The 56,415-nt window shown below is 53.2% G+C and carries 57 protein-coding genes, 3 tRNA genes and 1 pseudogene (1 of these 61 running past the window's edge); 10 read left to right on the top strand and 51 right to left on the bottom strand.

What is annotated here, in order from left to right:
• Positions 1-190: 190 nt before the first annotated feature.
• Positions 191-364: a hypothetical protein gene (locus ACNQFG_RS10420; RefSeq protein WP_423404847.1), complete on the bottom strand. Its 174-nt coding sequence runs from the start codon at positions 362-364 to the stop codon at positions 191-193.
• Between ACNQFG_RS10420 and ACNQFG_RS10415 the strand changes: the two genes are divergently transcribed.
• The gene (locus ACNQFG_RS10415) at positions 348-2,075 is read left to right on the top strand and encodes a carbon starvation protein A (RefSeq protein WP_423404846.1); all 1,728 of its coding nucleotides are present in this window, start codon (positions 348-350) and stop codon (positions 2,073-2,075) included. The genes ACNQFG_RS10420 and ACNQFG_RS10415 overlap by 17 nt on opposite strands.
• Before the next feature lie 96 nt (positions 2,076-2,171).
• Here the strand turns inward: ACNQFG_RS10415 and ACNQFG_RS10410 are convergent, their stop codons facing one another.
• From ACNQFG_RS10410 to ACNQFG_RS10385, 6 genes are all read right to left on the bottom strand, one after another.
• Positions 2,172-2,864 (bottom strand): alpha/beta hydrolase, encoded by a 693-nt coding sequence (locus ACNQFG_RS10410; protein WP_423404845.1) that lies wholly within the window; start codon positions 2,862-2,864, stop codon positions 2,172-2,174.
• Positions 2,861-3,406, bottom strand: a complete 546-nt coding sequence (locus ACNQFG_RS10405; protein WP_423404844.1) for a GNAT family N-acetyltransferase — start codon at positions 3,404-3,406, stop codon at positions 2,861-2,863. The genes ACNQFG_RS10410 and ACNQFG_RS10405 overlap by 4 nt, the downstream gene beginning before the upstream one ends.
• Positions 3,407-3,543: 137 nt before the next feature.
• Entirely contained in the window at positions 3,544-4,467 is a 924-nt protein-coding gene (gene tsf, locus ACNQFG_RS10400; protein ID WP_005940319.1) for a translation elongation factor Ts, read from the bottom strand.
• Between the two features lie 50 nt (positions 4,468-4,517).
• Complete coding sequence (gene rpsB, locus ACNQFG_RS10395) at positions 4,518-5,240, bottom strand: 30S ribosomal protein S2 (RefSeq protein ID WP_005940316.1); 723 nt, start codon at positions 5,238-5,240, stop codon at positions 4,518-4,520.
• 201 nt (positions 5,241-5,441) lie between these two features.
• Positions 5,442-7,394, bottom strand: a complete 1,953-nt coding sequence (locus ACNQFG_RS10390) for an LTA synthase family protein (protein ID WP_423404843.1) — start codon at positions 7,392-7,394, stop codon at positions 5,442-5,444.
• A 148-nt stretch (positions 7,395-7,542) separates the two neighbouring features.
• The gene (locus ACNQFG_RS10385; protein WP_097792284.1) at positions 7,543-7,836 is read right to left on the bottom strand and encodes a PRC-barrel domain-containing protein; all 294 of its coding nucleotides are present in this window, start codon (positions 7,834-7,836) and stop codon (positions 7,543-7,545) included.
• Positions 7,837-7,971: 135 nt separating this feature from the next.
• Here ACNQFG_RS10385 and ACNQFG_RS10380 point away from each other — a divergent pair, with 135 nt between their 5' ends.
• Complete coding sequence (locus ACNQFG_RS10380) at positions 7,972-8,586, top strand: HAD family hydrolase (RefSeq protein ID WP_423404842.1); 615 nt, start codon at positions 7,972-7,974, stop codon at positions 8,584-8,586.
• An 83-nt stretch (positions 8,587-8,669) separates the two neighbouring features.
• Here ACNQFG_RS10380 and ACNQFG_RS10375 read toward each other — a convergent pair whose 3' ends face one another.
• The 6 genes from ACNQFG_RS10375 to ACNQFG_RS10350 form a co-directional block, all read right to left on the bottom strand.
• Positions 8,670-8,828, bottom strand: a complete 159-nt coding sequence (locus ACNQFG_RS10375) for a DUF1540 domain-containing protein (RefSeq protein ID WP_423404841.1) — start codon at positions 8,826-8,828, stop codon at positions 8,670-8,672.
• A gap of 67 nt (positions 8,829-8,895) precedes the next feature.
• On the bottom strand, positions 8,896-9,255 hold the full coding sequence (locus ACNQFG_RS10370) for a nitrous oxide-stimulated promoter family protein (RefSeq protein ID WP_423404840.1): 360 nt from the start codon (positions 9,253-9,255) through the stop codon (positions 8,896-8,898).
• Positions 9,256-9,357: 102 nt separating this feature from the next.
• Complete coding sequence (locus ACNQFG_RS10365) at positions 9,358-9,780, bottom strand: flavodoxin (protein ID WP_423404839.1); 423 nt, start codon at positions 9,778-9,780, stop codon at positions 9,358-9,360.
• Between the two features lie 174 nt (positions 9,781-9,954).
• Positions 9,955-10,707, bottom strand: a complete 753-nt coding sequence (locus ACNQFG_RS10360; RefSeq protein WP_423404838.1) for a heparan-alpha-glucosaminide N-acetyltransferase — start codon at positions 10,705-10,707, stop codon at positions 9,955-9,957.
• 113 nt (positions 10,708-10,820) lie between these two features.
• Positions 10,821-11,372, bottom strand: coding sequence for an NADH peroxidase (locus tag ACNQFG_RS10355; protein WP_005926148.1), 552 nt, complete (start codon positions 11,370-11,372; stop codon positions 10,821-10,823).
• Positions 11,373-11,512: 140 nt separating this feature from the next.
• Complete coding sequence (locus ACNQFG_RS10350; RefSeq protein WP_423404837.1) at positions 11,513-12,874, bottom strand: uracil-xanthine permease family protein; 1,362 nt, start codon at positions 12,872-12,874, stop codon at positions 11,513-11,515.
• 351 nt (positions 12,875-13,225) lie between these two features.
• Between ACNQFG_RS10350 and ACNQFG_RS10345 the strand changes: the two genes are divergently transcribed.
• The 5 genes from ACNQFG_RS10345 (at position 13,226) to ACNQFG_RS10325 (ending at position 17,149) form a co-directional block, all read left to right on the top strand.
• Positions 13,226-14,362 carry a cysteine desulfurase family protein gene (locus tag ACNQFG_RS10345; RefSeq protein WP_423404836.1) on the top strand — a complete coding sequence of 379 codons (1,137 nt, stop codon included), beginning with the start codon at positions 13,226-13,228 and terminating at the stop codon, positions 14,360-14,362.
• A 9-nt stretch (positions 14,363-14,371) separates the two neighbouring features.
• Complete coding sequence (locus ACNQFG_RS10340) at positions 14,372-15,244, top strand: tRNA 2-thiocytidine biosynthesis TtcA family protein (RefSeq protein ID WP_423404835.1); 873 nt, start codon at positions 14,372-14,374, stop codon at positions 15,242-15,244.
• Between the two features lie 92 nt (positions 15,245-15,336).
• A complete protein-coding gene (locus ACNQFG_RS10335; RefSeq protein WP_173016547.1) occupies positions 15,337-15,693 on the top strand; it encodes a helix-turn-helix domain-containing protein in 357 nt (118 codons plus the stop codon).
• Complete coding sequence (locus tag ACNQFG_RS10330) at positions 15,642-16,538, top strand: IS3 family transposase (RefSeq protein ID WP_423406584.1); 897 nt, start codon at positions 15,642-15,644, stop codon at positions 16,536-16,538. The genes ACNQFG_RS10335 and ACNQFG_RS10330 overlap by 52 nt, the downstream gene beginning before the upstream one ends.
• Before the next feature lie 443 nt (positions 16,539-16,981).
• Positions 16,982-17,149: an ATP-binding protein gene (locus ACNQFG_RS10325; RefSeq protein WP_423406583.1), complete on the top strand. Its 168-nt coding sequence runs from the start codon at positions 16,982-16,984 to the stop codon at positions 17,147-17,149.
• A gap of 188 nt (positions 17,150-17,337) precedes the next feature.
• On the opposite strand, the gene ACNQFG_RS10320 is transcribed toward ACNQFG_RS10325, so the two are convergent.
• The 12 genes from ACNQFG_RS10320 to ACNQFG_RS10265 all read right to left on the bottom strand — a co-directional run bounded on the left by ACNQFG_RS10320 (position 17,338) and on the right by ACNQFG_RS10265 (position 29,997).
• Complete coding sequence (locus ACNQFG_RS10320; protein WP_423404834.1) at positions 17,338-18,888, bottom strand: BCCT family transporter; 1,551 nt, start codon at positions 18,886-18,888, stop codon at positions 17,338-17,340.
• The gene (locus tag ACNQFG_RS10315) at positions 18,889-19,608 is read right to left on the bottom strand and encodes an NTP transferase domain-containing protein (RefSeq protein ID WP_423404833.1); all 720 of its coding nucleotides are present in this window, start codon (positions 19,606-19,608) and stop codon (positions 18,889-18,891) included.
• Positions 19,609-21,378 carry an NTP transferase domain-containing protein gene (locus tag ACNQFG_RS10310; protein WP_423404832.1) on the bottom strand — a complete coding sequence of 590 codons (1,770 nt, stop codon included), beginning with the start codon at positions 21,376-21,378 and terminating at the stop codon, positions 19,609-19,611.
• A 73-nt stretch (positions 21,379-21,451) separates the two neighbouring features.
• Positions 21,452-22,288: a LicD family protein gene (locus tag ACNQFG_RS10305; protein WP_423404831.1), complete on the bottom strand. Its 837-nt coding sequence runs from the start codon at positions 22,286-22,288 to the stop codon at positions 21,452-21,454.
• Between the two features lie 28 nt (positions 22,289-22,316).
• The gene (locus tag ACNQFG_RS10300; RefSeq protein WP_423404830.1) at positions 22,317-23,768 is read right to left on the bottom strand and encodes a lipopolysaccharide biosynthesis protein; all 1,452 of its coding nucleotides are present in this window, start codon (positions 23,766-23,768) and stop codon (positions 22,317-22,319) included.
• A 6-nt stretch (positions 23,769-23,774) separates the two neighbouring features.
• On the bottom strand, positions 23,775-25,061 hold the full coding sequence (locus ACNQFG_RS10295) for a hypothetical protein (protein WP_423404829.1): 1,287 nt from the start codon (positions 25,059-25,061) through the stop codon (positions 23,775-23,777).
• A 31-nt stretch (positions 25,062-25,092) separates the two neighbouring features.
• The gene (locus ACNQFG_RS10290; RefSeq protein WP_423404828.1) at positions 25,093-25,986 is read right to left on the bottom strand and encodes a glycosyltransferase; all 894 of its coding nucleotides are present in this window, start codon (positions 25,984-25,986) and stop codon (positions 25,093-25,095) included.
• Positions 25,987-26,040: 54 nt separating this feature from the next.
• Positions 26,041-27,000, bottom strand: a complete 960-nt coding sequence (locus ACNQFG_RS10285; RefSeq protein ID WP_423404827.1) for a hypothetical protein — start codon at positions 26,998-27,000, stop codon at positions 26,041-26,043.
• Between the two features lie 15 nt (positions 27,001-27,015).
• Complete coding sequence (locus tag ACNQFG_RS10280) at positions 27,016-27,906, bottom strand: beta-1,6-N-acetylglucosaminyltransferase (RefSeq protein WP_423404826.1); 891 nt, start codon at positions 27,904-27,906, stop codon at positions 27,016-27,018.
• A gap of 39 nt (positions 27,907-27,945) precedes the next feature.
• Positions 27,946-28,443, bottom strand: coding sequence for a glycosyltransferase (locus ACNQFG_RS10275; protein WP_423404825.1), 498 nt, complete (start codon positions 28,441-28,443; stop codon positions 27,946-27,948).
• Positions 28,444-28,459: 16 nt separating this feature from the next.
• A complete protein-coding gene (pssD, locus tag ACNQFG_RS10270; protein WP_423404824.1) occupies positions 28,460-28,927 on the bottom strand; it encodes a PssD/Cps14F family polysaccharide biosynthesis glycosyltransferase in 468 nt (155 codons plus the stop codon).
• A gap of 395 nt (positions 28,928-29,322) precedes the next feature.
• Entirely contained in the window at positions 29,323-29,997 is a 675-nt protein-coding gene (locus ACNQFG_RS10265) for a sugar transferase (RefSeq protein ID WP_423404823.1), read from the bottom strand.
• A gap of 420 nt (positions 29,998-30,417) precedes the next feature.
• Between ACNQFG_RS10265 and ACNQFG_RS10260 the strand changes: the two genes are divergently transcribed.
• Complete coding sequence (locus ACNQFG_RS10260; protein ID WP_423404822.1) at positions 30,418-30,555, top strand: hypothetical protein; 138 nt, start codon at positions 30,418-30,420, stop codon at positions 30,553-30,555.
• On the opposite strand, the gene ACNQFG_RS10255 is transcribed toward ACNQFG_RS10260, so the two are convergent.
• From ACNQFG_RS10255 to spoIVB, 18 genes and pseudogenes are all read right to left on the bottom strand, one after another.
• Positions 30,537-30,620, bottom strand: a tRNA-Leu gene (locus tag ACNQFG_RS10255). The genes ACNQFG_RS10260 and ACNQFG_RS10255 overlap by 19 nt on opposite strands.
• Before the next feature lie 74 nt (positions 30,621-30,694).
• The gene (locus tag ACNQFG_RS10250; protein ID WP_423404821.1) at positions 30,695-32,212 is read right to left on the bottom strand and encodes a nicotinate phosphoribosyltransferase; all 1,518 of its coding nucleotides are present in this window, start codon (positions 32,210-32,212) and stop codon (positions 30,695-30,697) included.
• Positions 32,213-32,474: 262 nt separating this feature from the next.
• On the bottom strand, positions 32,475-33,989 hold the full coding sequence (locus tag ACNQFG_RS10245; RefSeq protein WP_423404820.1) for an IMP dehydrogenase: 1,515 nt from the start codon (positions 33,987-33,989) through the stop codon (positions 32,475-32,477).
• A 508-nt stretch (positions 33,990-34,497) separates the two neighbouring features.
• Entirely contained in the window at positions 34,498-35,241 is a 744-nt protein-coding gene (locus tag ACNQFG_RS10240) for an acyl-[acyl-carrier-protein] thioesterase (protein WP_423404819.1), read from the bottom strand.
• 60 nt (positions 35,242-35,301) lie between these two features.
• On the bottom strand, positions 35,302-36,534 hold the full coding sequence (locus ACNQFG_RS10235; RefSeq protein ID WP_423406582.1) for an ABC transporter substrate-binding protein: 1,233 nt from the start codon (positions 36,532-36,534) through the stop codon (positions 35,302-35,304).
• A 19-nt stretch (positions 36,535-36,553) separates the two neighbouring features.
• Positions 36,554-37,387 (bottom strand): annotated as a pseudogene (locus ACNQFG_RS10230) (ABC transporter permease); the annotation flags it as partial.
• Positions 37,387-38,202, bottom strand: coding sequence for an ABC transporter permease (locus ACNQFG_RS10225; RefSeq protein WP_044953212.1), 816 nt, complete (start codon positions 38,200-38,202; stop codon positions 37,387-37,389). The pseudogene ACNQFG_RS10230 and the gene ACNQFG_RS10225, both read right to left, overlap by 1 nt.
• A 9-nt stretch (positions 38,203-38,211) precedes the next feature.
• Positions 38,212-39,258, bottom strand: a complete 1,047-nt coding sequence (gene potA, locus ACNQFG_RS10220; protein WP_097774916.1) for a spermidine/putrescine ABC transporter ATP-binding protein — start codon at positions 39,256-39,258, stop codon at positions 38,212-38,214.
• Between the two features lie 292 nt (positions 39,259-39,550).
• Positions 39,551-40,531, bottom strand: a complete 981-nt coding sequence (locus ACNQFG_RS10215) for a DUF4340 domain-containing protein (protein WP_423404818.1) — start codon at positions 40,529-40,531, stop codon at positions 39,551-39,553.
• A 7-nt stretch (positions 40,532-40,538) separates the two neighbouring features.
• Positions 40,539-41,984: a Gldg family protein gene (locus tag ACNQFG_RS10210; protein WP_423404817.1), complete on the bottom strand. Its 1,446-nt coding sequence runs from the start codon at positions 41,982-41,984 to the stop codon at positions 40,539-40,541.
• Between the two features lie 15 nt (positions 41,985-41,999).
• A complete protein-coding gene (locus ACNQFG_RS10205) occupies positions 42,000-42,872 on the bottom strand; it encodes an ABC transporter permease (protein WP_423404816.1) in 873 nt (290 codons plus the stop codon).
• On the bottom strand, positions 42,869-43,612 hold the full coding sequence (locus ACNQFG_RS10200; protein ID WP_423404815.1) for an ABC transporter ATP-binding protein: 744 nt from the start codon (positions 43,610-43,612) through the stop codon (positions 42,869-42,871). The genes ACNQFG_RS10205 and ACNQFG_RS10200 overlap by 4 nt, the downstream gene beginning before the upstream one ends.
• A 196-nt stretch (positions 43,613-43,808) precedes the next feature.
• On the bottom strand, positions 43,809-44,009 hold the full coding sequence (gene rpmE / locus ACNQFG_RS10195) for a 50S ribosomal protein L31 (RefSeq protein WP_005926533.1): 201 nt from the start codon (positions 44,007-44,009) through the stop codon (positions 43,809-43,811).
• Positions 44,010-44,180: 171 nt separating this feature from the next.
• Positions 44,181-44,924 carry a CpsD/CapB family tyrosine-protein kinase gene (locus ACNQFG_RS10190; protein WP_423404814.1) on the bottom strand — a complete coding sequence of 248 codons (744 nt, stop codon included), beginning with the start codon at positions 44,922-44,924 and terminating at the stop codon, positions 44,181-44,183.
• A gap of 12 nt (positions 44,925-44,936) precedes the next feature.
• Entirely contained in the window at positions 44,937-45,722 is a 786-nt protein-coding gene (locus tag ACNQFG_RS10185) for a YveK family protein (protein WP_302276124.1), read from the bottom strand.
• A gap of 111 nt (positions 45,723-45,833) precedes the next feature.
• Positions 45,834-46,544 (bottom strand): CpsB/CapC family capsule biosynthesis tyrosine phosphatase, encoded by a 711-nt coding sequence (locus ACNQFG_RS10180; RefSeq protein WP_423404813.1) that lies wholly within the window; start codon positions 46,542-46,544, stop codon positions 45,834-45,836.
• A 410-nt stretch (positions 46,545-46,954) separates the two neighbouring features.
• Positions 46,955-47,713 carry a sporulation transcription factor Spo0A gene (spo0A, locus tag ACNQFG_RS10175; RefSeq protein ID WP_423404812.1) on the bottom strand — a complete coding sequence of 253 codons (759 nt, stop codon included), beginning with the start codon at positions 47,711-47,713 and terminating at the stop codon, positions 46,955-46,957.
• A 117-nt stretch (positions 47,714-47,830) separates the two neighbouring features.
• Positions 47,831-49,093 (bottom strand): SpoIVB peptidase, encoded by a 1,263-nt coding sequence (gene spoIVB, locus ACNQFG_RS10170; protein ID WP_423404811.1) that lies wholly within the window; start codon positions 49,091-49,093, stop codon positions 47,831-47,833.
• A 108-nt stretch (positions 49,094-49,201) separates the two neighbouring features.
• Here spoIVB and ACNQFG_RS10165 point away from each other — a divergent pair.
• Positions 49,202-49,281: transfer RNA gene (locus ACNQFG_RS10165), tRNA-Leu, on the top strand.
• Between the two features lie 221 nt (positions 49,282-49,502).
• Here ACNQFG_RS10165 and ACNQFG_RS10160 read toward each other — a convergent pair.
• A tRNA-Leu gene (locus tag ACNQFG_RS10160) sits at positions 49,503-49,586 on the bottom strand.
• 174 nt (positions 49,587-49,760) lie between these two features.
• On the opposite strand from ACNQFG_RS10160, the gene ACNQFG_RS10155 reads away from it, so the two are divergent.
• Positions 49,761-50,600: a polysaccharide deacetylase family protein gene (locus tag ACNQFG_RS10155; protein WP_423404810.1), complete on the top strand. Its 840-nt coding sequence runs from the start codon at positions 49,761-49,763 to the stop codon at positions 50,598-50,600.
• Here ACNQFG_RS10155 and ACNQFG_RS10150 read toward each other — a convergent pair.
• From ACNQFG_RS10150 to ACNQFG_RS10120, 7 genes are all read right to left on the bottom strand, one after another.
• Positions 50,560-51,330: a MerR family transcriptional regulator gene (locus ACNQFG_RS10150; RefSeq protein WP_423404809.1), complete on the bottom strand. Its 771-nt coding sequence runs from the start codon at positions 51,328-51,330 to the stop codon at positions 50,560-50,562. The two genes, ACNQFG_RS10155 and ACNQFG_RS10150, sit on opposite strands and share 41 nt — an antisense overlap.
• A gap of 125 nt (positions 51,331-51,455) precedes the next feature.
• Positions 51,456-52,856: an aminopeptidase gene (locus ACNQFG_RS10145; protein WP_423404808.1), complete on the bottom strand. Its 1,401-nt coding sequence runs from the start codon at positions 52,854-52,856 to the stop codon at positions 51,456-51,458.
• 69 nt (positions 52,857-52,925) lie between these two features.
• Positions 52,926-53,495, bottom strand: coding sequence for a lytic transglycosylase domain-containing protein (locus ACNQFG_RS10140; protein WP_423404807.1), 570 nt, complete (start codon positions 53,493-53,495; stop codon positions 52,926-52,928).
• Complete coding sequence (gene coaE / locus ACNQFG_RS10135; protein WP_423404806.1) at positions 53,492-54,121, bottom strand: dephospho-CoA kinase; 630 nt, start codon at positions 54,119-54,121, stop codon at positions 53,492-53,494. The genes ACNQFG_RS10140 and coaE overlap by 4 nt, the downstream gene beginning before the upstream one ends.
• Positions 54,118-55,146 (bottom strand): L-threonylcarbamoyladenylate synthase, encoded by a 1,029-nt coding sequence (locus ACNQFG_RS10130; protein ID WP_097774902.1) that lies wholly within the window; start codon positions 55,144-55,146, stop codon positions 54,118-54,120. Before ACNQFG_RS10130 ends, coaE begins: the two co-directional genes overlap by 4 nt.
• 86 nt (positions 55,147-55,232) lie before the next feature.
• Complete coding sequence (gene prfA, locus ACNQFG_RS10125) at positions 55,233-56,321, bottom strand: peptide chain release factor 1 (RefSeq protein WP_423404805.1); 1,089 nt, start codon at positions 56,319-56,321, stop codon at positions 55,233-55,235.
• 45 nt (positions 56,322-56,366) lie between these two features.
• Positions 56,367-56,415 carry the 3' end of a DUF951 domain-containing protein gene (locus tag ACNQFG_RS10120; RefSeq protein ID WP_097792148.1) on the bottom strand. Its footprint extends 143 nt past the window's final position, so the window shows 49 of its 192 coding nt (coding positions 144-192); the start codon falls outside the window, past its right edge — the gene reads right to left on this strand; its stop codon occupies positions 56,367-56,369.

Genomic DNA, 56,415 nt, shown 5'->3' with positions numbered 1-56,415 from the left:
GGCAGCAAAGAGAGAGAGGTTATCCCCTGCGAGCAGCCGGTGCGAACCGAACAGTAGCACCTGGCCGATCCGCCCCCGTTACAGGGCGTCCCGCTCCGGTGAGGTTCTCCCGGAGCGGGCAGAAAGTGGCTGCCCTCAAAAGCAGCAAGCGAAGTGGTACCGCGGAGAATTGCAGCCGGGAGACCGGTTGTCAGGCCTTCGTCTTCGGGTGGATGCGGTCTGCATCCAGGACGAAGATGGAGGCTTTTTTCATCCCCTGCCGCCCGGCGCTTGTGGTTTTTGAGTGCAGCCGCCAGATGGACCCTGGCCGTTTTGCCGTTTGGAAAGAAAGGAAAGAGGTAAAAACAATGAATACGCTGGTCATCGTATTGATCGCAGCCGTGTGTCTGTTTGGCGCTTATATGCTTTACGGCCGCTGGCTGGCAAACAAGTGGGGCATCGACCCCTCTGCCAAGACCCCGGCAGTTGTCCATGAGGACGGCCGGGACTACGTTCCCACCGACGGCTGGACCGTGTTTGCACACCAGTTCAGCTCCATTGCCGGTGCAGGCCCTGTTACCGGTGCGATCCAGGCCGCTGCGTTCGGCTGGCTGCCGGTGCTGCTGTGGGTGCTGCTGGGCGGCATCTTCTTCGGTGCTGTCACCGACTTCGGCGCTCTGTATGCTTCCGTTAAGAACGACGGCAAGAGCATGGGCATGCTGATCGAAAAGTACATCGGCAAGACCGGCCGCAAGCTGTTCCTGCTGTTCTGCTGGCTGTTCTGCGGCATCGTCATTGCCGCCTTTGCCGACATGGTGGCCGGCACCTTCAATGCCTACGGTGCCGACGGTGCTCTGGTGGAGGCTGCCCAGACCAACGGTGCTGCCGGCATGGTCTCCATCATGTTCATGGTGTTCGCCGTGATCTTTGGCCTGCTGCAGAAGAACCTGCACTTCACCGGCTGGAAAGAGAATGTGATCAGCATCGTATTCATCGTGCTGTCCTTTGTGGTGGGTGCAAACTTCCCCATCATTCTGGGCAAGGCTGCATGGAGCTACATCACCTTTGTGTACATCTTCTTTGCCGCTGTCCTGCCCATGTGGCTGCTGAAGCAGCCCCGTGACCACATGACCACCTTTATGTTCGTGGCCATGATCGTGGGTGCTGTTCTGGGCCTGATCGTCAACCATCCCGTCATGAACCTGCCGGTGTTCACCGGCTTTACCAACGCCAAGCTGGGCACCATGTTCCCCATCCTGTTCGTTACCGTTGCCTGCGGCGCTGTTTCCGGTTTCCACAGTCTGGTGTCTTCCGGCACCTCCTCCAAGACCGTTACCAATGAGAAGGATATGCTGAAGGTCGGCTATGGTGCCATGGTGCTGGAAAGCCTGCTGGCTGTCATCGCCCTGTGCGTGGCCGGTGCTTCTGCTGCTGCAGACGGCACCCCCGCAGACGGCACTCCGTTCCAGGTCTTCAGCCGCGGCGTTGCCAGCTTCTTCGTGGGCTTTGGCCTGGACCAGCACTTTGCCTCTGTGTTTATGACCATGTGCGTTTCCGCACTGGCCCTGACCAGTCTGGATGCTGTGGCCCGTATCGGCCGCATGAGCTTCCAGGAGCTGTTCAGCGTGGACGACATGGAGCATGCTGAGGGCTGGCGCAAGCTGCTGTGCAACGTGTACTTCTCCACCTTCCTGACTCTGGCTTTCGGCTTCCTGCTGACCAAGATCGGCTACGCCAACATCTGGCCCCTGTTCGGTTCTGCAAACCAGCTGCTGAGCGCTCTGGTTCTGGCCACTCTGTGCGTGTTCCTGAAGGTCACCGGCCGCAGCAACAAGATGATCTTCCCTCCGCTGATCATCATGCTGTGCGTCACCTTCACCGCTCTGGTGCAGCGCCTGATCGCTATGGTCAAGGCCATCAGCAATGCCGCTGCTGTCACCATCCCCGCTGGCGAGACCACCTGGGGTGCCGTGTTCATTGCAAACGGCCTGCAGCTGATCCTGGCCGTGCTGCTGATCGTTCTGGGCCTGAACATCGTGTTCCACTCCTTCAAGGCTTACTCCAACGCGGAGCAAAACAGCGAAGCAAAGGTCTAAAAACAACTGCGGTTTTCACGATTCGTTCGTAAAAACAGAAAGAGATCCCCGCTGACGTCATCGAACCCGTCAGCGGGGATCTCTGTTTTTCTGCGCTTATAGATGCGCACTTTCCCAGGCCTGCAGCACGGCCAGCTGCGTCTCGGTGTGGAACCAGTGTTCCCCGTCGGCCAGAAGGGTCAACTGTGCCCCGGTCGCGCGCTTGAAGCGGTCAAGCACAGCATAGGAAGTCAGCTCGTCAGCTTCGCCATAGAGCACCTGCGTGGGGGTGCGCCAGCGGAGCGGATGTTCCCGCACCCAGCACAGATACGGCCATGAGAGGGTCTCCCCAAGATCCGTGGGGATCTCCCCTGCCGCCTTCAGCTGCGCTTCGGTCACGTTGGCCTGCTGCATCATCCTGCCGATGAGGTCTTCCATATCCACGATGGGCGAAACGAAGAGCGCACGGCGCAGTGCCTTCTCCTGTAACGCCAGCATGGAAAACCACGCACCGATGCTCGTGGCCCGCAGCGAGACCTGCCGCCAGTGCACTCTTGCATACTGATCCATAAATTGCAGCTCCGGAACGACCACCCATGGCAGGAGCCGTTCCGGGCCGTTCTTCCGCTCGCCATGTTCGGGCAGGTCAATGGCCAGCACCTGATAACCTGCCGGGCAGGCCTGCTCTGCAAATGCAAGGGCTTCCTCTTTGCTGCCCATTTTTCCGTGGACGTAGAGATACACCTTGCGGGAAGGCTCGCCGATGAGGAGTGCGGGGATGCCCTTCAGGGTAATGCGTTCTGTTTTCATAGCATCTTCACCATCATGATCTCGTCGCGGTAGGTTCCATCCTTGAGCTTGAAGGCATGGGGCGTGGTGCCGCAGCGTTCAAAGCCAAATTTCTCATAGAGGCGGATGGCACGGGTGTTATCGCTGCACACCCCCAGTTCCAGCTGTTCGAAACCGTTGGTGCGGGTCTGGTCAATGGCCAGCTGCATCAGATAACTGCCCAGACCGCAGCCCCAATCCTCTTTCCGGACAGAGATGCCCATTATGGCACGATGGCGATACTTGATGTGCGGCCGCACCTGTGCAACGCCAAACTCCCCCACCAGCTTTTCTCCGGCAAAAGCACCGACCTCAAAATTCAGCGCGCTGGCTTCAGAGCCTGCCAGCCCCTTTTGCAGCGTTTCCAGATTCGCGCCTTCTTCCGGGTAGCGGGCCATAAAGTGTGTTTCGCGGTAGGTTGCAAGGCGGAATGCGTTGAGCGCTTCGGCGTCGTCTGCGCACAGACTGCGCACCGTCAGCATTTCCCCGTTGGGCAGTTGGAACGCACACGGGACGATCTTCATGGTCAGCACTTCTTTCTGTTTGGAATGGGTCTATCATAACACCTTCGGTCAGGTTTTACAACCCCGGAACGCAAAAAAGGAGCCGCAACACCCTATGACAGGCACTGCGGCTCCCATTTTCAGCTTGGAAGCTTGAATTACTTCACCATGCTTGCAACTTCAGCAGCGAAGTCGTCAGCACGCTTCTCCAGGCCTTCGCCCTTCTGGAAGCGGGTGAACTTGACGATCTTGATGTCGCCGCCCAGATCCTTAGCGACCTTAGCGGTGTACTGAGCAACGGTCAGGTCGCTGTCCTTGACGAACTCCTGATCGACCAGGCAGTTCTCCTTGAAGAACTTCTTGATCTTGCCCTCGATCATCTTCTGCTTCACAGCCTCGGGCTTGTTAGCGGTCTTGGGATCGCCAGCCATCTGAGCCAGCATGATCTCCTTCTCCTTGGCCACGACCTCAGCGGGGACAGAAGCCTCATCGACATAGCCGGGGTTAGCAGCTGCAACCTGCATAGCGATGTCCTTGCCGTAGGTAACGAACTCGTCCTTAGCCTCGATGCCGTTGGTGGTCTCGAAGTTGACCAGAATGCCGTGGGTGCCGCCGCCGTGGACGTATGCAGAGCAAACGCCCTCGTAACGGACGAAACGGCGAACCTTGATGTTCTCCTTGATGACCAGGATCAGGTTCTTCAGAGCCTCGTCCACGGTCTCGCCGTTCTCGGTCTTGCAAGCCATCAGAGCCTCAACATCAGCAGGGTTCTGCTTCATGATGACCTGAGTAGCCTCCTTGACGAAAGCAACGAACTTGTCGTTCTTGGCGACGAAGTCGGTCTCAGCGTTGACCTCGATGACAACACCCACCTTGCACTGGGGGCAGTAGTCAGCGTAGACCATGCCCTCGGCAGCGGTACGGCTTGCCTTCTTGGCAGCGGTAGCCAGACCACGCTCACGCAGGATCTCGATTGCCTTCTCGAAGTTGCCGTCAGCCTCGGTCAGAGCCTTCTTGCACTCCATCATGCCGCAGTCGGTCTGCTTGCGCAGTTCCATAACGTCCTTTGCAGAAATAGCCATTTTCGCGTATTCTCCCTTACACGTTATTTTGTTGTTTGTGGGATGGGAAATCAGGCGTTTGCTGCATCCTCAGCGGGAGCGGCCTCCTGGTTGCCCTGCTTGCCTTCCAGCACAGCGTCAGCCATAGCGCCAGCGATCAGCTTGACAGCGCGGATTGCGTCGTCGTTGCCGGGGATCACGTAATCGATCTCGTCGGGGTTGCAGTTGGTATCAACGATAGCCACGATGGGGATGTTCAGCTTGCGGGCCTCAGCAACAGCGATGCGCTCCTTGTGAGGATCGACGATGAACATAGCCTTCGGCAGGGTCTTCATGTTCTTGACACCGCCCAGGTACTTGTCCAGCTTCTCCATCTCCAGCTCCAGCTTGGCAACTTCCTTCTTGGGCAGCAGCTCGAAGGTGCCGTTCTCCTTCATCTTAGCCAGCTGATCCATACGGTCGATGCGCTTGCGGATGGTGCGGAAGTTGGTCAGCATACCGCCCAGCCAGCGAGCATTGACATAGTGCATGCCGCAGCGCAGAGCCTCGTCACGGATGGACTCCTGAGCCTGCTTCTTGGTGCCGACGAACAGGATGTCGCCGCCCTCAGCTGCAACTTCCTTCACGTAGTTGTAAGCCTCGTCCAGCTTCTTCACGGTCTTCTGCAGATCGATGATATAGATGCCGTTGCGCTCGGTGAAGATGTACTTAGCCATCTTGGGGTTCCAGCGGCGGGTCTGGTGACCGAAGTGCACACCTGCTTCGAGAAGCTGCTTCATAGAAACGACTGCCATAGTAAAAATACCTCCAGATATTGTTTTGCCTCCGCACACCGTGATCACGGGCCGTATCGGACGGTTCGGGACTGCCCTCCACCCATTTGGGCACAAAAGGGCATAGTGATGCGTGTGTAATGCTGAATTATAATAGCACAAAAAGGACGCGGATTCAAGAGCTTTTCGGTGTTTTTTACAAAAAGATTTTGCAATTTTCTCTTATTTGCCGGTCGGTGCCGCTTCCAGGCCCTCCATCCCCATCCGGCTGAGGGCATAGCCCTTGCCGAACATTAGGTCGTATTGGAGCAACCAGTGGTTGGCGCCCCACTGCTGCTGCAATGCAGTAGGCTCCTGCGTGGTGGTGCCGTCCCGGTTCATGACGGTGCCGCGGGTGTTCGTGCGGTACGCCACCTGCAGCTGACGGTTCAGGAACTGGAAGTAGAGCGGCTCTTCCAGACCGTAAATGTCCATCATTACCGGCGAGATATCGTAAGCGGCAATGGTGCCAAGGTCCACCTGCTGCTGGCTGTAGTTGGACCACATCAGCAGCGTGGTCTGGTGCAGGCGGGGGTCTGCGCTGGAATCGCTGGCATAGCCGGTAGTGGTGTAGACATCGTAATTGGAATCGATGGGGTTATAGTGGTCGCCCCAGAACACCAGAATGACCGGCTCGTCCACCTGCGAGAAGTATTCGGTCAGTTTGCCCATCATGGCATCTGCATCCCGGATGCCGGTAGCAAAATCTTCCAGCGCCCCCAGTGTGCTCCGGCTGATGCCAGACGGAGCGTTCAGCACCTTTACGCGCTCGTCGTCCGGGTAGTTGTCCTTGTTATAATTGGTATGGTTCTGCATGGTGACAGCGTGCAGGAAGATGGGCTTGTCCGAGCTGGACTTCATGCTCTCGTACTGCTGGATGATCTGGTCGGCCATGGAATCATCGGTGACAAGGCCGCTGGTCCAGTAGTGCTTGCGCACCTTGTTGACGTGGGTCATCTTTTCCAGACTGAGGAAGGTGTCCAGACCCAGATTCGGATAGGCCGTGTCGCGGCTCCAGTATTTTGCCCAGAAGCAGTGCACGGCTGCGGTCTGGTAGCCCTTGAGCTTGAGGTAATTGGGCATGGCGAACATGGGCTTGGTCACATGCTGCTGGTAGGGCTTGCTGCCGCCGGGCAGGAAGGACACCGAATAGCCGGTCAGCGCCTCAAACTCCACATCGCAGGTGCCGCCGCCAAAGCTGGGGCTGTAGGCCCGGCCATAGGCGCTGGTCTCCTGCAGGCGATGGAGGTTGGCGGAAACATCCGTGTCGAATGCAAAGCCATACTGTTCCAGCTCCGAGACATCCCAGTAGGACTCGTCCATCACATAGATGATGGTGGGGCTCTGTTCGGTCTCCCCGGCAGGCGTGACCGCCCCATAAGACGCCGGGTAGAGCGGTGCCGTCTGGTAGTTCCCGGCTGCGGCGGTGTCGTCCAAAATCTCGTTCACGGCATCTTCCGAGTAGTCGTCCGGTTTCGAGATCTCCAGATTGGTGAGGTTGGTCATAAAGCCGGTGATCACGCCGTAGTAGCGGTAGTAGCGGTCCTGCATCCAGGCGTCGGGCAGAATGCCGATGGCCTGGGTGACTGCGGGCTGCAGGAAGACGCCGAAAAGCAGGCCGCAGACGGCCGCAGCGCTGGCCGCAGCGCCCAGCACGCGGGGCTTCCAGTTCAGCTTTTTTCGCCCGCGGTAGAGGAAGAAGCTGGCCGCGAGCAGCAGCAGAATGAGAACGATGGAGACCACCATGCTGGTCTGGATATGGATCCCGGCAGCGGAAGCAACACCCGCCGCCTCCGAGACCTGCGCCAAATCCCACGGGAGAAACGGCTCACCGCGCAGCTGCAGCGTGTAGAAATCCACCGCCGCCGGGACACAGCCGAGAATGGCCGCGATCAGGGTGGCCAGCGGCGCGAAGCGGGTCAGCCAGTCCACCATCAGCCAGATGAGGAAAAGCAGCGCCCACGCCAGAAGATAGGCTTCGGCGTGGGGAAAAATGTATTGGGTCAGAGTGTCCACGGTCAGACTGCCGCGGGCGATCCACTCCGTGAGCACCACAAGCACCAGCGTGACGACCGGCGGGAAAGCCAGCCGCAGCGCATGGAGCCAGGCCGGAGTGCGGGATGCGCGTTTATTCATACAAGAACCGTTCCTTTCACTTCCTGAGCGCCCCAATGGGGCGATGATCTTTGAGTTTGCGAGCACAAATCATGGCCCACGGTTCCCTATTATAATCCTGTTTTCTGTAAAATCAAACCCTAATTCCGGAAAAACAGATGAAAAACTTTCATCCATCCAACCAGCGGCGCAGCTTTTGCCAGAACGAAGCACTTTTTTGCTCCGGCAAAGGCAGTTCTGTGCGCACCAGAACGGCATCCAGCCCGATCTTGTCGATTTCCTCCCAGGGGATGGTCAGCGTCTCGTCCCGCCCCAGCAGCCCGAACAGATGCGGCCTGCCCAGCAAAAGCAGGCTCCGGACCTGCGCGGTCTGCGGGTCAAGTTCCAGATCATCGGCCCTGCCCAGGCAGGCCCCATTGGACAGCTGCACGACCTCTTTGGCGCAAAGCTCCCGGAATGTCATCGGCTCCCCTCCCCGCTGTGTGTTCTCTTTTACTGTATGCGGCAGGGCGGCGCTTGATGCAGACCGGCCCCTTGTGTTATACTGAGTGCAGCAACCAATTGGAAAACTCACCCATTCAGATCGAGGTATGTGTCGATGTATAAAAATATCGTGTTTGATTTCGGCGGCGTCATGGTCGATTTTGACCCCAAGGAGTATCTGGTGGACCGTTTCTGCAACGCCGATGTGGAGGAGCAGGTCAGCGCTCTGACCTTTGACAGCGAAGAGTGGAAGCTGCTGGACGCCGGGCTCATCACCCGATTCGAGGCCAACCAGCGGATGTTGGCCAAGGCCAGAGAACAGGGCTGCGCCTTTGAGGTGCAGGGCGTGCTGGACGACTGGCTGCACATCCTGCGCCCGCGCCGCCGGATGCAGGAGCTGGTGCAGAAGCTGAAAGCCCACGGCTACTGCGTTTATTACCTGAGCAATATTCCGGAAGATGTGCTCGACCTGCTGATGAATCGGGACATGAAGGGCCTGTTCGACGGCGGCGTAGCCTCCTGCGAGGTGCACATCAACAAGCCCGACCCCCGCATCTACAAAGCGCTGCTGGAAAAATACCACCTCAAGGCGCAGGAGAGCGTCTTCATCGACGACCGGCTGGACAATGTGCAGGCCGCATTCACGCTGGGCTTCGTGGGCATCCGGATGAAGGAGAGCGTCGGCACACTGGTGCGCAGCCTTGCCACCTGCGGCGTGGCCCTGCGCTGAGCCGCACCAAAACACAAACCGCCCGGTTCCATGCTGTTTTCGGCACGGAACCGAGCGGTTTTCTGCGCGTAGGAGTTGCGAAGTTACTTGGCTTCGTAATTCTGGCAGAAGTGCGGGGTCTCGATCTGCTGGGTGGTGCAGGAGCAGTGCTCGGTCACTTTGATCTGGGGCAGGTCGCACTTGCAGCCGCTCACATTGTGGCTGCACTCGCAGACATCGCAGACAACACCGGTATTTTCCATTCGTTCTCACCTCTTTGAATCTGGGATGCTTCTAGGATGCCCCCATTCCGTGAGATTTATACACCGGTCACTTCTCTGCCCCGGCTTCGCGTTTGGCCCGGATGGTCACGACCACATGCCGGATGGAAAGCACCGGGTGCACCGGCAGCATCCGCGGGCCTGCCCAGCGCATCACCGCGCGGATCTTCTCCCGCATTTCCGGCTTGTAGCAGTGCACTTTGCAGGCCGAGCAGAAGGTCTTGGTCTCCATGAACGGACAATGGTCGATGCGGGCCAGCGTATAATCGCGAAGCTCCTGACATTCCAGGCAGAGCGAGCCTTTGGGGGTGTGGTGCTGCCTGCGGCAGTAAAGAGCGATCATCTCGCTCACCAGAAGTTGTTCCTCCGCGCGCTTTTTCACAAGGTCTTTCGGGGTGGTCTGTTTCATGCGTTCCTCCAGATACAACAAAAAACCGGCAGAAAGCCGGTATCGTTCGGTTCTCTGTCGGTTAGTTTATCAAGACAAACTCATTTTGTCAAGAGAAAAGGCTTACCATGCAGCCAGATCTGCACCCAGCTTGCGGCATGCAGCCTGAACATCATCGTCCGGGGCCTCGTTGCAGATCAGGCCCTCTTCGCTGAACAGGACCGCGCCGTCCTCCTTGACACGCTCGCACCAATCGCGCATCCACTGGCCGTCGCCCCAGCCGTAGGAGCCGAACAGGGCGATCTTCTTGCCGTTCAGAGAACCCTCCAGATCAGAGAACATCGGCTCGAACTCGCTCTCCTCCAGCTGCTCAGCACCCATTGCGGGGCAGCCGAATGCCACGACGTCATATTCGCCCAGCTTGGCAGCATTCATCTCGCCGCAGGGAACGATGGTGGCGGCAGCACCTGCCCCCTCAGCGATGCAGTTTGCCATGGTCTCAGTGTTGCCGGTTGCGCTCCAGAATACGACTGCTACTTTGCTCATAAAGAAGAACCTCTCTTTCAATTGTGGTTAGTACATTCTAACTTTTATCGCCAGGAAAATGCGTCATCCGAGACGGACGCGCATTTTAACGGTTAGGTTTCTCTAACCACAGACAGGATACCACAATGCAGCAGGGTTGTCAAGGCTCTTTTGCAGATTTTTCCACTCCCCTGCTCAAAGCAGCTGCGGAACGGTGAACACCAGCGTCAGCACACCGAAAATGACCGGCTGGTGCAGCAGATACAGCAAAAGCGAGTGCCGGCCCATCCAGCCCAGCGCCGGGCACACCGGGCGGCGCAGCGGCTCCATGCGTCTGCGGCCGACAAGAGGATGCAGGTAGTACCCCGCCCAGAACAAAAACAGCCACGGCAGCAGCGGGAAGTAATCGGAGGAGTAAAAGGAGACCGGGTAAAAGCCGAAGTATGCCGTGAGGTAGTTGGCATACAGCCCCTGCGGCAGCGCCCAGCGCAGCGGGCCAAGCCCCCAATAGCCATCCATCGTGTGATAGGTCAGCACGAACAGGATCAAACTGACCGCCAGCCCCACCGCCGGCGGGATCTTTTGCAGCCACTTCTGCACAAGGCCCGTCAGGAGCATGGCCGAGCCCAGCAGGGTCAGCACCCCAAACCAGACCACATCTTCCGGCATGAACACCAGCGTCACCGCCGTTACCAGCGCTCCGGCACCAAAGACCGCCGCGCCGCGTTTGAGCGGATGATGCCCCAGCGGCAGACAGAAGCCGGACAGCAGAATGAACACCCAGCAGATGGTCTGCTGCCACAGACGCCCCTGCCCGGCGGAATACCACGGCACCACGACCCCGAAGAGATACACAGCATCCCACATGCCGTGGTACAGCATCATGCTGACCAGATCCAGCCCGCGCAGCTCGTCCAGCAGGGCGTAACGGGATGAAGACGATTTCATGAGGAAACTTCCTTTTTCGTTTTTTGTCTCATTGTACGCTTTGCCGCCGGGCGCGTCAAGCAAAAAAGCTGCTGTGCAGCTTGAGCCACACAGCAGCTTTTGAAAAAACGGGATCAGACTTCGGTGTTGAAGTAGCGCTTCAGCAGGCCCTCAAAGCCGCGGCCGTGACGGGCCTCGTCCTTTGCCATCTCGTGAACGGTGTCGTGGATGGCATCCAGATTCAGGGCCTTTGCCTTCTTGGCCAGATCCATCTTGCCTGCACATGCGCCGCACTCAGCCTCGGCACGCATCATCAGGTTCTTCTTGGTGCTGTCGGTGACAACTTCGCCCAGCAGCTCTGCAAAGCGGGATGCGTGGTCTGCTTCCTCGTAGGCATAACGCTTGTAAGCCTCAGCGATCTCGGGGTAGCCCTCGCGCTCAGCCACACGAGCCATTGCCAGATACATGCCGACCTCGCTGCACTCACCCTCAAAGTTTGCGCGCAGGCCATCCACGATCTCCTGCGGCACGCCCTCGGCCTTGCCGATGCCCACAACATGCTCGGTGACGTAGGTGTTGCCGGTCTTCTCCACAAAAGCGGAAGCAGGAGCCTTGCAGACGGGGCACTGTGCCGGGATCTCGCCTTCAGCAATATAACCACAAACGGTGCAAACGTACTTCTTCATAAGAATAGACCTCCATAATTTCTCAGTTATTCTTTTGGCCGGCTCTGGTACGGTCGGCCTTGGTTTCTGAGCCTATTATAGCAATGATTCCTGGGTTAGTCAAGGATAATTTTAAGAATAATTCCTATTTAACAGTTTGTTTACACCTGGAGATTGCCGCTGGTGGCAGCGTCAGAACCGTCGGCTGCGTCGAACTCATAATCATTGCCGGGCAGGATAGCGTTCAGCAGGATGCCGACGATGGCAGCGATGGCCAGACCGGACAGATTGATGGAGACGCTGCCCACCATGAAGGTCAGGCCGCCCACAGAGTTGAAGCCCAGTGCGCACACCAGAATGACAGCGGCCACGATCAGGTTGCGGCTGTTGGTAAAGTCCACGCGGTTCTCCACCACGTTGCGCACACCGATGGCGGAGATCATGCCATACAGCACAAAGCTGATGCCGCCGATGATGCCGGTGGGGATGGTGTTGATGACAGCCTCAAACTTGGGGCTGAAGCTCAGGATGATGGCCAGGACAGCCGCAATGCGGATGACCAGCGGATCGTAGATCTTGCTCAGAGCCAGCACACCGGTGTTCTCGCCGTAGGTGGTGTTGGCCGGGCCGCCCAGCAGGCCGGCCATGGTGGTTGCCAGACCGTCACCCAGCAGGGTACGGTTCAGGCCGGGGTCGTTGATATAGTTGTGGCCCACGGTTGCGCTGATGGCGGCGATATCGCCCACATGCTCCATCATGGTTGCCAGTGCAATGGGGATGATGGTGAACAGTGCGCTGATGAACTCCGGGCTGCCGTCGATGGCAAACAGGCCCATGGCCTCCTTGTGCAGAGGGATGCCCACCCATGCAGCCTCAGAAATGCGCTGGAAGTCCACTGCACCGGTCACCAGTGCCACTGCGTAGGACACCAGAACACCGATGAGGATGGGCAGGATCTTGACCATGCCCTTGCCCCAGATGTTGCACACGATCACGACACCCAGTGCCACAAAGGCCAGGATCCAGTTGGACTGGCAGTTTTTGATAGCAGAGGGGGCCAGGATCAGGCCGATGGAGATGATAATGGGGCCAGTGACCACCGGCGGGAAGAACCGCATGATGCGGCGGATGCCGAAGGTGGAGATCAGCAGGCTGGCCACCAGATACACCAGACCGGAAAATGCGACGGCGGCGCAGGCGTAGGGCAGCATCTTGGTATTGGCCACGGTCAGGTTGCCGTCTGCATCTGCCAGCATAGGGGCCACGATGGAGAAGCCGCCCAGATACGCAAACGACGAGCCAAGAAAAGCCGGGACCTTGCCTCTGGTGACCAGATGGAACAGCAGGGTGCCCAGACCTGCGCACAGCAGGGTGGTGGAAACGCTCAGGCCGGTGAGCAGCGGCACCAGCACCGTTGCGCCGAACATGGCAAACATGTGCTGCACGCCCAGAATGAACATGCGGCCTGCGCCCAGCTGGCGCGCGTCGTAAATGCCTTTGGAGTAATCGATCTTTTCGCTCATAAAAGAGTTCTCCTTTCGCGTTTTACTTCCAAAAAAAGAGGCATTGCCGCAAAAAAGCGACAGTGCCTCAACATTCGGGAAGAAAAAACATTCGGGACGGGAGAACAGCCTCCGTGCTCCGCAAAGTTGAACCGTGCATTCTGCTCTCCCCTTCCCTTCGTACGCTGTAAAGTATATCAGAAACCACCCCGTTCTGCAATGGATTTCCGGTTTTTTGGCATTCTTTCTGCGATCGCTTTCTTTTTCAGGTTTTATTCCCCTGCGGCAGCATTTTGCACCTGCATCTTGCAATCCGGCCCCCTGCGCACTATAATAATACCGATTAAATGGATTGAGATTTAAGGAGACCCAATGATCTATCTGGATTATTCCGCCAATACCCCGGCCGACCCGCAGGTGCTCGACCGGTTCTGCTCCGTAGAGCGGCGCTGCATCGGCAACGCCAACTCCCATCATCAGGCAGGCACCGCCGCCAGAGCCGAGATCGACGCTGCCACGCTGAAGATCGCCGCTTTGCTGGGCGTACAGCCCGCCGAGATCATCTATACATCCGGTGCCAGCGAGGCCAACAACTTCGCGCTCAAGGGGCTGGCCCGGCTCTCCCGCCATGCGGGCAGACACATCATTTCCACCCCGCTGGAGCACTCCTCGGTGAGCGGCAGCCTGACCGCCCTGCAGGAGCAGGGCTATGAGATCGACCTGCTGGACATCCGGCGGGACGGAACCGTAGACCTTGACCATCTGAAAGAGCTGCTGCGGCCGGACACCATCGCCGTGGCGGTCACGCTGGTAGACAGCGAACTCGGCGTCGTGCAGCCGGTGGAGGAAATCGCCGCCATCCTGAAGGACTACCCCAACTGCCACCTGCATGTCGATGCCACCCAGGCCGTTGGAAAGATCCCCGTCTCGTTTGAAGGGGTGGACACTATGAGCCTGACCGCCCACAAGTTCTACGGGCTGAACGGCATCGGTGTGCTGGTCAAGCGGCGGAATCTGGCACTGGAGCCGCTCATCCATGGCGGCGAGAGCACCACCCTCTACCGCAGCGGCACCCCCACCGTGGCGCTGGCGTCTTCCCTGGCCTGTGCACTGGAACTTGCCGTGGAAAACCTGCCGGAACGCTCTGCCTCTGTCCAAAAGCGGAACACCGAACTCCGCGCGGCCCTGTGCCAGCACCCGGAGGTGCGCATCAACAGCCCGGAAAATGCCATCCCGCACATCCTGAACCTCAGTGTCCGGGACGTGAAGGGCACCGTGTTCCAGCGGGAGCTGGATGCCAAGGGCGTATGCGTCTCGGTCAAATCGGCCTGCTCTTCGGACGGCCTGCCCTCCCGCGCCGTGTTTGCCGTGAGCCATGACCGGCGCAACGCGCTGTCCTCGTGGCGCATCAGCCTGAGCCACCTGACCACCGAGGCAGAGATCCAGGAATTTTTACGGGTGTTCGACGTCTGCTGCCAGCAGCTGACCGCCGCACACGGAGATCGATAAGGAGAAATCATGAAACGCGAACTCGAACCCTATCAGATGATCGAACGCAGCATCATCAAAAAATACCGCAAAGAGCTTTGGACCCCCTTCATCGTAGCCGTCAAACGGTATGAGCTTATCCAGGCAGGCGACAAGATCGCCGTCTGCATCTCCGGCGGCAAAGACTCCATGCTGATGGCAAAGCTCATGCAGGAGCTGCAAAAACACAGCGATGTCCCCTTTGAGCTGGTCTTCCTCGTGATGGACCCCGGCTACAATGAGCTCAACCGCCAGAAGATCGAATCCAACGCGGCATTGCTGCACATCCCGGTGACCATCTTTGAGAGCAACATCTTCTCGGTGGCCAACAACACCGACAAGAACCCCTGCTACCTCTGCGCCCGGATGCGCCGCGGTCACCTGTACAGCAAGGCAAAAGAACTTGGCTGCAACAAGATCGCGCTGGGCCACCACTTCAACGATGTCATCGAGACGACCGTCATGAGCATGTTCTACGGCTCCCAGCTGCAGGCCATGCCGCCCAAGCTCCACAGCACCAGCTTCCCCGGCATGACCCTCATCCGCCCGATGTACTGCATCCGCGAGGAGGACATTCTGGCCTGGAAGCGGTACAACGACCTGGAATTCATCCAGTGCGCCTGCCGCTTCACCGAGAACTGCACCATGTGCGACAATGGCGGCGGCGGTTCCAAGCGGCAGGAGACCAAGCTCCTGCTCCGCCGCCTCAAGCGCGACAATCCCAACATCGAAAACAGCATTTTCCGCAGCATCCATGCCGTCGCGCTGGACACCATGCCGGGCTATAAATCCGAAGGCGTGGAGCACAGCTTTTTGGAACGGTTCCATGCGATGGAAGAAATGGCAACTGACGTTGAACTGTGAGGTTATGCAAAAACATCCTGACCGGACGATTTGAACTGCACCCCATTTGTTAGACAGTATGGTATACTGTTTAGGAAATGGGGTGTTTTTGTATGCCAAAGGGACAACGAAAGTACAACGGAACGCAGAAGGTAGAAATCATTAAACGAATCCACAGAGAAAACCTGAGCTTTAAGGGAGCGTCCAGAGAATATGGCATTTCGGACCGTACACTCAGGGACTGGGAGCGCATTTATTGGGAGGAAGGAGAAGAAGCACTTCTGTTAGAGCGTCGAGGACGAGCCTGTGCCGCCAGTGGGACGCAGAAAGGTCGGAAGCCAAAGCTGGATAAGCAAGTAGAAGAAGATCTTATTGCAGAAAATCAGCGGCTTCGGATGGAAATCGACTACTTAAAAAAATTGAATGCCTTGGTGCTGGAAGAGGAACGCCAAAACAGAAAGCACAAGTAGTTCAGGAACTAAGGCAGAAATACCCTCTGAAAGCACTGCTGCAACTTGCCGGACTTCCTCGCAGCACGTTCTACTACTATCTGCACCAGTCTCAGAATCCTGCCAAATACCAGATGGTAAAGGAACAGATTGTTATAATCTTCAACGAGAACAAAAAACGATACGGATACCGCAGAATCACAAAAGAACTGCATAACAACGATATTTGTGTGAACCACAAGACGGTTCGGAAACTCATGAAGCAGCTTGGTTTAGTCTGTCAGATTCGTGCAAAAAGGAAGTACAGTTCTTACAAAGGCGAAGTTGGAGAAGTAGCTCCAAACCTGCTGGAACGGCATTTCAAGACAGACCAGCCGAATCGGAAATGGGTCACAGATGTTACCGAGTTCAAAGTGAACGACCAGCAACTCTACCTGTCTCCAATTCTTGATTTGTTCAATGGCGAAGTTGTCAGCTACAATCTGAGCCGCCATCCGAACTTTAAGCAAATCACGGATATGCTGGAAGGTGCTTTTCAAAAGCTGCCGGACAAGGTTGACAATCTGACTCTGCATTCGGATCAGGGCTGGCAATACCAGATGAAGTCCTACCAGAATCTACTGAAAGCAAAAGGAATTACGCAAAGTATGTCTCGGAAAGCCACTTGTCTGGACAATGCTGTTGCCGAGAACTTCTTCGGACTGCTCAAGACGGAGCTGTTCTATCTGGAAAAATTTGATTCCATTGACCAGCTCGAAAAGGCTATTGTCGATTACATCGACTATTACAACAATCGCCGAATCAAATTAAAACTAAACGGTCTGAGCCCTGTACAGTACAGGATTCAGACCGTTGAAGCTGCTTAATTCAATTTTTGTCTAACTTTTGGGGTTCATTTCAATTCTGGTCAGGATGTTTTTTTGGTTCTTTGTCAAATATTGGTAACCGTCCAGTGAAAGCACGTTCACAGAAAGACAAGAGGCACCCGACTCGGAATCGTGTGCCTCATTTTGTCATGCAAAGTTTTCCTGAATGAGCTTTCCCCAAGGCAGCATCTGCTTGAGACGCTCCGGGTGGGTCTGGATCTCCATGTCAGGCAGATTCTCGAATGTGAATGCTATCCTAATAGTTGGCCACAGTGGCAACGAAAAAGTTTACCATCAACATCATATTCCTTGTAAAATAGAGACAACTCTATATGCAAGGAGAGAAAGGTACGCTAAACGTAAAATTCTATACAGCCGCAAATCTCTCCAACGAACTGATAAAGGCGCTGGATGGCCGCCGGCTGTTGAAGCTGGAGAAGTAGATTTCCAGCTGCGATCTGCTGATTATCGATGAAATAAGTTATCTCACTTTCAATCGGCATCAATCGGAGCTTCTGTTTAAGGTCATTGCCGACCGCAGTGAACGAAAAAGCATTATTGTATCCACCAACCTTGCTTTCTTGGAATGGCTGACTATGTTTGAAAATTAGACTATGGTAACCGCAATGATTGACCGGTTGACATATCGTAGTTTCGTTTTTAATATGAATTCCAGCAAGCCCTATGGGCTGGGTTTGCCGCTCAGCCTGATAGCTCAGTTGAGGGCTGAGCGTGGTAAACAAATTTACTATCAATGGTAAAGAAACTCATTGACATTTACACTCAGGTATTTTTCCAGTTATTTTTCACTTTTTTTCTTTGCCGATTCTTCTAAACTCTCCATATATTTTTTAGCATCCTTCATAAAGCTGACAGCAATCATCACAATCACTGCACCAATTGGAAATGCTGCAACAATACTCACCGACTGGAGATTGTTCATAGAACTTTCTGCGAACAGCAAAGCAATCGGAAGTAAAATCAACAGAATACACCACATCAGCTGAATTCCCTTATTCGGTTGTTCGCCATCCTCCAGTGTGTGATAGCTATAGCAGGATGCTGTCAATGCAATCGAATCAAAAGAAGTTGCATAGAAAGCAATCATCGTCAGCAGAACAACAATCATAATCACAGGCGCGCCCGGCATCGTTTTGATGATAGACACAATCATGCCATACAGATCTCCGCTTTCCAGATACTGTGCAATAAAGTCAGCCTTTCCAGTGACTTGCATTCCCATAGAATAGTTGCCAAGTACGATGAAACTTGTCAGTGTTGAACCGACGCCAAATACATATCCCCCCAGTATCGTCTGACGTACTGTTCTGCCACGAGAAATGCTGCCGATAAAGAACGGCGCAGCCACACACCAAACCATCCAGTAAGCCCAATAGTAGATCGTCCAATTCTGCGGGAAGTTCGATGTACGGAGCGGGTCAGTGAACGTAGACAGATCAACAAAGTTCTGGATCATTCGTCCAAGAGAAGAAAAACCGGTTTCAATAATATACCGTGTTTCTCCACCAAACAGCAGAACAAACGCAATCAGGCCAAAGAACATATAAATACAAATGTTTGCCAACTTGCTGATTCCCTTAAATCCATGCAGCAAGGAATATGTATATACAGCGCAGGTAATCAGAAGAATAATAATGTTGATTACAGTACGACTAACGGCAACATGGAACAGTTCACTAATAATGGTTGCCATAAGAGGTGTCGCTACACTAAATGTTGTAGCAGTGCCAGCAAGGAGGGCAAACACAGCTAACAGGTCAGTAATGCGACCTGCCCAGCCGTCGGTATACTTTCCAAGAATCGGACGGCAAGCCTCTGAATACTTCTGACGGTTTCTTTTTCTCACATGGAGCATAAAGCCAAAGGCAACGGCCAGCACCAAATAGAATCCCCACGGAATAAAGCTCCAATGGAACAGAGGATATACGCCTGCCCAATTCTGAATGCTTCCCATTTCTGCCAGATGAGGATCCGTCGCATACAGCACCCATTCCGAGAACGAATAGAACAAAATATCTGCTGCAAGGCCACAGGTAAACATCATTGAGCCCCACGCAAAGAAAGGATACTTTGGCTTTTCATTCGGCTCGCCAAGGACGATGTTACCATACTTAGAACCGGCAATATACAGAGAAAGGATGAAAATTCCCAATCCAATTACTAAGTAATAGGTACCAAAGGTATCACCAAAGAAAAAACGGATCTGGCTCAGCACCGCATTCGATTGCTCCGGTGCAAAAAAGAATAGAACACATAATGCAACTACGATTGCCAAAGGCACCAGTGTTATCATCCAGTCTATTTTCCCATGTTCTTTTTTCGTATTCATTTACTTATCCTCCACATATTTTTTGTAACTGGCATCCAAAGCAATTAGCTCGCTCAGATTATCCACCTCTATAATATCGTCCCTATTCATAGGACGGATACCCAATTGATACTCCTCCGGGTAACAGAACATCGCCACATCATCCCAGTAGATTTGTCGGTTCTTCTTTTGTTCAAACTCGATTTCCAGGTGATGTTTCAGTCTCTTTCCATCCTCTGCAGTCCAGCGAGAAATACTGTACAACTGCCATCCACCTTTTCCACCTGTCCGACTGCATGCCGTAACAATGCCATTCTCAACAGTCTGAAGCCACTCATCCGTTTCGCCATCTGTCCAAACACTGTTATAACCCGAGTGTTCAAATTCCGGTGCAAGGATTTCAGGATTATAAATAATCTGATCGCCATCCAGAATAATCGCATTTTCAATGTAATCTCTTGCCACGTAAAGCGATGCAATGTTATTACAGGTATCATAGTAAGGATTTTCAATCAGCTTAACACCAGGATACTCCTTTTCAAGTGTCACAAACTGCTCTTTCAGATATCCTACAACAACATAAATCTCATTGATTCCGTTTTTATGCAGACCATCAATGACTGTGTCAATCATTCGAACCCCATTCACTTTAACCAAAGGTTTTGGTTTTGTCAGTGTTACCGGGTGCATTCGATTTCCTAAACCTGCCGCCATAATAATGGCTCTTTCTACTCTTGGCATTTACTTTTCCTCCCCTTGCTTTTTCAATTCTTCTTGAACAATTCGATAGTAGTCTTTTGCGTATCGATACTGACGAAGAGAATACTCACCAAACTCCACACCAAGATTACGCTTATATTCACACCAGTTACTCCACAGCAGACCACAGGCTGCAATGTAGCAATAAATTTTGATTCTGGTTGCATCATTACACCCCTCTGTAAAATAAGCAGCAATCAGTCGATCCACCTGCCGCTTATTGTAAAGTGAGTAAATACAGAACATTGCTACATCCACATGAGGATCTTGCATTCCTGCATACTCCCAGTCAATCAGACGAATTTCTTCTTTTCCATCTTTCTCCACAAACAGGAAATTATCCGGCACTGCATCAATATGTGTCAGGACTTTTTCTCCAATATGTGCATCGATATAAGGCTTTAGTGACAGAACATTTGCTTTTGTTTTTTCATAATCCTTATAAACAGAAGGTGTTCCCTCCCACAGCGTTTCATAGAATTCCATCTGGCCGAAAATATCAAATTCATGATTCACTTTTAGCTTCATTTCATGGAAGTATCGCAGCCGTTTCATGCACTTTTTGACATCTTCGTAATTCGATGGATCACATACTCTGGCTCCTTCCAGAAACTCTGTAATTTTATAGCCATTTTCCGGGTTGATATATGCAATATCATCACAGATATGCTTTCCATCAATCGTTTGGTAAACTGCAGCTTCTTCTCGGCGGTTAATCAACTGATCGGTTCCTTCTCCCGGAATACGCATAATATATTTCTTTCCTTTACAAGTGAACAGGAAAGACCGATTCGTCATACCCTTTTTAAGAACCGTAATATCTGTAACTTCTTCTGGCTTTGCTCCTAAGGCTGTACAAATCACCCGAATGGCATCTGTTTTCAGCTGGTTGGAATCGCTGTCAATTTCTCGTAATTGCTCATAGGTATTAATTTCCACAACGTCTGTGGAATGAACCACACGAGCAGCTACGATCATCCGGTCTTTATTATAAAGTGCTTCTTCCCAGAACGCTCCGTCGTATCGCTGATTTTTGCAAAGTTCATCAATGCGTTCTGCAACGGTATCTGCATCCTCTTTCACCAAATAGCAGATACCAATCATTGCATTGCCGCCAGAGCTTTCTGGCACAGCCACAAGTTCCATTTTACGGTTAACTCGGACGTTACTTTCGTTGTCCACAAGATCGCTGACCATATACCACGAATACAACTCATGTTGATGGAAGGGATTTCGGTCGCACCAAATATCGCACGGGATAATGTACGCATTCTCCAGATGCTCTTTTACAAGTTTAACGGAATGCAGATTATTCTTTGTCGCGTAATCTGCATTTACTACTAGCTCTATGCCATACTCATCCATCAAATACTCGTATTTTTCTTTCATGAAGCCCACAACTACATAGATTTCTTTAATTCCCACTTCATGAAGTTGCTTAATGATACGCTCAATGAGCGGTTCTCCGTTGACTTCCAAGAGACCTTTTGGCATCTCCGTATTGATTGGAACCATACGCATTCCAAAGCCTGCTGCCAGGATAATAGCCCGCTGCGGGGTTTTCTGCTTAAACTCAGTGATGGCTTTCATGGTAGGGCGAATCGAATCGTCCAGGTAATCAGCTTTAATAAGCTCCTTGAGTGAACGATTAACTACTCCTAATGAATGTCCTGACACTTCTGCTAAAATCCGTTGGTTGATGAAAGGTTCCAACAAAAGTGCGTTCAAAATGTCACTCTCCTGTTTGTTCATGTATGAATCTCCTTTTGTTTTCGTGAACATCATGCCAATCCAATCCCAAAGCTACTTGAGATTGGCGTATATCTTAGCGTCGATAGACTTTATATTCGTGATGAGGAACTCGTTCCTCTACCGGTGGCAGTTTCATATAATCACCGTAATGACATTTTAAGAATTCATCATAACCAACCGGAACTTTTACTTTAAGATTTTCAAAATCCATATAGATATAATCTTCAAACCATTTCTTTTCATATAGGGTAAGCCCAGAATCCCAAGTCATTTCTGCAATGTATCGACTTTTCTTTATGTCGTATAAGTTTTTAAAGTTTTCCATTTTATCCAAGAAATACTTGGATCCTCGAATTTTTGCATAACTTCTAACAACATACTTTGCCACTGAGCGATACCATTTATGATAAGTTGACTTGGTATAATGATCATCGATGCTCCATAAAGTGATTCGGAACAAATCGCTTTTTTTCTTCTTCACCCGTTGAATTACTTGCTCTGCTTTTGACCCTGCGCCATCGAGCGGATAAATATCAATAAAAACTCCTGAATCATAGCCTTGAACGTTTTCATATACAGCACGGTAGTCCATATTATTGAGTCGTGCTATATTATATGGATAGTTTTCTTCATTTTTCCGTGTGAGAAGTTTATATGGTTTCATTTCATCCTGGTGGTGTATACAATAGTCACAAAACTTCTCGTAATCATTCCGTAGCATAACAACATCAAAATCGTCATCCCATGGAATAAACCCCTTATGACGAACAGCTCCAATCAGCGATCCATATGCAACGTAGTAATTCACTCCAATTTTCTCACAAATATTTGACATTCTTTTTACAATGTCCAATGTGACTTTGTGAATCTGCTCTATGCTCAGTTCCACTTGATTATTATCCGCTATCATTTTTGTTACCCTTCGTCTCATAAAATAATTATTTTTTCATCAGTTTAAGCAAATTACTTTTATTCTTATAGGCTACAAAGATTAGCAATCCACCTAACAACACCATCAATAAAATACGAAGTTTCAAATGCGTATAAGAAATCGAACTCACAACAGCCAAAACAACAAACAAAACTGCCGGAATCCAAACAATTCCTATATTAAACGGGTTTTGCTTTTTTTTATCCTTTGAAACATGACACATCAGTAAGTAATGCACAAGCGCATAGCAAATATAGCAAACCAATGTTGTATAGCCCGCTGCCACCATTCCATAAATTGTTATGAAGTACTGATTCAGTATAATATTTAATACCGCAATTGCGCAAGAAGCAAACATAATTGATTTTGTCTTTTCATAATAAAAAGTAACTGTACTGATCAAGCTGTACATCATGATAAAATACACGCTCATGCAAACGGGCGGCACTACCCAAATCGCACTTTGATACGCGTTTCCACCAAGTAAATAGATAAATTCCGGTGCGAATAATGTAAAGAACAGACAGGTTATACCCGTTACGATCAAAATACTTTGTGCTATTTTCCCAACTTCATTTTCTTTTCCTTCACTTATTTTTTGATATGCCCATGGCGTGAAGGAACTTTCTATAGCAGTCGTCACAATATTGAGAACCATTGCAATCTGGTATGCAACCGTATAAATTGCGGTTTGTGCACTTCCACACATACGATTGATCATCAATCTGTCTGCCTGATTTAGTACTTGCTGTGACAAATAGTGTGGAATTAAAGGAATATTATAATGCAACGCGTATTTCCACGCTTCCTTCCATACAGTCTTACGACCCGCGCGCATTATCTTATAGTACACAACCGAGTAGATTACAATATGAACTAATACCATTGCGTAAATGCGTGCATACGCCTTATGTTCCGGAAACAGATATATAGCTATGACACTTCCGAATGTACTAAAAAACGTCGACGCAAGTGTATAGCCAACAATATCTTTATATTCGTACTCAAATCTGTTCCGCACGGTCCAAAAAGACATCGCCTGTGAAAAAATCAAATCCACAAACATGGCAATTATCAATGACGTACTCATTCCTAAAACATTACTCAATTGCTTAGGAAACAATAAAAAGATCCCTAAGCCTCCAGAAATGAAGAGAGTCGTCAAAAAAAGCATAGAAGAAGTATATTCATTCCGCTGCTTTTCATACCGAATCATTGCCTTGTTATAAACGCCCGTTGCAAGTTGGAGCGTCAAAACAACCGTCAAAATGCTCACCCATGAACTATAGACGCTTACTAAACCATATTCCTTCGTTGACATCATGCGTGTAAAGATGGGTGTGGTGATGAATGCAATGCCTTTCTGAACTACACTACAGAGAACAAACCACATAGAAGCTTTGGCCGGAAGTGGTATTTTTTTGTAAACTCGCAATAGTTCCTTAAAAAATTTTTTCATGAGCGATTATATCCTTTGAAACACTGTAGTATTGTTTATTTTAAATATGTCAATTTTTTCTTTGCTCATTACAAAAATCGAAATAAGCAAAAATTGAACCCAATTAAACGTAATATTATACAGAATTCCCTCAAACAAAAAAGTTATGAATAGTGTAACATATTTTTTATCAAGTTTAAATGTGCTCAGCGCATTTTTTATGTACCAATAATAGTAAATCGCAAAGCCAATATATCCGTAAGACCACAATTGATTTACATAATCACATTCAATCGACCATTTATCCAATTCAGGATAAAAATTCATTAAAACAGATTGTGGATAGCCAGAACACCCTGGTCCATATCCAAACAGATTGGAAAGAAGGTCATTTTTCATCGTGATTGCAGGAACAGATGTTAAATAATAAAGATGCGTATTGGCACTTCCTTCTGTTTTAACTCGATTCATAATATCCAGAAGATCCGCAACCTCCATCACTTTCCTCAAAATGGTATCCATATTTGTCACAAAAGCAACAGCAATTGCTGTAATTGCGACAGCTAGGAAAGCCTTTTCTTTCTTAGTTTTTTTCTTAGTGATTGCAGTTTTAAACTCTCCTGTAACAACGGTAACAGCCAATTCTATCGCGGCACTTACAAATAGCCCCAATATCAATGTTCGACTTCCTGAAAGAAATCCCAGCAAAAAGAAAGCTGCTTTGAGATAAATGTTTTTTGTATAGATATATCCAAATGTAATGAGTGGTGCAAAGTTTCCTGCGTTCCAGCACAAACCACTTACTTTCAATCGTCCAAACTGATACTGAGTGGCATCTTCTACCATATGAAAAGTATCTCTAAATACAATTGTATTCAAGTCTTGTCCAATGGCATCAAATAGTATCTGTGCATAGCCCCATACCATTTGAATAATTGATGAGATATATACTCCCTTTACGTAATAAATCAGCTCCTGCACCTTCTTTCTTTGCGAGAAGAAGATATATACAATAACAAGGAAGCACAGCTGTACAAAACTTTTTCCAATGCCACTTCTCCACTTTATAGGCATTCTTACTGTGCAAATCAAATATGAAATCATCCATGTCGTAATAACAGCAGCAAAAGCACGATCACACTGTTTATCGAATTTCACTCCACCCTGATTTACCAATTCTACCAAAGCAATCATGCCGAGCAGCATAATACACCATACATACATTGTAATGGAAAAAAGGCTAATAATGGGCATCGGAGCTAATATACCAAATAGCAATAAAGCTGTCCTATAAACCGCTTTCTTCTTATCCATATTGTTTGCCCTTTAAAAACACGTCCAAAATTCACATTAAATTCAGTAAAATTTTGCACCGAATAGAAATACTGGTGCGGCCAAATTCTTCTTTTGTATACGGTTTTGTTAAAACTTTCAACCTACTTATTAGACTTCTATTCATATTTGAAATGAGTTTATATTCTTTTTTTTCGTTCTCATTCATTTGACTTTCGAATACATTTAATACCGTTTTTGCATATTCAGCAGTCGAATAGTCTTCTTTATTTCTAATCAGTTCTAACTTTTCTTTAATCCACTTTCCGATTTGAATCTTCTTATGACTATACCCTAGAACGTTGTTTCCATGCTGTCGATACAGCACATACGGCGTTTTATCAAAAATTACTTTTCCTGTTATCAGCGCCACATTGATCGCCATGATATCATGCATTCTGATGTTAGAAATATTTACTTTTCGCAGTTCCTGCATTAAAGCCCAATTGAATACCATTGTACACCCTGGAACATTGTTATAGAAAACTGCTCTTACACTATCCTGAACAGGTTGTTTAAGGACAGACGAAATCATAACGTGCAAGTCGGAATCAGTCACTTGATAATCTGAGCACCACAAAACAGGTTGATTTGTTATGCCAATTTGTTCCACTGCTGCGGACAGTTTCCCGTCAATCCAAACATCATCCTGATCGCAAAAAGCATAATACTCAGCTTTTGGACACTCTCTAAGTGCCATTAAAAAGCTTTCAGCCGATCCAACATTTTCCCCTTCATTTACTTCTATTGGTACAGCATGTTCTATTCCATAATTCCTTAAATATTCAATCGTTCTATCCTTTGAGCCATCATCTCGTACATACAACTCAATTTCATAATTTCTCTCATTTCGAAATATACTATTCAGTTGTTGATTAATATATTTTTCGCCGTTATATGTTGACATTATTACACATATTTTCATTTTTATTTTTCCCAACCTCTATCTGCGCATTCGGTTTTATGGATACAATCCCAAATCGAAAACATATTCATCCGAATAATTTCCATTATTTAGAATATAGCTGAATTTTGATCCCTGTGTCATTGAGCCTACAAAGTATTTACATTTAGCAAGCAGTATCATCTTTGCTAAATACTTTTGTCCTCTCAATTTTTTATCTTTTTCTAGCACATCCGATTTGCTCAGCACATCTTTTCCTTCATAATTTCTTATAAAGGTATCAAAAGAAACGATTCTAATAATATCGCCAAATTCTTTTTTCAAATTGTCGAATATATCGCCATCTTCTGTCACGAGAAAAATCGGTGCATTATATTTGTTTTCAAATTCGTGAATTTTACACTTCATTTGATCAACTGATGGCTGAACATATTCTCCAGACGGTTTCAGCTTTACATAATCTGTTCCACGAATATAAACACCGATGCATTCTGATATATTCAGACTTGTTGCTTCTTTATTGACAATTGATAGAACCTCATCGCTGAAATGAATATGCTCACAGAGCATTTCGCTACTTTTTTCCCTTATTCTTTTATCAGTAAACACATCTGCTTCAAATAACCCTTCTGGATTGACTGTTTTAAAGCTCCACCCCGACAGATAGACTTTTTTACTCTTATAAACTTCATTTTCAGTCAGATTCGATGGCTGTTTAAAGAAGTATTCCCAAGCATTATTTTTTCCATCATAGTATTGGGTCTTATAATTTTTCCAATCTATGTAAGGACAATAGCCTTTTTTCTTTGCATACGCCATATATAAAATTTGTTTATTTATCAATGACAAAAGCCCTTCTACTCCGTCCTGATAATCTGGCTTTATTACATAAATCACCCTATCTGAATTCATTTGCCCAAAGGACATCCTTTTTTGTAAAATATTTCTTTTTGCCACACAATAATATAAATACTTTGCTAGATAGCCAAGCTTTTTATGCTTACGTTCGAATTTCACTCCAATCGGCATTGCTTATACACCTTTTTTCAAGTCTGTCATAATTTTTAAGATAACACTCTTATCTTCTTTTTCAGAGAATTTTCTGGCGAACAGATTCTTATTCGTGCACAAAGATTGGTAATCCCAATTTCTAAATGTATATGGGTTACCATTTTTTCCTCGCGTCCAGTCTATAAATCGAACATTCTCCGTCATTCCATCTTCCGGGCAATAAATTCTATCTTTGAATCCACAATTGTAGGCTACCGTCTGCACAAACAGTTCATCTGCACAATTTGTGTAGGAAAAGACTTTTGTAATTTTATCTTTCTGTTTTAACAGTTCCGCTACAAGGTCATTTGTAATGCTCACCCAGTTCGAGCCGTATTTGACCGTCCAATCCAATTCTTTTACTCGATTTACATGTAACACGATTTGCATCACAAGTGATGCTCGCTCACAGAACGTAAAAAAATCATTTTTCCATTTTTGCGAATATCTTCTTCTATAATTCTGGAGATAATGATAATATTTTGTTCTTCGTGAGATTTCCGGGTCATTCTGCAATTTTTCGTTATCGTATAGAATGAATTCTTTTCCCTGATTTTTCTCAAAGAAAGCATCAATTTCCAGATTACTCTTCAGTGGCAGATCTGCACCCGAAATCAGGTGATAATAATCATATTTCTGCTGATACGCTTTTTCAAACAGAAAAAGTTCAACCTGAACTTGTGAAAATCCGCCCCAGAATACTTCATATTCCTGAAAAAAGTACACCTTTGCCTCAGATGTAAGATTTGAGAAATCTTTTTCCGAAAAAGATTTGCTCTTCTTATCAATATGAACATATATATCGTGATTTTCCGCGTCAAGAAGTTGAATTAGCTGTTTTAGCTGCCACCAATTATTATGAGCTATAATCAAAAAGGCATGTCGCATTTTCTAATCTTCACCATTTCTCTTTTACTTCACCAAATCGTCCACGATTTTTCCCAGTTCTTCATTGAACCTAGCATTATTGCTACTCATGCCATGTCTCATGCCTGCTACAATCTGGTCATAATTTGTGATAATGTCTCCCAGCGTATTGATGTCTTCCACTGGAATAATTGTTCCCATTCGCTGCGCCACATTTCTTGCAAACTCAACCTGATGGTCATTTACATGCTCTTTGAACTGATGCTGACGCGGTACAACAACGGGAATTTTTCCAATCTGCAGCGGCATAATAAAACTTGCCGGCCCACCGTGGGTAATCACAATCCGGGCATCCGCTACATTCTTTACCATCTGCTGATACGGAATCAGCTTGCTCCACTGGCAGTATTTCGGCTCATATGTACTAAAGCCCGTTTGGATAATCACATCATCTTTGATAATGCCATCGCGTTTCAGCTCATCTACTTTTTGAATTAGTCGATTAAATGGCTGTTCGTGTGTTCCTACCGTCACAAAAATCATTACTTCTTACCTCTACTTAGAAAATGCTACCGAGGTTGACCGCTTTCGGATAAACTTTTTTCTGCTCTTCCCACTGCACAACAAACTTATCCACAATCGGGTAAACCATTTTGCCTGTCATCGTTGGCTTATCAATTCGATCAAAGACCTCAATGTAAACCAGCTTCGCCCCCATCATCTTTCCAATGTAGAAGAACGGAACCGCAACTGCTGCACCGCAGGAAATAATCAAGTCCGGCTTTTCCTTGTGAAGCACATCCAATGCAATTTTTGTATTCTTGATGAGTGCCTTAATACTGCGGTTTGTCGGGAAATAGCAAGGATAAACCTTTTCACCCTCCAAAAGACTTCTCGCATCTTCTTTGTCGAAAGTCACCCAAAAGCGATTTTTATTCTTCCAAAAAGGCTTTAGCATATAAAGGTGGGTTAAATGTCCGCCAGATGAACCCACCAAACACACTTTTATTTCATCTTTTTTCTTCATCTGACGCTCTCCTCTAAAAAATTTTTTATTGCAACGGGTTAGGAACTGCTTGGTGTGTTTCGAGAAATAGCCCTCACCTTTAGCTGTAACAACGCCACGTCCTCAAATATTCGACTTTGGGCCGTTTTACCCAAAACAAATAGCGGATAAGTCTTACACCTGTCCGCTGACTGCCACCTCACCCTCATGGTCGAGATTTTTTCCCATGCGGCATTTCTGCCATTCAGTAAGATCAGTCGTTCATTCTTCGGGTAAGAAAATATGAACTTCGGGTTGCGGAGCCTTTCATTCTCTGCCGTACCCTTGTCCCTATTATGACAGCCGCGTATTATTTCACGTACCCATTCAAGCACATCAACTCTTCAACCATCTGATTTTCATCGTTGTTTCAGTCATTATTCCCCATGCCCCAGCAGGCACACCTTGAACGTCTTAAAGATAATCTTCCAATCCACCCAGAAACTGCGCTCCTTGACATATTTCACATCCAGATCCATCCACTCCTCAAAGGAGAGGTCATTCCGGTGCGGAGCGATCTGCCAGTAGCAGCTCAGGCCGGGAGTCACATACAGACGCTGCCTTTCATAGTCGCCGTACTGTTCCACCTCACGGGGAAGTGCCGGACGGGGGCCAACGATGCTCATATCGCCCTTCAGGATGTTCCACAGCTGGGGCAGCTCATCGATGCTGGTCTTGCGGATAAATTTGCCCACACGGGTAATGCGGGGGTCGTCCTTGATCTTGAACACAGGGCCATCCATCTCGTTCTGGTCCAGCAGATCGTCCAGTTTTGCCTCTGCGTTGGGGCACATGGAGCGGAACTTATAGAACTTGAAGGGTTTTCCATCACGTCCAATGCGCTCCTGCGAGAAGATTGGGCCAGCCGATGGGTCATCTACCACAATAGCAATCGCTGTAATCAACATAACAGGTGACAGCACTACCAGCGCCACCAACGACAAAATAATATCCTGCGTCCGACGCACGATCCAATACAGCTGATGTTTGCGCAGATTTTCTTTTCGGTCGATTTCAACTTTCTTCTCAATTCCAGTCGTATTCGTAGCCATTTTTCCTCACATAAATTCACGTTTGTTTATAAAATGAATTTCTTGTTTCAACCCGCTTTTGCCGCAACTAATTCCTTTCGGATCTCCCGGTGCTTGCAGGTCGTCTACCCGTGCCTGATACTTTGCGCGGGCTATCTGGTACTGATAAACGGTGGTCAAATAGACAATGCCACCCTGTCCCCCTTCCGCAATAAAGTGGGTTCCTTCACATTGAAAATGGAAAACACCAATCTATCAACATCGTTATTTGAGCTTTCTTATCATTTTATCATGTTGATATCTGGAAATCAATAGAAACCAATACAAATCCATACAACTGTATGAACGAAGATTCTGAAAATCGGACCTAATTGAGTTCAAAATGATTTCATGCTATACTTACTTCCAAGAAACCCATTCCAACGAAAGGGGTATTATAATATGGATGATAAAGAATCTGAAGAAATGATGAGAGAAATTGGTGAGCAAATCATGTTTCAGCTCAGCTACGCAAAAAGCCCAGAATCATTCGAATCAACGAACAATTCTGGGCTTTTTCATGCCACCGGCGGGGCTTGAACCCGTACTCTGTCTCCAGAAAGGGATTTTAAGTCCCTCGTGTCTGCCAATTTCACCACAGTGGCTTCTAAATGAACTGCCGCTGCAAGAGCTGCAAACGGCAATTCATATCATACAATAGAAATCCCGATTTGTCAAGTTATACCTTGCCGCCGTGCAGCTCTGCATACATCTTGGAACGGCACTCGGCCACAGCCGGGGTCATGTTCACATAGTGCTTATGCGGGCACTCCAGACGCAACTCGCTCTCCCAGGTCTCCTCGGTGAGCTGCTTTGCAATGTAGGCCTTCTTCTCTGCGATCGAAGGCAGCTCAATGGCCAGTTCGCCGTGGAGGATGTGCGGCACCAGCAGCTTTTTGACCTTGGTGGGGGTAATGGTGACGGTGCGCTCGATGGCATCGGAGTCCAGATTGACCATCGTGACGGGCTTGCCCGCCTCGATGACTTCATCATCCATGGCGATCAGGTCACACTGGGCCTGACCATTTTCATCGTAGAGGCGCCACGGCATCTTCTTGCCCGGAATGATGGCCTTGCTGGCGGAATCCGAACACTTCATCTTGGGAGTGTAGCTGCCGTCCGGCTGCTTGACCGCCACCAGCTTGTACACACCGCCGAACACGGGGTCGGAAGCAGAGGTGATCAGGTTTTCGCCCACGCCGTAGGAGTCAAAATGAGCGTGCTCATACAGCTCCATGTTGGCGATCTTCTTTTCGTCCAGACCATTGGAAGCCACCAGCTTGATGTAAGGCTTACCGGCCGCATCCAGTGCCTTGCGCAGGCGCTTGGAGCCGCGGGCCAGGTCGCCGGAGTCGATACGGGCGCTCTTGACGCGGCGGTTCGGGTCGTTGGGGTATTTTTCGATGAGGTAATCGTCCAGTTTAATGAGGTTGGGCAGACCGCTCTCCATGATATTATAGGTGTCCAGCAGCAGACTGACCGAATCCGGGTAGGTATCGGCAAAGGCCTTGAAGGCATCAAACTCCGTGGGGAAGAACTCGATGAAGCTGTGCGCTACGGTGCCCACAGCCTTGACCTCCGCGCCGAACTTCATCTCGGCCAAACAGTTGGCAGTGCCCACGCAGCCGCCCAGAACAGCAGCATATGCACCATCGTTGCCAGCGCTTTCGCCCTGCGCACGGCGGGTGCCGAATTCCATCACGCTGCGGGGCGTGTGGGTGTTCAGGCCGGTGACGCGGGTAGCCTTGGTGGCGATCAGACTGTGGAAGTTCATGGTCTGCAGCAGGTAGGTCTCGATCAGAATTGCGCCCACGAGGTCGCACTCGATGCGCACCATCTGCACATGCGGGTATGCCACCGTGCCCTCGGGCAGAGCGTACATGTCGCCCTTCCACTGATAGGTGCGCAGATACTCGCAGAATTCCTCACTCATGCCCTTGGTGCGCAGCCACCAGATATCCTGTGCATTGAAGTGGTAGTTCAGCAGAAAGCGGGTCAGCTTGCGCTGGCCGGCACTGATGGAGTAACCCTGATTATCCGGGTTCTTGCGGAAGAACATATCGAACACCAGTGTAGTATCCTTGAATCCGTGCAGGAAAAGGCAGTTGGCCATAGTAAATTCGTAAAAATCCACGACCATTGCGGGGTTGTCATAGTCTTCATCCGGAATATACGGAACAACTTTGATCTCGTCCATGAAAGTTTCCTCTCTTCATATCCATACAGCGGCCGATACCGGGCGGCTGCTGAAAAAACGCCCCGGCCCGGTCTGCATCTCAGGTGCGGCGCGGAGCTCTTCCACCCTGTCATGACAGGGTGTTTGTACCATGATAGCATCTTTCCCGGATGGGTGCAAGAGGTTTTGTAAAATTCCGGCGGGTGCAGGCAAAATCTTTTTTCCAAACCAGAAAAACGGCTGCCTCCAGAAGCCGGGAAGCAGCCGTTCGATTCAATGATGTTTAGCCATTCATGATATTGGGGGTAGCATTCTTCAGCACAACGTCGTGGCTGCCGCCCTCAACGATGGAGGTAGAGGAAACCACGGTCAGCTTTGCTTTCTGCTGCAGCTCCGGGATGGACAGAGCGCCGCAGTTGCACATGGTGCTCTTGACCTTGTACAGAGTGGTCTGCACACCGTCAGCCAGAGGGCCGGCATAGGGCACGTAGCTGTCCACGCCTTCCTCAAAACTCAGCTTGCTGGAACCGCCCAGATCGTAGCGCTGCCAGTTGCGGGCACGGTTGGAGCCTTCGCCCCAGTACTCCTTCATATACTGGCCGTTGATGCGCACCTTATTCGTGGGGCTTTCGTCAAAGCGGGCAAAGTAGCGGCCCAGCATCACAAAATCCGCACCCATGGCCAGTGCCAGCGTGATGTGGTAATCGTGGACGATGCCGCCGTCAGAGCAGATGGGCACGTAGATGCCGGTCTCCTTATAGTACTCATCGCGGGCCTTTGCCACCTCGATGACAGCGGTAGCCTGACCACGGCCAATGCCCTTGGTCTCGCGGGTGATGCAGATAGAACCGCCGCCAATGCCGATCTTCACGAAGTCTGCACCAGCCTCGGCCAGGAAGCGGAAGCCCTCGGCATCCACAACGTTGCCTGCGCCCACCTTGACGGTATCGCCGTAGTGCTCACGGATCCAGCCGATGGTGCGGCTCTGCCACTCGGAGTAACCCTCGGAAGAGTCGATGCACAGCACATCCACACCGGCATCCACCAGTGCGGGCACGCGCTCAGCGTAATCGCGGGTGTTGATGCCGGCGCCCACCACATAGCTCTTGTTCTTATCCAGCAGTTCATTGGCGTTCTTCTTGTGGGAGTCGTAGTCCTTGCGGAACACCATATACTTCAGGTTGCCCTCGGCATCCACCAGAGGCAGGGTGTTGATCTTGTTATCCCAGATGATGTTGTTGCAGTCGTGCAGGGAGGTGTTCTCCGGTGCAGTGACCAGCTTTTCAATGGGAGTCATAAAGGTGGTGACAGGGGCATCATCCGGGGTGTGGTTGATGCGGTAGTCACGAGATGCAACAATGCCCAGCAGCTTGCCGCTCGGAGTGCCATCGGCAGTGATGGCAATGGTGGAGTGGCCGGTGCGTGCCTTCAGCTCCAGCACATCGTGCAGGGTGGCAGTGGGGGCCAGGTTGGAATCGGACACGACATAACCAGCCTTGAAGCTCTTGACGCGGCGCACCATGGCAGCCTCGTTCTCAATGCTCTGAGAGCCGTAGATGAAGGACACGCCGCCCTGACGGGCCAGTGCAATGGCCAGCTTATCGCCAGAGACCGCCTGCATGATGGCGCTGATCATGGGAATATTCATCTGCAGGGGGCACTCCTCCTCGCCCTTGCGGTACTTGACCAGCGGGGTCTTGAGGCTGACAGCCGTGGGGATATTCTCTGCAGAGGAATAGCCGGGGATCAGCAGATATTCACCGAAAGTGCGGGAAGGTTCTTTATAGAAATAAGCCATGTTCAAACTCCTTTTCTCTCGTGCAGCCCGTAGAAACGGCGGCAAATTCATTTCACTTATCGTGCCTGGAAGATGCTAAAAATGCTTGCACCTATTGTAACACAAACCGGCACAAACGCAAGCATTTCGCAAAACAAACTTTCCAAAACTGTCCTTGCGAAAACCAGACACTTTGTCTAAGAAAACGGTGGAAAGTAACACTTTATTCCCGAAAATGCGGGCCGTTCTCCCCTACTGCGGGCCTGGGGGTGCAAAAAAGCCCGCCCCCGAATGGGAGCGAGCTTTTTTGCACACGAAGCGGGATACCGCCTGTGCGGTGCACACCAACAGCTGCGAAGGAGAACAGCCGGAGGAGGAGCGGTGCGCACCCGATATCCACGGATAACAAGAAGAAAAAGATTTCACGCAGAAGAGCTTTCGCTCTTCTTGTAACCATATTGTAACTCTTTTGAAACCATTTTGCAAGGGGTTTTGCGAAAGTTTTTGTAATTTTTTTGTAATTCTTTTCTCAGGCGTTCTCAGCCGCTTCGCTGGAAAATTCCAGATAGCACTCAAAGGCTATGTGCTCGTCCCGGCGGCCCACCACATACCAGCCATCGGCCGACGGCGCATAGGCCACCGCCACCTGCGCCCCCATCGGGATCTCGCGGTGGTAGTTGATGGAGGCGAAGCGCAGCGGGCCCTTCCGGAGCGCCTCTAACGGCAGGGCGTCGCAGGCGATGTCCAGATAGAATGCGTTGTTCAAATGGCCGTTCAGATCGCACAGCGAGTAGCTGGCCGTCCAGCTGCCCGCCGGGGTCAGCTCCTTGCATTTGTGCACCAGCTGGGGCAGCTCCTCTTCCACATCCTCGTTTTCGTAGTTGGGGGTGCACCAGCTGGGCTGCCGCATGATGTGCCCCGTTTCGGTGTTCACCACGATCCAGCGGCAGTCCACGAGGGCCAGCTTCTTCCCGGTCTCATCGAGGATGTGGGTGATCCGCTTCATCGAGCCTTTTTTACAAGGCTCACAGGCGGTATCCAGCGTGATCTTCTCGCCGCGGGTGGGCATCCGGTAGACCTCCACGGCCTGCTTGCCCACCAGAAACGTCGTGTGGCGGGCGGCAAAAAAATCGTCGTCCATGCCGTAGGCGCGGGCGTGATCCGCCGCAGCCTGCTCCACATAACGGAACAGGGCGCTGGGTTTGAGCTTCCGGTGAAAATCACAGTCGGCGTTCAGAACGGTCGCAGTTTCAGTAAAGTGGTTCAGTACCATAGTAAAAATATCCTCTCTATCAAAAACAGGCCGCACCGTTTGCGGCGCAGCCTGCATGGATCAATACATGTTCCGCGATTTTTTGCGCAGCTTGCGCCAGATGTTGAAGCAGGCCAGCGCTACCATGGCCAGAAGCAGCATCAGGAAGACGATGCCGCTGCCACCCTCGTCGTAGCTCTTCATTTCGCTCCACTTCACGTCCAGCTCGCTGTTCACATCGTCGCTCAGGGCAGTGAACACCTTTTCCTTCGCTTCGATCTCCTCCGAGGGGAAGGCGATCTCGCTCTCCTTCAGATCCTCGTCCAGCACCTCCCACACATCCTGCATGGGGGTGGTGTAGCCGATGTACTCGGCGTTTGCCTTGCCGATGTCCGTCTCACACATGAAGTTGATGAACATTTCCGCAGCTTCCTGATGTTCGCTGGCAGCAGGAATGGTCATGCAGTCCACGGAAAGCACGCTGCCTTCCTCCGGGAACACCCATGCAAGGTCTGGATTATCGTCGATCATGGTGATGGCATCGCCGGAGTAGTACACACCGACGGCTGCCTCGCCGCCGATCATCTTATCAAAGATCTCATCCATGACGTAGGCCTGCACCAGCGGTTTCTGCGCTTTGAGGTGTCCGACCACCTCGTCCACTTCCTCGGTGGACTGGGGGTTGATGCTGTGGCCGGTGGCAAATGCCGCGATGGCGTAGGCATCGCGGCTGTTGTTGAACATCAGGATATTGCCTGCGTACTGCTCGTCCCACAGGTCGGCCCAGCTGGTGGGCGCTTTGTCCACCATGGTGGTGTTATAAATGATGCCGGTGGTGCAGAGCATATAGGGCACGGTGTATTCATTGGCGGGGTCGTAGTCGGCGTTGCGGTAGACTTCGTCGATGTTCTGGAAGTTGGGGATGTTGTCAAAGTTCAGCTTTGCAAGCATCCCTTCCGAGATCATCTTGGCGACCATATAGTCCGACGGGATGATGACATCGTAATCCGCCGCGCCGGATTTCAGCTTGGCATAGAGCGACTCATTGGAATCAAAGGTGGTGTAGTTCACCTTGATGCCGGTAAGCTTTTCAAAGGCCGCCACCACGTCCACGCTGTCGTCCGAGCCGTTGGAGATGTACTCGCCCCAGTTATAGACATTGATGGCCACGTTCTGGCCCTTGAAGCGGGTCCAGTCGTAATCGTCCGACACCGAGACATCCTCGGTGACTTCGATGGTGCCGGCGGCAAATGCCGAAAGCGGCAGACTGACGGCAAACACCACCGTCAGCAGCAAAAGCACCATGCGCTTCATCTGTTTCATGCGGCATCCCCCCTCTCAGCGCCTTCTGGTCGCGGCGGTAGCTGCGGCTCTCCATTGCATTGGAAATCAGAATGATGCACAGAATGACCACGAACATGATGGTGGACAGCGCATAGATCTCCGGGCTGACCTTTTTACGGGTCATGGAGTAGATGGCGATGGGCAGCGTTTCCACCGTGCCGCAGTTGAAATAGGAGATCATGAAGTCGTCGATGGAATAGGTCAGGCAGATGAGGAACGCCGACAGGATGGCCGGGCTGATCTCCGGCAGGATGACCTTGAAGAAGGCCTGCTTGGGGTCGCAGCCAAGGTCGAGCGCTGCCTCATACAGCTTGATATCCAATTGCTTGAGCTTGGGCGTGACGTTGAAGATGACATACGGCACATTGAACGCGATATGCGCAATGAGCAGCGTCGGGAAGCCCATGATGGTATCCGGCAGCCAGGAGACACCCCCGGCAAAGCGCTGGTAGGCCACGAACAGCAGCATGAGCGAGATGCCGGTGATGATCTCCGGGTTGACCACCGGGATATAGGTGATGTTGGTGACGACAAGGCGGCTCCCACGGCCCATGGACGCAATGCCCAGACTTGCCGCTGTACCCAGCACAGTGGCAATGACCGCAGAGATCAGAGCCACTTCCAGCGAGACCAGCAGCGCATGCAGGATGGAGGAGTTGTGCAGCAGGCTGGAGTACCACTTGAGGGTAAAGCCGGTGAAGAGCGAATAGCCCTTGGACTGGTTGAAGCTGAATACGATCATGTATGCAATGGGCAGGTACATGAAGCAGAAAAACAGCACGATATAGACGCGCTGCATCAGGCGCAGATGTTTCGTTTTCATCAGGACACGCCCTCCATTTCATCTTCATCAAAGCTGGAGGTGAAGCTCATGCACAGCAGCACAATGATCATCAGCACAAGGCTCATGGCAGAACCCACGTTCAGGTTGTAGCTGTTGCCAAGGAACTGCATCTCGATCAGATCGCCAATGAGCAGGTTGGAGCCGCCGCCCAGCATACGGCTGATAACAAAGGTGGACACCGCCGGGACGAACACCATGGTGATGCCGGTGCTGATGCCGGGCACGCTCATGGGAATGAGCACCCGGAGAAGGGTCTTGGTGGTGGAAGCGCCCAGATCCTGCGCAGCTTCCACCAGGCTCTGGTCGATCTTGGTCATGCTGGTGTACAGCGGCAGGATCATATAGGGCACATAGTTATACACCATGCCCAGCACCACCGCACCGGACGTGTTGAGCATATTGAAGGGGCCAAGGCCGAACACGCCCAGAACGGCGTTCACCGGGCCGTTGATGCTGAGCAGGCCCATCCATGCGTAGGTGCGCAGCAGAAAGTTCATCCACATGGGCAGCATGACCAGCATGAGCATGATGTGCTGCTTGTTCACCCGCAGGCGGGAAAGAAAATAGCCCACCGGGAACGCAATGACCAGACAAATGACCGTGGCAATGAGGGCCAGCAGCAGGCTGCGGGCAAACACAGAGCCGTAGCCGCTGATGGAGGTGAGGTTATCCAGCGTGAAAGCTCCGTTTGCATCCGTAAATGCATAGTACACCACGATGATCAAAGGCACCACTGTGAACAGCGTCATCCATACAAAGTACGGATAGGCCAGCTTTTTATCGTAAATCTTCATCATTGCGGCTCACCCCTCTGAACGCGCCATAATGTGGATCTCGTTGGGGCCGATGCGCATACCAATGGTCTCACCGGGGGTGCAGGCGCGGGTGGAATGGATCAGCCATTCGCGGCCCTCGCACTCCACATGCATCTCAAAGTGGACACCCTTGAAGATGACATCGTTCACGACGCCGACAAGCTGGCCTTCCACAGGAGAGACCACCTCGATATCCTCGGGACGCACCACTACCTGCACGCTCTGCTCGCGGGCAAAGCCGCGGTCCACACAGGGGAAGTCCACGCCGGAGAAGGACACCAGAAAATCCCGGTGCATCACGCCGTCCACGATGTTGGAATCGCCAATGAAGTCTGCAACAAAGGCATTCTTCGGCTCATTGTAAATATCCTCCGGCGTGCCGATCTGCTGCACCTTGCCGCCGTTCATGACCACGACGGTATCGGACATGGTAAGGGCTTCCTCCTGATCGTGGGTAACATAAATAAAGGTAATGTTCATTTCGCGCTGCAGGCGCTTCAGCTCCAGCTGCATCTCCTTGCGCAGCTTGAGGTCCAGTGCGCCAAGGGGTTCATCCAGCAGAAGGATCTCCGGCTCGTTCACCAGACTGCGGGCGATGGCCACGCGCTGCTGCTGGCCGCCGGACATCTGGCTGATGCTGCGGCGCTCGAAGCCTTTCAGGCCAACAACTTCCAACATGTTGCGCACCTTGCGGCGGATGGTCTCTTCGTCCATCTTTTTGAGCCGCAGACCGAAGGCCACGTTCTCGAACACGTTCAGGTGCGGGAACAGTGCGTATTTCTGAAAAACGGTGTTCACCGGGCGCTTATAGGGCGGCACGCCGGTAATGTCCTCACCTTTCAGCAGCACTTTGCCGGAATTGGGTTCCAGAAAACCTGCGATCAGACGCAGGGTGGTGGTTTTGCCGCAGCCGGAAGGGCCCAGCAGCGTTACGAACTCTTTGTCATGGATGTCGAGGTTCAGCCCATCCAGAATGCGCTGACCGTCAAATTCCACTACGATATCCCGCAGTGAAACGATCACCGAGTTGTCCATTTTTTACTTTATCCTCCTTATAACTCAGATACGAAAAAAGACAGGGCCATGCCCCATCCCTCGTACCAGGGCGATCGGTCCCCACGCGCCGTGCCTTGGGTGACAAATTGCGCAGTCTCTCCCCCTGTTCGTGTCTATCTTATACAATTTCCGTACAAATGTCAATCGCTCTGACACAGTTTGCCCAAACTTTACGTACCGGGCAAAAACCGGGCCGGAACATCAAAAAGCCCGGAGGCTCCCCTGCGGGAAACTTCCGGGCTCAAAAAGGACTTCCAGATGAACTTTTGTTTCACGAAGCCGCTTTGTAACGGTCCTTTGCGGTACACACTGTTTGCACAGTGGCGGCATCCACCGTGTAGAGGGAAGCGTCCCCCGACACGGTCAGATAATAGCCGTCCGTGCCCTCGTAATAGGTCAGCGTCCGTTCGCCGTCCGCTGTGCGGACCGTGGCTGCAGCCAGCTGCTTCATGCCGGACGCATCGCCGTGGGGATCCTGTGCCGTGATGTAGCTGCTGAGGGCCGAAAGCAGGCTGCTGACCTGTGTTTCGTCCAGCTCTGCATCCGGTGCATCCGCCAGCCTCCAGACCGTGGTGTACGCCGTGCTGTCGCTGTCGCTTTCGGAGTCGGCCGAACGGTCGGACTCTGCGGCTTCCGAAACCGCCGTCAGAGTGAACGGCTCATCTCCGCAGACAAGGGTGACGGATTCGATGGCCGAACAGGTCAGCCCTGCCGGGTTGAAGGCACCGAACAGCTCCGCGCGGCTCAGCGCAAAGCAGGCCGCCTTGGACGCCGCCACCGTATACAGGGCATCGTCCCCGGCCTTTTTCAGGTAGATATCCCCGGTGGCGGCATTCTCCGCCCCAAAGGTGAAGGTGTTCGTCTCCCCTGCCGCTGTGACCGTGACGGTCAGGCTCTCGTCCGTGAAGCCGTAGTCCTCGCCGGGCTCTTCGGTCAGCTGGCGTTTGGCGTTCAGCGCCGACAGGGCGGTTACCATCGTGTTGCAGGCGGTGGCGTCCAGATGATAGTCCGGGTCATCCGCCAGCGTCCAGCTGCCGTCTGCAACCGTCAGGGTATTCGTCTCGCCGTTGTATGTGACCGCAAGTTCGGTCAGGTCGTTCGCTGCAAAGGAGGACAGCGGGATGGTGCCCTCCGCCGCAGCACTTTCGGCCTGTGCGGCCTGCTCGTTCTTCGCCGTCAGGGCTGCGAAGGCTCCACCCGCCAGAAAGACCAGAACCAGCAGAACGATGAGGGTGCGCTGTTTCGTTTTCATGCGGGCCTCACTTTCTGCGCCGCAGGATGACCACGACGGCACCTGCCGCCAGCAACGCTGCCGGAAGGATCAGGATGAACACCAGACCCAGCACCGCCGCCTGTGCACTGGAAACGCTGATGGGGGCAGCTTCCAGCGCCTTGGAGTCGATCAGCACACTGCCGACCTGCCCCGCCAGCGAGGATGCACAGCCCTGCAGGAAAGTGCAGTTGCCGGGCACGACCTGATACGCGCTCTCGTTGTCCATGTTGCCGCAGTTGATCCAGATGACCTCTGCCTCGGTGACTGTATTGCGGGCGTAGGCTGCCAGCGTGAAGGGGCCATCCGTGTCGCCGTCCTCTTTCTCCACCGTGGTCATCTCGTACCCGGTCGCCTTGCTGTAGGCCGCATCGGAGGTGGTGAGCAGCGCTTCCGCGGTCACATTCTCCGTCTCAGTCAGGGTGATGCCCTGCGCCATCTGGAGCAGAATATGGCGGCTGGTATCCACGCCCTCCAGCGCCGTGGTCTCGGTGGGGCTGGTGTAGTCCGGCAGCAGATAGTAGGGGTAGCCGTTCATGAAGTGGCCGGAATCGCCCTCGACCACCAGCCCCTCGGCGCGGGTCAGGCCGAATTCGGCCATCACAGCGTCCAGATTGGGCGTATTATAATAGGTATCGGTCGTGAGCAGAACCTTGCCGCCTGCGCTCAGGTAACTGCGCAGAAGGCTCATCTCATCCACCAGAGCGCCCGCCGAGGCAAAGTCCTGTGCAGGGACGTTGATGATGAGCAGATCACAGTCCTCCGGGACGCTGCCGCTAGAAAGCAGGTCCAGCGCCGTGAGGGAGAGGTTCTGATTTTCCAGTGCATCGGTCAGCGTGTCGGTCAGGGCCTGCTCGCCGTGGTTGGTGGTGTAGTAGGCGTGTTTCTGTTCCCCACTGGTCAGGCGGTAGATGGCCGAGGTGATCTTACTCTCGCCGGAGAACGTCACACGATAGCTGCCGGTGGTGTAGTAGTCGGAATAGTCATAATCGTAGAGGTCGGAGGCGTCCAGCACGACACTCTGCTCCCCAGAGACCAAGATCAGACTTCCAGACGCAGCATCCTGTGCGCCGTACTGCGCTGCAAAGGTCGGGTAAAGCGCCGGGTCCTTGATTTCCCAGGTAATATGGCTGCTCTCGGAAGCGTATTTGTCCAGGAGCTTGGAGATGATCTGGTCCTCATTGCCGGTCTCGCAGAGGTAGTAGATGGTCACATCCTGCGTCAGGCCCTGCGCCACCTGCGCAGAACTGTCGCTGAGGGTATACAGTCCGGCCTCCGAGAGGTCGAACGTGGTGTATTTGGTCGGGAGGGCCCGCACCAGCAGGTTCACCAGCACGGCCAGAACCAGGACGGCCGCCGTGATGGCGGCGGAATAGAGGCCGCTGCGGAACACCCGCCCATTCAGGGCCGTCTTATCTTTGGGGAAGAACTTCATCGCTGCGCACCTCCTTTAATTCCAGCGGCGCTTTTCCAGCCCCTGCGCCGTGAAGAACAAAAACAGCATGGTCACGGTCAGGTAGTACACCAGCGTCGGGATGGAAAAGCTGTTGTTGACAAACTCTTCAAACGGCGTGAACAGGCACAGCCCGCTGAGCACCGCGCTGAACGCTTCGGTCAGCCAAGCGCTCTTCACGAGGAAAAGGCCCGTCAGCCCCAGGCAGCACACTGCAAAGGCCAGACACCCCAGAACAAAGCTCCGGGTGCGCAGCCCGGCAAGGAGCGATGCCGCACCCGCGATGCCCACAAAGACGACCAGCGCCACTGCGCTGCCTGCGGTGAACATGCTGCGCAGGCTGGGCATCATGTAGGCCAGCAGCAGCACCGAGAAGCCCGCCACCGCCGCGATGATGGGGTTTTCGGTCAGGCCGGAGAGGAACTCGCCGATGGCAATGGCCGCACAGCCCAGCAGAAAATAGCACAGCAGGCCCGCGAAGTTCGCGGCCAGTGCAGTGACTGTGCCGCCCAGTGCCCAGAGGATGAGGATCATCACGGCATCCACAAGGCACGGCAGCGCGAATACGGCGCACATCGCGAAAAACTTGCCCAGCACCACGCCCCAGACGGAGACCGGGCTGGTAAGCAGCAGCTGATCGGTGCGGGTGCGGCGCTCTTCGGCCAGCGACCGCATGGTCAGGACCGGAATGTAGAGCAGCAGCATGAAGATCGTGCGGTAAAGCGTGTAATAGCCAAAATCCGTCAGGCCGTAGCCCAGATTCAGGGCAACAAAATAGATGGCCGTTGCCGCCAGCATAAAGGCGGTGAGCAGATAGCCGAGCATCCCGTGGAAATAGCTGCGGAGTTCCCGCTTGAAAATGGCGTTCATTCGTCTTCCTCCCCTGTGCTCTCCTCGGTCTCGCCGCCGGTCAGTTCCAGAAAGACTTCTTCCAGACTCCTGCCGTCCGCCGTCAGCTCCTGCAGACTGCCCGATGCCGCCAGCCTGCCTTTGGACAGGATCAGTACCTGACTGCACACCGCCTGCACCTCGCTGAGGATGTGGCTGGACAAAATGACCGTATGGGTCTTGCCCAGTTCCTGAATGAGTCTGCGGATCTCGATGACCTGTGCAGGGTCAAGGCCTACGGTAGGCTCGTCCAGAATGATGAGCTGCGGCGCGCCCAGCAGCGCCTGCGCAATGCCCACGCGCTGGCGGTAGCCCTTGGACAGACTGCGGATGAGCCGGGGCAGCACCTCTTCCAGCCCGGTGCGGCGGGCAGCTTTGCGCACCTGTTCTTTGCGGTCGGCCTTCTTTTTGATGCCTTTCAGCTCTGCAGCAAAATCCAGATATTCCTGCACCGTCATTTCCGGGTAGAGCGGCGGCTGCTCGGGCAGATAGCCGACGCACTTCTTTGCCGCATCGGCCTCCTCCGGCAGCGGGTGCCCCGCCACCGTGACCTGCCCGCTGGTAGCGGACAGATACCCGGTGAGGATATTCATGATCGTGGACTTGCCCGCGCCGTTGGGGCCGAGCAGGCCGCAGATGCCGCCGTCTGCCACTGCAAAGGAAACATCCTCTACCGCCAGACGGTGCCCGTATTTTTTGGTAAGATGAGAAACTTCGATCACAAATAACGCTCCTCTCAAAGGCCGCGCAGAACGCGATGGATTTCGTTGCTGGTTTATTTTAGTCTGCAAATGTGATGAAAATAAGATAAAGTCGTGTAAGTTCCGAAAGGTTCCGCCGTTCGTGCTTTTCTGCCCCAACACGCAAAAAAGCGCCGCCTCCGCAAGGGAGACGGCGCTTTGGAAAAGACCAGTAAAATTACTTACGGCCGAAACGCTTGTTGAAGCGCTCAACACGTCCGCCGGTGTCAACCAGCTTCTGCTTGCCAGTGTAGAAAGGATGGCACTTGGAGCAAACTTCGACGTGGATCTCAGGCTTGGTGGAACGAGTCTTGATGACGTTGCCGCATGCGCAGGTGATGGTGCAGTCAACGTAGTTCGGATGGATACCCTGTTTCATTCTTTTCACCTCATTTCTGGTTCTGACTTATTGGGGCCATATTATAAATGTATGTGCCCATCACAACCTTCAATATCGGCTACCCCGTCGAGCGGCCTTGGAAACGATTGCCTTACTATTATAGCACAACTTTTGAAAAATGCAAGGGGGAATTTTTGATTTTTGGTGCTGTCACAGCGGGAGATCAGCCTTTTTTATTCTCTTCCGCGCCCAAAGCGGACCCCCCCCATAATAATATCCCGTTTTACCGTAATATTTCTTATAGTAAAGGTTGGAACCATTGGTCTTTGCAGCATTCAGCACCACACCGAGCAGCGGCGTACCGGTACGTTTGAGCTGTTCCACAGAGTTTGCCACCAGCTTGCGGGGAGTCTGGCCGCACATAGTCACCAGGACCGTGCCATCGCAGTGAGTGGCAATGTTCAGTGAATCGGCCACACTGCCCAGCGGCGGGGTGTCGATAAGAATGATACCGAAGCGCTTGCGGCACTCTGCGATCATCTGAGCAAACTTGGGGCTCTCCAGCAGGATAGCCGGGTTTACAACGGTCTTTGCTACCGGAATAATATAGCCATTTTTGATGTTGGTTTCGTAGATAACATCCTCCAGCTCAGCCTGACCGGCCAAATAGTGGGGAGCACCCTTCATGTGGCCACTGCAGGAGAACCCATAGCGGGTGCGCAGAACGGACTTGCGGAAGTCACAGTCGATAAACAGCGCCGGGATACCCATCTCTGCAATGCTCCTCCACAACTGCATGGTCACAAAGCTTTTGCCCTCGTTTGGAGTACTGCTGGTGACCATGATGGTCTTGACATCGCTGCCGCAGAAGCTCAGATTGACGCGCAGCTGGTTGACCGCCTCGCTCACTTCCCAGGAGAGTTCGGGCAGTTTATTGATCTCGATCTTATTCATGGTATCCTCCCCTTAGCCCTTCTTGAACCGCGCGAACGCATTCTTTTTGTTCGGATGCTTGCCATCCAGATTTGCTTCCGGGATGGTTGCCAGAGGCTGAACACCGAGGTACTTGGTCACATCCTCCGGGGTCTCGAAGGTATCGTTCAGCAGGAACTTCACTACCAGAACGCCGCAGCAGAGCACAGCACCCAGCAGAGCACCCAGCAACGTATTCTTCGAATAGCTGGGGCTGAACGGCCTGGTGGGGACAATGGCATCTTCGACCTTGTTCGGAGTCTCAGTCTCCATGACCTGTGGCAGGTAAATGCAGGCCTGATCGATCAGCTCATTGGCAATATCAGCTGCCTGCAGGGGGTCTGCGTCGGTGACGGTGACCGTCATCAACCGGGTACCACTGGTATTGGTAATACTGATTTTCCCCTTCAGCTCCTTCGTGGTCATATCCAAGTCCAGGTTGTCGATGACGCTTTCCAACAGCGGGCGGCTGAGCAGGAGTTCCTGATAATCGGCCGTTAACTGAGTACCGATCTGCAGATCGGTCAGGTTGACGAGCGAGTTGTTCGACGCGGACACCACATACATGCTGGCAGAAGCCTTGAACATCGGGGTCATGAAGAAATAGGTCACGCCCCATGCCAGAATGGCACCTGCAAGCAGGCAGGCAAGGATCTGCAGAATGTGGCTCCAAAGCATGTACGCCAGTTCCAGCAGATCGATCTCTTCTTCGTGATCGTTCTGATTGATGGCGATCTGCGGCTGCTGGTCGGGCATCTTGTTGATCGTTTGCTGTTCCATCTTGATTGATTTTTCTCCTCTTTTGATTTGTGATTTGTCAATGCTGTAACGGTTATGGATTCGTTCTTATTCGACGCAGTGGGCAGATCTGCCCACTGCGGAAAAGCATCTTCAGCCCTGTGCGGTAAGACGGGCAGCATTTTCGTCCATCCGGGCCAAGAAGCCTTCGCCCAGCTTCCGCCGGATGACATCCCGCCCCCCTTTCAGATTCGGTGCACGGCTCGTCAAGTTGTGGCTGTCGCTGCCCAGCAGCGGCGTATCCGTCAGGCGGAGCAGTTCCAGCGCAAGCCTGCGGGTGCTCCAGGAGATAAGGCTTCCGGCGTTCACCTGCAGACCGATGGGCAGTTCCACCATCTGTTCCAACTTCTGGCGGTTGCCCTTGCTGAAGCAGAAGCGTTCCGGGTGCACCAACACCACCTGATAGTGCTGATCCAGCGAGAGCGTCGTGACAGTCTCCACCTGCTGGTCTGTCCACTCGGTGAACGGCATCTCCAGCATCAGTGTGCGGGTGCCCTCGATGCACAGCCGCTCCAGATGGTGTTCTTCCATGTGCCGGAAATACGCCACCTCGGCGGCGGGCCGGATACGCGGCAGGCTGCTGTCGCTTTCCAAGATACCGTGCAGTGCTTCCAGCGCTTTGCTCCGCCGGGCACAGTACGTGGCCGTGTCGTTCTGATCCGCGTAATAATGTGAAGTTGCGCAGACTGTTGTGATACCCATTTCGGCCATCTTGCGCAGCATTGCAACCGACATATCCACACTTTTGCTTCCGTCATCCATTTCGGGAAGGATGTGGGTGTGCATATCTGTGATCGTCTCCAATGGCATTGAAGCTCCGGTTCCTTTCCCATCGACCCTTCTCTGGCCGACCATTTCAAAACATCTTCCTATCTTCGAATATGCCTCATAGAATGTTTCTATCATGACTCATCTTATTTTATCATGAATTCCGCAGCAGTTCAATATCGTATTTTCCATTTTTAGGAGCAATTTTATGAAAAATGCTGTGAATCTTTCTTCTTTTCAAAAGAAAGTGCTAAATTCGTCTTTTTCCCAAAAAAAGACCTTCCGGCCGCGCGGGGCTTGATGCCCGACGAAACCAGAAGGTCTGCACATTTTCCCTTCATCTGCCGCCTTTGAACCGCAAAGCCCTCCGGGCAGCGAAATGCAGCTGTTAAGGTATCCGTTCAATCAAAACTGCACGTCAAAATAAAAGTAACCTTTCTCAATCGTCACCCCACCCGCTGCCGTTTATCCAGCCGCATCTTGTCAGCGATCATCGCAATGAACTCCGAGTTCGTTGGTTTTCCCCGCAGGTTATGGATGGTGTAGCCGAAGTAGCTGTTGAGGGTATCCACATCGCCCCGGTCCCAAGCCACCTCGATGGCGTGGCGGATGGCGCGCTCCACCCGGCTGGCGGTGGTGCCGTTTTTCTTGGCGATTTCCGGGTAGAGGCGCTTGGTCACAGCGTTGATATACTCCGGCTCGTTCATGGTGAGCAGGATGGCATCCCGCAGGAACTGGTAGCCCTTGATGTGGGCGGGGACGCCGATCTGATGCAGGATCTCGGTAACGGTCAGCTCATCGCTGTCCACGCTGGTGTGCAGGTGATGCTTTTCCTTGCCCATTGCCACCTTCACGACCCGGCTGGCGAGGACATTTTCGTCAAACGGTTTGACGAAATAGTACGCAAATCCCTCATCCAGCAATTCCTGGACCATTTCCTCGCTCTGGAAGGCACCGGTCACGAAGAAGGAGGTGTGCCGCTCGCCTGCGGCGTTGTACTTCTGCTTGACGGCCAGTGCATCCAGACCGGGCATAAAAGCATCCAGCAGGACCACCTGCGGGCGCACCGAGAGCATTTTCTGAAGCACCTTCTGTCCGTCCTTTTCGACGACCGTAACTTCCACGCCTTTTTGTTCCAGCGCCTCGCGGCAGGCTTCCGTGATCTCTGCGCTGGTATCCGACATCAAAAACCGAATTTTATCCATCGTTCATTCCTCCAAAGTGTGCAGTTCCCTTAACGCTTTTGATTTTACCATATTTTTCCATTGATTTCAACGGTTATTTTTGCCATATTATGGCGTCGATTGTCGAATGATGCTTATTCATTTTGACGATTCTGTATCCTGCGCCCTCTGCGCCGCGATTTCGGCCTGTTCCAACATGGTCTGGGCAAAAATTCCGTAGCCGCGTGTCGGGTCGTTGACCAGAACATGGGTCACTGCTCCCACCAGCCGCCCATTCTGCACGATGGGGCTCCCGCTCATCCCCTGCACGATGCCGCCCGTCTGCGCCAGAAGCGCCGGGTCTGTCACCCGCAGGACCATGTTCCGTTTGGGGTCTGCGTCGCTGATCCGTTCGATCCGGACCTGATAAGGGCGCGGCGTCTCACCGGACACCGTAGACCAGATCTCTGCATTGCCCGTTGTGACCTCCTGCGCAAAGGCGACCTCCATGCGCTGCCCGGCGAACTGTGTGCGGGTTGTGCCGTATACGCCGTTCTCCCCATTGATGCGGATGCTCCCGATGGCCCGGCTGCCCAGAAAGTGCCCTTTCAGTTCGCCGGGGCTTCCTGCAGTCCCCTTGCTGCAGCCGGTGATCTGGCAGGGGACGATCTCGCCGCTGCGCAGGGCCACGCTCTCACCGGTGTCGCTGTCGCTGATGGGGTGGCCAAGCCCGGCAAAAATGCCCCGTGCATCGTCTGCGAAGGTCAGCGTCCCGACACCGGCCGAGGAGTCGCGCACCCACATCCCGGCGCGCCACTGCCCTGCCGCCGCATCCCAGACCGGCACAAGCGTCGTGCGGAGCTGCTCTCCGTTCCGGATATACACGACCTCCACCGCCTGCCCCTGCGCTGCTTCCAGCGCCGCTTTGACGGCGTCGTTGTCCTCCGTCACGGTCGTACCGATACGGATGACCCGGTCGCCCAGGCGCAGCCCGGCTTCCTTTGCCGGATTGGCCGTGCCGCCGCTGGAGCGTTCCACGTCCGAAAAGCCGACCACCAGCGCCCCCTCCGAGAACATCTTCACCCCGAACGGCGTCCCGCAGACCGTCACCTGCATCCGCTCTGTGACGATGGTCCGGATGGTCTTGATCGGCAGCCAGCCGCCCAGCGAGAGGGTCGTCTGGTAGCTGCCCACCGCGCGGGTGCTGGCGACATTCTGGCTTCCGTGCGCCCCCAGCGGCTCCACATAAGAAAAGCGGGGCAGCGCCAGAACCTCGCCCGGTGTCAGATAGACGCGGTCCGGCAGGCGGCTGTACAGCCACCCCAGCGCAGCGACCAGCAACAGCGCCAGCCATGCTGCCGCCTGCTTTGCCCGCTTCCAGCCCTTTCGCTGCGCTCGGTCCTGCTGTTTCACGTTCGCCATCTCCCCGGAATCTTTTTTGCTAGTATGCGCCGCGCGGGATGTGATTATAAAATTGTGCCGCAGGAATTGACTTTTGGATGCAAACTTGATACACTTAATAAGCTCCGTGCGGAAGTGGCGGAACGGCAGACGCGCTGGTTTTAGGCACCAGTTCCATCGGAGTGAGGGTTCAAGTCCCTTCTTCCGCATAAGAAAAGGCTCCATCGAACGGTTTCCCCGTTTGGTGGAGCCTTTTTACGTTTGCCTCTGTTCTTGTTTTTTTTTACCACTTTTTGACGACTTTTTTGACGACTTCGGGAGCGTCAGAAGCCGTTAAAACCGCTGGCATTCGTTCGTATCTGCACATTCCAAAACAAGCAAAAACCCGCATGAGCACTTGATTTTCAAGCATTCATGCGGGTTTCTCATCTGGTGCGAGGGAGGGGACTCGAACCCCCAAGGATAAACCACACGCACCTCAAACGTGCGCGTCTGCCAGTTCCGCCACCCTCGCATACTGTTTTGGTGCAATCTCCGATTCCTGAGGTTTGAAACCGTGGTGCGGACTGCTCAAGTATAGTACCATAATCTCCTGGGAAAGTCAAGCGTTTTTCATAGAATTTTTCGGCTCTCATATCTTGTACGGAGACGCTTTTTCATAAATTCACAGCATGAGGAGGTTTTTGGTGTGAAGGTGCAGAAAAAGTTTTTATTACAGGGCGCGATCCTTCTATTTCTGGGGCTGGGCTTAGGTTTTGGGCTTGGGAGTTTCTATGCTTCTGCGCCGGTCATCGGGTGCCGGGAAAATGACCTGACGCCCATCCCGGACGAAGGCTTCGTCTCCCCTGCCGCAAGCGAAGTGCCGGCCGGGTCGGTTCCGGAAACGCCGCCCGCACCACCGGACAAATGGGTCTGCCTGACCTTTGACGACGGCCCCAGCAAGACCACACCGGATGTGCTCAGCGCGCTGAACGCGGCCGGAGTGCACGCCACATTTTTTGTGGTGGCTACCGGTTACAACGAGAAGTATCTGCCGCTTCTCGCTGAGGCAGAAGCCGCCGGGCACCAGATCGCGCTGCACTCTGCTTCCCACGAGTACAGCGATATCTACCGGAGCCCGGACGCCTACTGGCAGGACCTTGCCCTGCTGAAGGAGCGCATCGCGCCCTATGTCCACACGGAGGGCATCCGGTATCTACGGTTTCCGGGCGGCAGCACCAACACCGTCAGTCGGCGCTACGGCGGCAAAGGCATCATGAGCGAACTGAAAGCGCAGGCCGCTGAAAAAGGCTTCACCTCTGTGGACTGGAACGTCTGCGCCGAGGATGCTGTGGGCGGCAAACCCAGCGCATCCACCATCTACCGCAATGTGGTGCGGGAGACCGGTGAACAGACCCAGTGCATCGTTCTGATGCACGATTCCGCCACCACCCACACCACCGCCGAAGCCCTGCCGGACATCATCCAGTGGTATCGGGATCAGGGGTTCACATTCTGCCGCGTAGAGCAAGTGCTGCCAACACCATAGCGGCCACCGCCGCAGGGAGCAGCCGCCAAAGCCATCGAAGCAGGCGCTCCCGTCTGGGCGGCAGCCCCGTTTGAAGCGATTCCGGGAAGACCGCTTCGCAGCAGATGGAATCGCAATAGCGGCCCTGCCCCCGCCACGCTTTGTATCGGATGCCGTTCCACTCAAACTCTGGATACATCCCGCCTTTTGTGATGCACAGAGGGCTTCCCTGCGCTTCGGCATAGCGCTGCAGCGCTTCCGCAAAGTCCTCCGGGGTGTTGATGGACTGCTCCGATACGATGTAAAAACGCTTTTTCTGTTCGTTTTCTGCCACCGTGCGGTAGTCCTTGAGCCAGCCGGTGAAGAATCCGTCCGGTTCCTGCGGGTCCTGCATCCGTTTCAGGCAGTCGTCCACATCCAGCTGCTCCATCCGGGGTGCCTGCCGGGTCAGCTCTGCACAAAAGCGGATCGCACCCGCCAGTTGAGCGGCCTGTTGTTCCAGCACTGCCTGCTGCGCCTGGATCGCTTCGGCCAGCGGCTGTTCCCCACGGAGAACGCTTTGAATGGTGGACAGCGGCAGATCCAGCATCCGAAGCATCCGGATCAGTTTCAGAGTCCGGACGTCTTCGGCGGTGTAATCCCGGTAGGCATTGCTCCGGTTGCGGGCAGGCGTCAGCAGCCCTTCTTTTTCATAGAAGCGGATATTGGGGGCAGACACCCCGCTCTGTTTCGAAGCCTGTTTGATGTTCATTTGCTTCACCTCCGCACTTACACTACACCATAAAGTCGGTGGAAGGTCAAGTATTTTCCTCAAAAAAGCGCAAAAATGCCCCGGCGGGCACAAAACCTGCCGGGGCACTGGTTTTTCAATGGCGCTTACTGTGCGTTGTTGAAGAGGCTGAAGGCGCGATATGCCATGTACAGGTCGGTCTTATGGATGACCTCGAAGGGCGAGTGCATGGACAGCACCGGCACGCCGATGTCCAGCACCGGGATGCCGCGGTTGGCCACATACTTGGCAATGGTGCCGCCGCCGCCAAGGTCCAGACGGCCCAGCTCACCGATCTGCCATGCCACGTTGCCCTTGTCGAGCATCCGGGTGACATCGCTGACCAGCTCTGCGCAGGCATCGCTTGCGGAGCCCTTGCTGCCGCCGCCGGTGTACTTGAAGAATGCCACACCGCGGCCTGCGTAAGTACCGTTCTGCGGCTCGAAGGCACCTGCCCAGGACGGGTCGTAGGCAGCGGTCACATCGGCGGAGAGACACACGCTGTTCTGGAAGGCAAGGATGTCGTCCTGACCGGCGGCGCGGCACAGCAGCTGCATAAAGTGGAACACATACATGCTCTGCATGCCGGTCACACCGTCGGAGCCGATCTCTTCCTTATCGGTCAGCACGCAGACGGTGGTGTGCACAGGATCTTTCGTCTCGATCTCGGCCATAAGGGCGGGGTATGCGTCCACCCGGTCATCGTGACCGTAGCCGCCCACCATGGAGCGGTCAAAACCGACGTCACGGCACTTGTAAGCCGGGGTAATCTCGATCTCGGCCCGCATGAACTCCTTCTCGGTGATGCCGTACTTTTCGTGCAGCAGCATCAGGGTGTTCAGCTTGACGGCCTCCTTGATGTCGGCATCCTCCACAGCGTCGGAGCCGATGAGCACGTTCAGCTCTTCGGCCTTGATGCCCTCGCTGAGCTTGCGGTCGTTCTGCTCTGCACCCAGATGGGGCAGCAGATCGGTGATGCAGAACACGGGGTCGCCCTCGTCCTCGCCGACACGGACGGTGACGGTGGTGCCGTCGTCGCGGGTGAACACGCCGTGGATGGCCAGCGGCATGGTGCCCCACTGGTACTTGCGGATGCCGCCGTAATAGTGGGTCTTGAAGTAGCTGAGGTGGTTTGCTTCGTACAGCGGGTTCGGGCGCAGGTCCAGACGGGGGCTGTCGATGTGGGCGATCACCAGACGGAAGCCCTCCTCAAAGCTGCGGGTGCCGATGGTGGAAGCCACGACGGCCTTCTTGAACTGGACGAAGTAGACCTTATCGCCGGGCTGGTAGGTCTTTTTGGGGTCGAACTCCACGTAGCCGGCATCCTTGAGCATCTGCTCGCTCTCGGCGGCGACTTCGCGCTCGGTCTTGCCGTTGTCGAGGAACTTCTTGTAGCCCTCGGCAAAAGCGTGTGCCTTCTGCTTGACGTCTGCATCCTTGTCGGCGACGTAAGCAGGCTTATAGAGCAGCTTTTCGGCCAGCTGCTGGGTCGGAGTTTTTTCTGCCATAGAATTTCTCCTGCCTTTCTGTTTCCATATTCCTAAATATTTCAAACCGGGAGACCCGGTTCAAGCGGATCAAGTGCCATACAGATTCTGATACACTGCATAGCAGGCGGTGATCTTTTCCACATAGTGGTGCATCTGGTTGTAGGGAAACCCCTGCAGCGTGATGCCGTCGGCGGAGTGTTCTTCCTTTTGCAGCAGCGCATCTACCGTGCCCCACCCGCTGTGATAAGCGGCAGCGGCAGTGGCAACATCGCCGTTGTAGCGCTCCATGCACAGGTGCAGGTAATAGCATCCGAACCGCAGGCTGACGGCGGGGTCATACAGATCCCCGAAGGTGACGTTTTCCCCTTCCGCGATCTTGCTGCGCAGCCAGATAAAGGTCTCTTCGGTCATCTGCATCAGGCCCCGGGCCTCGACGCTGGATGTAGCATCCGGGTCAAAGCCGCTCTCCGTCCGGACGAAGGAGTAGACCAGCAGCGGGTCGAGGTCGTACTCGGCGGCATACTGCTCCACAAGGGCGGAATACTTGCAGGGATAGAGCGTTTTTTCCACCCGCGTCCGCACCGGCGGCAGGCAGAGGATGCCCAGCGTCACCAGAAACACCAGAACGAAGCCGTTCAAAAATCTCTTCGCATTCAAATCGAGGGTCGCGCACCACCTTTCGTGCCGCCTTCCGCCAGCAGCTGCTCGCAAAGCGCGTTCGCAGCTGCTTCCAGTGCGGCAAGGTCTGCGTCGTTGCGCAGGACGTAATCGGCGCGGGCCAGCAGGGCTTCTTCGGGCGTCTGGGCGTTCAGGCGGCGCGCTGCCATTTCGGGTGCGATGCCGTCCCGCTTTGCGATGCGGGCCACGCTCGTTTCAAATGGAGCCGTCACCACAGCCAGACGGTCGCACTCGGCTTCGGCTTCTGTCCCCACGATGACCGCGCCATCCAGCACAAAGAGCGAAGCCCCCGCCTCCTCGGCGGCGTGTTTTGCCAGCCGGATGCGGCGCACGATCTCCGGGTGGGTCAGGCTGTCCAGCGCCGCCTTGCCTTCCGGGGTGGCAAAGGCGCGATCAGCCAGCAGGCGGCGGTCTAGCGAGCCGTCCGCCCGGAGGATGTCTGCCCCGAACCGCCGAGCCAGCACCGGCAGCAGCGGCGAAGACGGCAGCAACATTTCCCGCGAGATCTGGTCGGCATCGGCCAGCGGCACACCGTGGGCCGAAAACACCGCCGTGACCGTGGATTTGCCGCAGCCGCTGCGGCCCGTGATGCCAAGCGCGATCATAGCTTGATCACCCGGAAGGCCGCAGCGCGGATCAGGCGGTTGTACACCGCCATGGAAAGGCCGTCCTTCTGCGGGCAGCGGGCGTAGACCACGGCATCGCCCTGCTCATCCAGCGCGCGCAGGCAGCGGAAGATGTGCTTTGCCTGATCGGCACCGTCGCCCTCGCGTCCATACTCCACGCAGGGCACACCCAGCTTTTCCGCCTCGCCGGTAAAGCACAGGCAGCTGGGATTCTGCTCGGCGTGGGCATCCACATAGGCTTTGAACTGCTCAAAGGTGCCTTCCAGCAAGGTCACATCCGCCTTGGGGGCGTAGTGCTTGTACTTCATGCCGGGGCTGCGCACCACAGCACCCTCCGGCAGCTTTTCGAGGATGGCTTTGGACACTTCCACCTCTTCGCCGAGGGCACGCTCGAGGTCTTCCAGCGTGATGTGGCCCGGGCGGAACAGGGTGGGCTTTTCGCCCACCACCGACACCACAGTGCTTTCTACGCCCACGTCGCACTCGCCGCCGTCCAAAATCAGCGGCAGGCGGCCGTCCATATCGGTGAACACATCCTGCGCGTTGGTGGGGCTGGGCTTGCCGGAAAGATTGGCGCTGGGGGCAGCAAAGGCGCAGCCGCTCTTTTCAATGACGGCGCGGGCCACCGGGTGGCTGGGCATCCGGATGCCCACGGTGTCCAGACCGGCACAGCACTCCGCTGCCACCTCCGGGCCGCGGGGCATGATGATGGTGAGCGGGCCGGGGCAGAACGCAGCCATCAGCAGCTGGGCGCGCTCCGGCACCTCGCTGACAAGGCCGGGCAGCATTTCCGGTCCGGTGACGTGGACGATCAGGGGATTGTCCTGCGGGCGGCCCTTGGCCACAAAGATCTTCTTCACAGCCTCGCCGTTGCGGGCATCGGCAGCAATGCCGTAAACCGTCTCGGTGGGCAGGGCCACCAGCTCACCGTTCTGCAGCAGGGCAGCGGCTTTTTCAATGCTCTTTTCGTCCGATGCGGGCAAAATTTCAGTTTTCATTTCCATACGGATCATCGTTCTTTCTATCTGTAAAGTATTTATGCTTTTCAGCATTTATCGACAGGATATCGTTTTATTTTCAAAGCCACATTTCAGCCCTGTTCGTTGAGCTTTTGCAGCTTTTCGGCCTGTTCGCGGGTGGCCAGTGCGTCGATCAGCTCGTCCAGATTGCCGTCCATGATCTTGGAAAGATTGTGCACGGTCAGGCCGATGCGGTGGTCGGTGCAGCGGTCCTGCGGGAAGTTGTAGGTGCGGATCTTTTCGCTGCGGTCGCCGGTGCCCACCTGCCCCTGACGGCTGGCGTTGATGGCATCCTGCTGCTGTTTCTGCTTCTGGGCCAGCAGGCGGCTGCGCAGGATCTCCAGCGCCTTGTCCTTGTTCTGGAACTGGCTGCGCTCGTTCTGGCATTCTACCACCATGCCGGTGGGGAGATGTGTCACACGGATGGCGCTGGAGGTTTTGTTGATGTGCTGACCGCCCGCGCCGGAGGAGCGGAAGGTGTCGATGCGCAGGTCCTTCATGTCCAGCGCAAAGTCCACCTCTTCGGCCTGCGGCATCACAGCCACCGTGGCCGTGGAGGTGTGGATGCGGCCCTGCGTCTCGGTCTCCGGCACACGCTGCACACGGTGCACACCGCTCTCGTACTTGAGGCGGTTGTAGGCCCCGGCACCGTCCACCGAAAAGATGGCCTCCTTCACGCCGCCAAGCTCCGTCTCGTTGAGGTTGAGCATTTCCAGCTGCCAGCCCCTGCTTTGCACATACATGGTGTACATGCGCAGCAGGCTGTGGGCAAACAGGGCAGCTTCCTCCCCTCCTGCGCCGCCGCGGATCTCCACAATGACATTTTTGCCATCGTTCACATCCTTGGGCAGCAGCAAAATTTTGAGATTATTTTCCAGCTTTTCCACATCTTGACTTTTTTCGCTGATTTCCTGCTGTATCATCTGCTTGAAGTCCGGGTCGAGGGTTTCCCCTTCGAGCAGGGCTTTTGCCTGAGCAAGATGATCCTGCGCCGTTGTCAGGGCCTGATAGGCCTGCACCACTGGCTCGGCCTCATGGTATTCCTGCATCAGGCGGCGAAACAGTGCCGGGTCCGCCGCTGTTTCGGGCTGGTTCAGGCGGATGGAAAGCTCTTCAAAGCGGTGGCAGACAGCATCCATCTGAGAAAACAGTTTTGACATACTTGTGCAGTTCTCCTTATCGTTCTCATGGGATGTGGCGGTTCGTCACTCGGCGGCACCGGGCTTCTGGACCTTTTTGATGTTCTTTTCAATT

Source organism: Faecalibacterium prausnitzii (genome assembly GCF_049532945.1).
In the GTDB taxonomy this organism is placed as follows: Bacteria; Bacillota; Clostridia; order Oscillospirales; family Ruminococcaceae; genus Faecalibacterium; species Faecalibacterium prausnitzii_N.
This window is presented reverse-complemented; position numbering and strand designations above follow the sequence as displayed.

Excerpts from the sequence above, each read along its gene's own strand:
- ACNQFG_RS10415 (WP_423404846.1), top strand. The coding sequence starts at position 348 with ATGAATACGCTGGTCATCGTATTGATCGCAGCCGTGTGTCTGTTTGGC.
- ACNQFG_RS10420 (WP_423404847.1), bottom strand. The coding sequence starts at position 364 with ATGACCAGCGTATTCATTGTTTTTACCTCTTTCCTTTCTTTCCAAACG.
- ACNQFG_RS10410 (WP_423404845.1), bottom strand. The coding sequence starts at position 2,864 with ATGAAAACAGAACGCATTACCCTGAAGGGCATCCCCGCACTCCTCATC.
- ACNQFG_RS10405 (WP_423404844.1), bottom strand. The coding sequence starts at position 3,406 with ATGAAGATCGTCCCGTGTGCGTTCCAACTGCCCAACGGGGAAATGCTG.
- tsf (WP_005940319.1), bottom strand. The coding sequence starts at position 4,467 with ATGGCTATTTCTGCAAAGGACGTTATGGAACTGCGCAAGCAGACCGAC.
- rpsB (WP_005940316.1), bottom strand. The coding sequence starts at position 5,240 with ATGGCAGTCGTTTCTATGAAGCAGCTTCTCGAAGCAGGTGTGCACTTC.
- ACNQFG_RS10390 (WP_423404843.1), bottom strand. The coding sequence starts at position 7,394 with ATGAATAAACGCGCATCCCGCACTCCGGCCTGGCTCCATGCGCTGCGG.
- ACNQFG_RS10385 (WP_097792284.1), bottom strand. The coding sequence starts at position 7,836 with ATGACATTCCGGGAGCTTTGCGCCAAAGAGGTCGTGCAGCTGTCCAAT.
- ACNQFG_RS10380 (WP_423404842.1), top strand. The coding sequence starts at position 7,972 with ATGTATAAAAATATCGTGTTTGATTTCGGCGGCGTCATGGTCGATTTT.
- ACNQFG_RS10375 (WP_423404841.1), bottom strand. The coding sequence starts at position 8,828 with ATGGAAAATACCGGTGTTGTCTGCGATGTCTGCGAGTGCAGCCACAAT.
- ACNQFG_RS10370 (WP_423404840.1), bottom strand. The coding sequence starts at position 9,255 with ATGAAACAGACCACCCCGAAAGACCTTGTGAAAAAGCGCGCGGAGGAA.
- ACNQFG_RS10365 (WP_423404839.1), bottom strand. The coding sequence starts at position 9,780 with ATGAGCAAAGTAGCAGTCGTATTCTGGAGCGCAACCGGCAACACTGAG.
- ACNQFG_RS10360 (WP_423404838.1), bottom strand. The coding sequence starts at position 10,707 with ATGAAATCGTCTTCATCCCGTTACGCCCTGCTGGACGAGCTGCGCGGG.
- ACNQFG_RS10355 (WP_005926148.1), bottom strand. The coding sequence starts at position 11,372 with ATGAAGAAGTACGTTTGCACCGTTTGTGGTTATATTGCTGAAGGCGAG.
- ACNQFG_RS10350 (WP_423404837.1), bottom strand. The coding sequence starts at position 12,874 with ATGAGCGAAAAGATCGATTACTCCAAAGGCATTTACGACGCGCGCCAG.
- ACNQFG_RS10345 (WP_423404836.1), top strand. The coding sequence starts at position 13,226 with ATGATCTATCTGGATTATTCCGCCAATACCCCGGCCGACCCGCAGGTG.
- ACNQFG_RS10340 (WP_423404835.1), top strand. The coding sequence starts at position 14,372 with ATGAAACGCGAACTCGAACCCTATCAGATGATCGAACGCAGCATCATC.
- ACNQFG_RS10335 (WP_173016547.1), top strand. The coding sequence starts at position 15,337 with ATGCCAAAGGGACAACGAAAGTACAACGGAACGCAGAAGGTAGAAATC.
- ACNQFG_RS10320 (WP_423404834.1), bottom strand. The coding sequence starts at position 18,888 with ATGAATACGAAAAAAGAACATGGGAAAATAGACTGGATGATAACACTG.
- ACNQFG_RS10315 (WP_423404833.1), bottom strand. The coding sequence starts at position 19,608 with ATGCCAAGAGTAGAAAGAGCCATTATTATGGCGGCAGGTTTAGGAAAT.
- ACNQFG_RS10310 (WP_423404832.1), bottom strand. The coding sequence starts at position 21,378 with ATGAACAAACAGGAGAGTGACATTTTGAACGCACTTTTGTTGGAACCT.
- ACNQFG_RS10305 (WP_423404831.1), bottom strand. The coding sequence starts at position 22,288 with ATGATAGCGGATAATAATCAAGTGGAACTGAGCATAGAGCAGATTCAC.
- ACNQFG_RS10300 (WP_423404830.1), bottom strand. The coding sequence starts at position 23,768 with ATGAAAAAATTTTTTAAGGAACTATTGCGAGTTTACAAAAAAATACCA.
- ACNQFG_RS10295 (WP_423404829.1), bottom strand. The coding sequence starts at position 25,061 with ATGGATAAGAAGAAAGCGGTTTATAGGACAGCTTTATTGCTATTTGGT.
- ACNQFG_RS10290 (WP_423404828.1), bottom strand. The coding sequence starts at position 25,986 with ATGTCAACATATAACGGCGAAAAATATATTAATCAACAACTGAATAGT.
- ACNQFG_RS10275 (WP_423404825.1), bottom strand. The coding sequence starts at position 28,443 with ATGATTTTTGTGACGGTAGGAACACACGAACAGCCATTTAATCGACTA.
- pssD (WP_423404824.1), bottom strand. The coding sequence starts at position 28,927 with ATGAAGAAAAAAGATGAAATAAAAGTGTGTTTGGTGGGTTCATCTGGC.
- ACNQFG_RS10265 (WP_423404823.1), bottom strand. The coding sequence starts at position 29,997 with ATGGCTACGAATACGACTGGAATTGAGAAGAAAGTTGAAATCGACCGA.
- ACNQFG_RS10260 (WP_423404822.1), top strand. The coding sequence starts at position 30,418 with ATGGATGATAAAGAATCTGAAGAAATGATGAGAGAAATTGGTGAGCAA.
- ACNQFG_RS10250 (WP_423404821.1), bottom strand. The coding sequence starts at position 32,212 with ATGGACGAGATCAAAGTTGTTCCGTATATTCCGGATGAAGACTATGAC.
- ACNQFG_RS10245 (WP_423404820.1), bottom strand. The coding sequence starts at position 33,989 with ATGGCTTATTTCTATAAAGAACCTTCCCGCACTTTCGGTGAATATCTG.
- ACNQFG_RS10240 (WP_423404819.1), bottom strand. The coding sequence starts at position 35,241 with ATGGTACTGAACCACTTTACTGAAACTGCGACCGTTCTGAACGCCGAC.
- ACNQFG_RS10235 (WP_423406582.1), bottom strand. The coding sequence starts at position 36,534 with ATGAAGCGCATGGTGCTTTTGCTGCTGACGGTGGTGTTTGCCGTCAGT.
- ACNQFG_RS10225 (WP_044953212.1), bottom strand. The coding sequence starts at position 38,202 with ATGAAGATTTACGATAAAAAGCTGGCCTATCCGTACTTTGTATGGATG.
- potA (WP_097774916.1), bottom strand. The coding sequence starts at position 39,258 with ATGGACAACTCGGTGATCGTTTCACTGCGGGATATCGTAGTGGAATTT.
- ACNQFG_RS10215 (WP_423404818.1), bottom strand. The coding sequence starts at position 40,531 with ATGAAAACGAAACAGCGCACCCTCATCGTTCTGCTGGTTCTGGTCTTT.
- ACNQFG_RS10210 (WP_423404817.1), bottom strand. The coding sequence starts at position 41,984 with ATGAAGTTCTTCCCCAAAGATAAGACGGCCCTGAATGGGCGGGTGTTC.
- ACNQFG_RS10205 (WP_423404816.1), bottom strand. The coding sequence starts at position 42,872 with ATGAACGCCATTTTCAAGCGGGAACTCCGCAGCTATTTCCACGGGATG.
- rpmE (WP_005926533.1), bottom strand. The coding sequence starts at position 44,009 with ATGAAACAGGGTATCCATCCGAACTACGTTGACTGCACCATCACCTGC.
- ACNQFG_RS10190 (WP_423404814.1), bottom strand. The coding sequence starts at position 44,924 with ATGAATAAGATCGAGATCAATAAACTGCCCGAACTCTCCTGGGAAGTG.
- ACNQFG_RS10185 (WP_302276124.1), bottom strand. The coding sequence starts at position 45,722 with ATGGAACAGCAAACGATCAACAAGATGCCCGACCAGCAGCCGCAGATC.
- spo0A (WP_423404812.1), bottom strand. The coding sequence starts at position 47,713 with ATGGATAAAATTCGGTTTTTGATGTCGGATACCAGCGCAGAGATCACG.
- spoIVB (WP_423404811.1), bottom strand. The coding sequence starts at position 49,093 with ATGGCGAACGTGAAACAGCAGGACCGAGCGCAGCGAAAGGGCTGGAAG.
- ACNQFG_RS10150 (WP_423404809.1), bottom strand. The coding sequence starts at position 51,330 with ATGAACATCAAACAGGCTTCGAAACAGAGCGGGGTGTCTGCCCCCAAT.
- ACNQFG_RS10145 (WP_423404808.1), bottom strand. The coding sequence starts at position 52,856 with ATGGCAGAAAAAACTCCGACCCAGCAGCTGGCCGAAAAGCTGCTCTAT.
- coaE (WP_423404806.1), bottom strand. The coding sequence starts at position 54,121 with ATGATCGCGCTTGGCATCACGGGCCGCAGCGGCTGCGGCAAATCCACG.
- ACNQFG_RS10130 (WP_097774902.1), bottom strand. The coding sequence starts at position 55,146 with ATGGAAATGAAAACTGAAATTTTGCCCGCATCGGACGAAAAGAGCATT.
- prfA (WP_423404805.1), bottom strand. The coding sequence starts at position 56,321 with ATGTCAAAACTGTTTTCTCAGATGGATGCTGTCTGCCACCGCTTTGAA.